The sequence below is a fragment of the Streptomyces sp. NPDC050564 genome, from assembly GCF_044457265.1.
In the GTDB taxonomy this organism is placed as follows: Bacteria; Actinomycetota; Actinomycetes; order Streptomycetales; family Streptomycetaceae; genus Streptomyces.
On sequence record NZ_JBITGS010000052.1, the window covers coordinates 1 to 53,465 of the forward strand.

The 53,465-nt window shown below is 69.9% G+C and carries 47 protein-coding genes and 3 pseudogenes; 23 read left to right on the forward strand and 27 right to left on the reverse strand.

Features of this window, described 5'->3' with window-relative positions:
- Positions 1-388, forward strand: a 388-nt coding sequence (locus ACIBK0_RS45675) for a flavin reductase family protein (RefSeq protein WP_399094431.1), incomplete at its 5' end; no start/stop codon positions are given.
- A 23-nt stretch (positions 389-411) separates the two neighbouring features.
- Positions 412-1,242, forward strand: a complete 831-nt coding sequence (locus ACIBK0_RS45680) for a hypothetical protein (protein WP_399094434.1) — start codon at positions 412-414, stop codon at positions 1,240-1,242.
- Positions 1,243-1,270: 28 nt separating this feature from the next.
- Here the strand turns inward: ACIBK0_RS45680 and ACIBK0_RS45685 are convergent, their stop codons facing one another.
- Positions 1,271-2,335, reverse strand: a complete 1,065-nt coding sequence (locus tag ACIBK0_RS45685) for a fatty acid desaturase family protein (RefSeq protein WP_399094437.1) — start codon at positions 2,333-2,335, stop codon at positions 1,271-1,273.
- An 824-nt stretch (positions 2,336-3,159) separates the two neighbouring features.
- On the opposite strand from ACIBK0_RS45685, the gene ACIBK0_RS45690 reads away from it, so the two are divergent.
- A complete protein-coding gene (locus ACIBK0_RS45690) occupies positions 3,160-3,453 on the forward strand; it encodes a hypothetical protein (protein WP_399094440.1) in 294 nt (97 codons plus the stop codon).
- Between the two features lie 437 nt (positions 3,454-3,890).
- Here the strand turns inward: ACIBK0_RS45690 and ACIBK0_RS45695 are convergent, their stop codons facing one another.
- Complete coding sequence (locus ACIBK0_RS45695; RefSeq protein WP_399094443.1) at positions 3,891-4,760, reverse strand: UbiA family prenyltransferase; 870 nt, start codon at positions 4,758-4,760, stop codon at positions 3,891-3,893.
- 151 nt (positions 4,761-4,911) lie between these two features.
- On the opposite strand from ACIBK0_RS45695, the gene ACIBK0_RS45700 reads away from it, so the two are divergent.
- The 3 genes from ACIBK0_RS45700 to ACIBK0_RS45710 are packed head-to-tail and all read left to right on the forward strand — an operon-like array spanning position 4,912 to position 7,556.
- A complete protein-coding gene (locus ACIBK0_RS45700) occupies positions 4,912-5,979 on the forward strand; it encodes a type III polyketide synthase (RefSeq protein WP_399094446.1) in 1,068 nt (355 codons plus the stop codon).
- Between the two features lie 27 nt (positions 5,980-6,006).
- On the forward strand, positions 6,007-6,546 hold the full coding sequence (locus ACIBK0_RS45705) for an isoprenylcysteine carboxyl methyltransferase family protein (RefSeq protein WP_399094449.1): 540 nt from the start codon (positions 6,007-6,009) through the stop codon (positions 6,544-6,546).
- A complete protein-coding gene (locus ACIBK0_RS45710; RefSeq protein ID WP_399094452.1) occupies positions 6,543-7,556 on the forward strand; it encodes an NAD(P)/FAD-dependent oxidoreductase in 1,014 nt (337 codons plus the stop codon). Before ACIBK0_RS45705 ends, ACIBK0_RS45710 begins: the two co-directional genes overlap by 4 nt.
- Before the next feature lie 232 nt (positions 7,557-7,788).
- Here the strand turns inward: ACIBK0_RS45710 and ACIBK0_RS45715 are convergent, their stop codons facing one another.
- Both ACIBK0_RS45715 and ACIBK0_RS45720 read right to left on the reverse strand, forming a co-directional pair.
- Positions 7,789-9,597 (reverse strand): fatty acyl-AMP ligase, encoded by a 1,809-nt coding sequence (locus tag ACIBK0_RS45715; RefSeq protein ID WP_399094455.1) that lies wholly within the window; start codon positions 9,595-9,597, stop codon positions 7,789-7,791.
- Positions 9,598-9,668: 71 nt separating this feature from the next.
- On the reverse strand, positions 9,669-11,552 hold the full coding sequence (locus ACIBK0_RS45720) for a fatty acyl-AMP ligase (protein ID WP_399094458.1): 1,884 nt from the start codon (positions 11,550-11,552) through the stop codon (positions 9,669-9,671).
- A gap of 286 nt (positions 11,553-11,838) precedes the next feature.
- Between ACIBK0_RS45720 and ACIBK0_RS45725 the strand changes: the two genes are divergently transcribed.
- Entirely contained in the window at positions 11,839-13,146 is a 1,308-nt protein-coding gene (locus ACIBK0_RS45725) for a beta-ketoacyl-[acyl-carrier-protein] synthase family protein (RefSeq protein WP_399094461.1), read from the forward strand.
- On the opposite strand, the gene ACIBK0_RS45730 is transcribed toward ACIBK0_RS45725, so the two are convergent.
- Positions 13,110-13,883: a LuxR C-terminal-related transcriptional regulator gene (locus tag ACIBK0_RS45730; protein ID WP_399094464.1), complete on the reverse strand. Its 774-nt coding sequence runs from the start codon at positions 13,881-13,883 to the stop codon at positions 13,110-13,112. The genes ACIBK0_RS45725 and ACIBK0_RS45730 overlap by 37 nt on opposite strands.
- A 385-nt stretch (positions 13,884-14,268) precedes the next feature.
- Between ACIBK0_RS45730 and ACIBK0_RS45735 the strand changes: the two genes are divergently transcribed.
- Entirely contained in the window at positions 14,269-15,258 is a 990-nt protein-coding gene (locus ACIBK0_RS45735; RefSeq protein WP_399094561.1) for an AraC family transcriptional regulator, read from the forward strand.
- On the opposite strand, the gene ACIBK0_RS45740 is transcribed toward ACIBK0_RS45735, so the two are convergent.
- Positions 15,170-15,727 carry a hypothetical protein gene (locus ACIBK0_RS45740; protein WP_399094467.1) on the reverse strand — a complete coding sequence of 186 codons (558 nt, stop codon included), beginning with the start codon at positions 15,725-15,727 and terminating at the stop codon, positions 15,170-15,172. The two genes, ACIBK0_RS45735 and ACIBK0_RS45740, sit on opposite strands and share 89 nt — an antisense overlap.
- A 17-nt stretch (positions 15,728-15,744) precedes the next feature.
- On the opposite strand from ACIBK0_RS45740, the pseudogene ACIBK0_RS45745 reads away from it, so the two are divergent.
- From ACIBK0_RS45745 to ACIBK0_RS45760, 4 genes and pseudogenes are all read left to right on the forward strand, one after another.
- Positions 15,745-15,903 (forward strand): annotated as a pseudogene (locus ACIBK0_RS45745) (hypothetical protein); the annotation flags it as partial.
- 1,421 nt (positions 15,904-17,324) lie between these two features.
- The gene (locus ACIBK0_RS45750) at positions 17,325-18,389 is read left to right on the forward strand and encodes a Rieske 2Fe-2S domain-containing protein (protein WP_399094470.1); all 1,065 of its coding nucleotides are present in this window, start codon (positions 17,325-17,327) and stop codon (positions 18,387-18,389) included.
- Positions 18,386-18,571 (forward strand): hypothetical protein, encoded by a 186-nt coding sequence (locus tag ACIBK0_RS45755; RefSeq protein ID WP_399094473.1) that lies wholly within the window; start codon positions 18,386-18,388, stop codon positions 18,569-18,571. Before ACIBK0_RS45750 ends, ACIBK0_RS45755 begins: the two co-directional genes overlap by 4 nt.
- Positions 18,568-19,503, forward strand: coding sequence for a PDR/VanB family oxidoreductase (locus ACIBK0_RS45760; RefSeq protein ID WP_399094476.1), 936 nt, complete (start codon positions 18,568-18,570; stop codon positions 19,501-19,503). The genes ACIBK0_RS45755 and ACIBK0_RS45760 overlap by 4 nt, the downstream gene beginning before the upstream one ends.
- Here ACIBK0_RS45760 and ACIBK0_RS45765 read toward each other — a convergent pair.
- On the reverse strand, positions 19,454-20,278 hold the full coding sequence (locus tag ACIBK0_RS45765; RefSeq protein ID WP_399094479.1) for an IclR family transcriptional regulator C-terminal domain-containing protein: 825 nt from the start codon (positions 20,276-20,278) through the stop codon (positions 19,454-19,456). The genes ACIBK0_RS45760 and ACIBK0_RS45765 overlap by 50 nt on opposite strands.
- 63 nt (positions 20,279-20,341) lie before the next feature.
- Between ACIBK0_RS45765 and ACIBK0_RS45770 the strand changes: the two are divergent.
- Positions 20,342-20,533 (forward strand): annotated as a pseudogene (locus ACIBK0_RS45770) (ABC transporter ATP-binding protein); the annotation flags it as partial.
- On the opposite strand, the gene ACIBK0_RS45775 reads toward ACIBK0_RS45770, so the two are convergent.
- The 12 genes from ACIBK0_RS45775 to ACIBK0_RS45830 form a co-directional block, all read right to left on the reverse strand.
- Positions 20,505-22,652, reverse strand: coding sequence for a discoidin domain-containing protein (locus tag ACIBK0_RS45775; RefSeq protein ID WP_399094482.1), 2,148 nt, complete (start codon positions 22,650-22,652; stop codon positions 20,505-20,507). The pseudogene ACIBK0_RS45770 and the gene ACIBK0_RS45775 sit on opposite strands and share 29 nt — an antisense overlap.
- 84 nt (positions 22,653-22,736) lie before the next feature.
- Positions 22,737-24,338, reverse strand: a complete 1,602-nt coding sequence (locus ACIBK0_RS45780; RefSeq protein ID WP_399094485.1) for a glycoside hydrolase family 13 protein — start codon at positions 24,336-24,338, stop codon at positions 22,737-22,739.
- Between the two features lie 63 nt (positions 24,339-24,401).
- On the reverse strand, positions 24,402-25,277 hold the full coding sequence (locus ACIBK0_RS45785) for a carbohydrate ABC transporter permease (protein WP_399094488.1): 876 nt from the start codon (positions 25,275-25,277) through the stop codon (positions 24,402-24,404).
- On the reverse strand, positions 25,274-26,242 hold the full coding sequence (locus tag ACIBK0_RS45790; RefSeq protein ID WP_399094491.1) for a carbohydrate ABC transporter permease: 969 nt from the start codon (positions 26,240-26,242) through the stop codon (positions 25,274-25,276). The genes ACIBK0_RS45785 and ACIBK0_RS45790 overlap by 4 nt, the downstream gene beginning before the upstream one ends.
- Before the next feature lie 8 nt (positions 26,243-26,250).
- Positions 26,251-27,603, reverse strand: coding sequence for an ABC transporter substrate-binding protein (locus ACIBK0_RS45795; protein WP_399094494.1), 1,353 nt, complete (start codon positions 27,601-27,603; stop codon positions 26,251-26,253).
- 162 nt (positions 27,604-27,765) lie between these two features.
- Entirely contained in the window at positions 27,766-28,764 is a 999-nt protein-coding gene (locus ACIBK0_RS45800; RefSeq protein ID WP_399094497.1) for a LacI family DNA-binding transcriptional regulator, read from the reverse strand.
- Positions 28,765-28,816: 52 nt separating this feature from the next.
- A complete protein-coding gene (locus ACIBK0_RS45805; RefSeq protein ID WP_399094500.1) occupies positions 28,817-29,506 on the reverse strand; it encodes a GntR family transcriptional regulator in 690 nt (229 codons plus the stop codon).
- Between the two features lie 106 nt (positions 29,507-29,612).
- Positions 29,613-30,614, reverse strand: a complete 1,002-nt coding sequence (locus ACIBK0_RS45810) for a proline racemase family protein (protein WP_399094503.1) — start codon at positions 30,612-30,614, stop codon at positions 29,613-29,615.
- A gap of 35 nt (positions 30,615-30,649) precedes the next feature.
- On the reverse strand, positions 30,650-31,549 hold the full coding sequence (locus tag ACIBK0_RS45815) for a dihydrodipicolinate synthase family protein (RefSeq protein ID WP_399094506.1): 900 nt from the start codon (positions 31,547-31,549) through the stop codon (positions 30,650-30,652).
- 75 nt (positions 31,550-31,624) lie between these two features.
- Positions 31,625-33,112 (reverse strand): FAD-dependent oxidoreductase, encoded by a 1,488-nt coding sequence (locus ACIBK0_RS45820; RefSeq protein WP_399094509.1) that lies wholly within the window; start codon positions 33,110-33,112, stop codon positions 31,625-31,627.
- Positions 33,105-33,404 carry a (2Fe-2S)-binding protein gene (locus ACIBK0_RS45825; RefSeq protein WP_399094512.1) on the reverse strand — a complete coding sequence of 100 codons (300 nt, stop codon included), beginning with the start codon at positions 33,402-33,404 and terminating at the stop codon, positions 33,105-33,107. The genes ACIBK0_RS45820 and ACIBK0_RS45825 overlap by 8 nt, the downstream gene beginning before the upstream one ends.
- Positions 33,401-34,558: an NAD(P)/FAD-dependent oxidoreductase gene (locus ACIBK0_RS45830; protein WP_399094515.1), complete on the reverse strand. Its 1,158-nt coding sequence runs from the start codon at positions 34,556-34,558 to the stop codon at positions 33,401-33,403. Before ACIBK0_RS45830 ends, ACIBK0_RS45825 begins: the two co-directional genes overlap by 4 nt.
- A 102-nt stretch (positions 34,559-34,660) precedes the next feature.
- Between ACIBK0_RS45830 and ACIBK0_RS45835 the strand changes: the two genes are divergently transcribed.
- The gene (locus tag ACIBK0_RS45835; protein WP_399094518.1) at positions 34,661-36,070 is read left to right on the forward strand and encodes an aminopeptidase P family protein; all 1,410 of its coding nucleotides are present in this window, start codon (positions 34,661-34,663) and stop codon (positions 36,068-36,070) included.
- 134 nt (positions 36,071-36,204) lie between these two features.
- Here ACIBK0_RS45835 and ACIBK0_RS45840 read toward each other — a convergent pair whose 3' ends face one another.
- The 4 genes and pseudogenes from ACIBK0_RS45840 to ACIBK0_RS45855 all read right to left on the reverse strand — a co-directional run bounded on the left by ACIBK0_RS45840 (position 36,205) and on the right by ACIBK0_RS45855 (position 40,202).
- Positions 36,205-37,020, reverse strand: a complete 816-nt coding sequence (locus tag ACIBK0_RS45840) for an ABC transporter permease (RefSeq protein WP_399094521.1) — start codon at positions 37,018-37,020, stop codon at positions 36,205-36,207.
- Positions 37,021-37,030: 10 nt separating this feature from the next.
- Positions 37,031-37,921 carry an ABC transporter permease gene (locus ACIBK0_RS45845; RefSeq protein WP_399094524.1) on the reverse strand — a complete coding sequence of 297 codons (891 nt, stop codon included), beginning with the start codon at positions 37,919-37,921 and terminating at the stop codon, positions 37,031-37,033.
- A gap of 7 nt (positions 37,922-37,928) precedes the next feature.
- A pseudogene (locus tag ACIBK0_RS45850) lies at positions 37,929-39,139 on the reverse strand (ABC transporter substrate-binding protein).
- A 25-nt stretch (positions 39,140-39,164) separates the two neighbouring features.
- Positions 39,165-40,202, reverse strand: a complete 1,038-nt coding sequence (locus tag ACIBK0_RS45855) for an ABC transporter ATP-binding protein (RefSeq protein ID WP_399094527.1) — start codon at positions 40,200-40,202, stop codon at positions 39,165-39,167.
- A 125-nt stretch (positions 40,203-40,327) separates the two neighbouring features.
- Here ACIBK0_RS45855 and ACIBK0_RS45860 point away from each other — a divergent pair, with 125 nt between their 5' ends.
- Together ACIBK0_RS45860 and ACIBK0_RS45865 are read left to right on the forward strand one after the other, a co-directional pair.
- A complete protein-coding gene (locus tag ACIBK0_RS45860) occupies positions 40,328-41,134 on the forward strand; it encodes a FadR/GntR family transcriptional regulator (protein WP_399094564.1) in 807 nt (268 codons plus the stop codon).
- A complete protein-coding gene (locus ACIBK0_RS45865; protein WP_399094530.1) occupies positions 41,091-41,870 on the forward strand; it encodes a hypothetical protein in 780 nt (259 codons plus the stop codon). Before ACIBK0_RS45860 ends, ACIBK0_RS45865 begins: the two co-directional genes overlap by 44 nt.
- Before the next feature lie 53 nt (positions 41,871-41,923).
- On the opposite strand, the gene ACIBK0_RS45870 is transcribed toward ACIBK0_RS45865, so the two are convergent.
- Positions 41,924-42,580: a hypothetical protein gene (locus tag ACIBK0_RS45870; RefSeq protein WP_399094533.1), complete on the reverse strand. Its 657-nt coding sequence runs from the start codon at positions 42,578-42,580 to the stop codon at positions 41,924-41,926.
- Positions 42,581-42,825: 245 nt separating this feature from the next.
- Here ACIBK0_RS45870 and ACIBK0_RS45875 point away from each other — a divergent pair, with 245 nt between their 5' ends.
- Genes ACIBK0_RS45875 through ACIBK0_RS45890 form a run of 4 tightly spaced genes read left to right on the forward strand, consistent with a single transcriptional unit; the run spans position 42,826 to position 46,756 of the window.
- Positions 42,826-43,482 (forward strand): helix-turn-helix domain-containing protein, encoded by a 657-nt coding sequence (locus ACIBK0_RS45875; protein ID WP_399094536.1) that lies wholly within the window; start codon positions 42,826-42,828, stop codon positions 43,480-43,482.
- A gap of 32 nt (positions 43,483-43,514) precedes the next feature.
- Positions 43,515-44,045, forward strand: coding sequence for a toxin-antitoxin system, toxin component (locus ACIBK0_RS45880; protein WP_399094567.1), 531 nt, complete (start codon positions 43,515-43,517; stop codon positions 44,043-44,045).
- 13 nt (positions 44,046-44,058) lie between these two features.
- Positions 44,059-45,294, forward strand: coding sequence for an MAB_1171c family putative transporter (locus tag ACIBK0_RS45885; protein WP_399094539.1), 1,236 nt, complete (start codon positions 44,059-44,061; stop codon positions 45,292-45,294).
- Positions 45,278-46,756 (forward strand): FAD-dependent oxidoreductase, encoded by a 1,479-nt coding sequence (locus ACIBK0_RS45890; RefSeq protein WP_399094542.1) that lies wholly within the window; start codon positions 45,278-45,280, stop codon positions 46,754-46,756. The genes ACIBK0_RS45885 and ACIBK0_RS45890 overlap by 17 nt, the downstream gene beginning before the upstream one ends.
- A gap of 75 nt (positions 46,757-46,831) precedes the next feature.
- Here ACIBK0_RS45890 and ACIBK0_RS45895 read toward each other — a convergent pair whose 3' ends face one another.
- The gene (locus tag ACIBK0_RS45895; RefSeq protein WP_399094545.1) at positions 46,832-47,875 is read right to left on the reverse strand and encodes an alpha/beta fold hydrolase; all 1,044 of its coding nucleotides are present in this window, start codon (positions 47,873-47,875) and stop codon (positions 46,832-46,834) included.
- Positions 47,876-48,114: 239 nt separating this feature from the next.
- On the opposite strand from ACIBK0_RS45895, the gene ACIBK0_RS45900 reads away from it, so the two are divergent.
- Entirely contained in the window at positions 48,115-48,351 is a 237-nt protein-coding gene (locus ACIBK0_RS45900; protein WP_189190971.1) for a hypothetical protein, read from the forward strand.
- Positions 48,352-48,467: 116 nt separating this feature from the next.
- Here ACIBK0_RS45900 and ACIBK0_RS45905 read toward each other — a convergent pair whose 3' ends face one another.
- Both ACIBK0_RS45905 and ACIBK0_RS45910 read right to left on the reverse strand, forming a co-directional pair.
- Positions 48,468-49,157 carry a 4'-phosphopantetheinyl transferase gene (locus ACIBK0_RS45905; protein WP_399094549.1) on the reverse strand — a complete coding sequence of 230 codons (690 nt, stop codon included), beginning with the start codon at positions 49,155-49,157 and terminating at the stop codon, positions 48,468-48,470.
- Positions 49,105-50,013 carry a metallophosphoesterase family protein gene (locus tag ACIBK0_RS45910; RefSeq protein ID WP_399094552.1) on the reverse strand — a complete coding sequence of 303 codons (909 nt, stop codon included), beginning with the start codon at positions 50,011-50,013 and terminating at the stop codon, positions 49,105-49,107. Before ACIBK0_RS45910 ends, ACIBK0_RS45905 begins: the two co-directional genes overlap by 53 nt.
- 298 nt (positions 50,014-50,311) lie before the next feature.
- On the opposite strand from ACIBK0_RS45910, the gene ACIBK0_RS45915 reads away from it, so the two are divergent.
- Together ACIBK0_RS45915 and ACIBK0_RS45920 are read left to right on the forward strand one after the other, a co-directional pair.
- Complete coding sequence (locus tag ACIBK0_RS45915; protein WP_399094555.1) at positions 50,312-51,517, forward strand: ATP-grasp domain-containing protein; 1,206 nt, start codon at positions 50,312-50,314, stop codon at positions 51,515-51,517.
- A 112-nt stretch (positions 51,518-51,629) separates the two neighbouring features.
- Positions 51,630-53,327, forward strand: coding sequence for a carbohydrate binding domain-containing protein (locus tag ACIBK0_RS45920; protein ID WP_399094558.1), 1,698 nt, complete (start codon positions 51,630-51,632; stop codon positions 53,325-53,327).
- Positions 53,328-53,465: the final 138 nt, after the last annotated feature.

The following is a 53,465-nucleotide window of genomic DNA, read 5'->3' on the forward strand; positions in this document are numbered from 1 at the left end:
GACCTGGGCCTGCGGTCCGAACGGACTGCTCGACGCACTGGAGCGGCACTGGGCGGCAGCCGGCGCCGGTGAGCGGCTGCGCGTGGAGCGTTTCCAGCTGACGCCCGTGCTGCCGCAGGACTCCGACGCGTCGGGCGGCCGGGTCCGGTTCGAGCACAGCGGCGTCGAGGCCGACGCGTCCGCGTCCGTGCCGCTGCTGGAGACCGGGGAGGCGGCCGGTGTGGCGATGCCGCACGGCTGCCGCCGGGGGATCTGCTTCGGCTGCCTCGTCCCGCTGGTCCACGGCCGCGTCCGCGATCTACGGACCGGCGAACTGCACGGCGAACCAGGCGAGTTGATCCAGACCTGCGTCAACGGTGCGGCAGGTCCGCTCACCCTCGCCCTCTAGGAACTGTCAAGGGATATTGACTGATGCAAAATCGCAGAGCCGAAGAGGAACGAGCGCCCAAGCGCAAGGTCCTCGACCTGACTCTCGTGCAGGTAGTGGCGAGCGCACTCGCGACGGTGGTCGGCGCGGTGCTGGCGTCCCTGCTGGGGGTGACCGGGACGATCATCGGCGCCGCCGTGATCAGTACCAGCGCGACCACCGGCGCAGCGGTCTTCTCGCATGCTTTCCGGCGGACGGGCGAGGGGATCCGCAGCCGGGTGCCGCCCGTAGGCGTGCCGAGGACGCCGGGCGAGGAGCGGGCGGAACACCGCGCGGACGCCCGGGCGGCGTTCGGTTCACCGGCGGACGCTACGGCTGTCGCCGCGAGGCCGCCGCCCTTCGGACCCGGTGGCCCGGGCGGTGAGCACGGAAAGACGACGGGGGCCTCCGCGTCCTCCGGAGGTGAGTCGGTCACCACCTATCGGGGTGGCTCCCTCTGGAGGACCATCGGCTGGAAGAAGTACGCCCTGGCGACGGGCCTGGTGTTCGCCCTGGCGATGCTCACGGTGACCGCGGTGGAGCTGATCGCGGGCAAGCCGGTGGCGGCCGTGGTCAAGAACGAGCCGGGCAGGGGAACCTCGGCTCGGTGGGCGGTGGCACGGCCGGTACCCCCGCTCCCGCAGATAGCCGCACGCCCACCCCGGGTGCGTCCAGTGACACGGCGCCGCAGACGGACAGCCCTGCCGCGCCGGACGCGAGCGCGGCGCCGGACACCAGTTCTGGCCCCGGCGTCAGCTCCGGTCCCAGTGCCAGTCCCAGTCCCAGCGATCCGGCGCCGTCCGCGTCGTCCGCGCGGGCCGACGACGGTGCCGTGAACAGTTCCGACGCCACCCCTCGTTAAGCTCAGCCGGTCGGTACGGCGAAGCGCAGGATGCGGCGCCAGGTGGAGGCGTACTGCCGCCACAACGGGCCGGTGACGTACGGGATGCCGTACTTCTCGCAGAGTTCGCGCACCTGCGGGGCGATCTCCGCATAGCGGTTGCTGGGCAGATCGGGGAAGGCATGGTGCTCGATCTGGTGGCCGAGGTTTCCGCTGAGGATGTGGAAGAGCGGGCCGCCCTCGATGTTGGCGGAGCCCTGGATCTGTCGCAGATACCACTCGCCGCGGGTCTCGCCCTCGATGCGCTCCTCGGAGAAGGTCTGGACGGCCCCGGGGAAATGGCCGCAGAAGATGATGGTGTGGGTCCACAAGTTGCGCACCGTGTTGGCGGTGAGGTTCCCGAGCAGGCAGGGCAGCGCGGACGGGCCCGCGAGCAACGGGAAGATCACATAGTCCTTGGCGAGCTGGCGGGTGGCCTTGGCAAGAAACCCGCTCACGTCGTCCAAGAAGGAACGCCACGACTTGCGGCCGGCGGCGACGACATCGGGTTCCAGGTCGTACAGCGCGATGCCCCATTCGAAGAGGGGCGCGAGCAGGAAGTTGTAGAACGGCTGGGCGAGATGGCGCGGACGCCAGGCCTGGTCGGCGCTCATCCGGAAGACGACGTACCCGAGGTCGCGGTCGAGGTCCACGACGTTGGTGTACGCGTGGTGCAGGTGGTTGTGAGTGTGCTTCCACGCCTCGGCGGGTGTGAGGAAATCCCACTCCCAGGTCGTGGAGTGGATGGCCGGGTCGCCCATCCAGTCCCACTGGCCGTGCAGGATGTTGTGGCCCAGCTCCATGTTCTCCAGAACCTTGGCGAGGGAGAGCATCGCGGTGCCCGCCGCCCAGGCGGGCGGGAACAGCGAGACGGCGAGCGCGAGCCGGCCTCCCGCTTCCAGGCCGCGCTGGGCGGCGATCACGGTACGGATGTAGCGCGCGTCGTCGGCGCCGCGCGCGGCGATGATCTCGGAGCGGATCCGGTCGAGTTCCTTGCCGAACTCCTCGCCGAAGGCGGCTTCGGCGGGCGCGAGAGCGGTAGCAGTCACAGGGGACTCCTTGCGTGGCTGGGCGTGAAGTTCGCCGGTACGCAGGCCGCGTACGCGGTCTCCAGGGGGAGCCGGTCCGAAAGGCGGGCCAGGGATGCAGTCGGCAACCTCGGGGTGGCGCTCACCACGGTCGGCTACCGGCCGACGGAAGAATCACGTCACGGTGCGCTCGATGCTCTGCCGCCGAACTGGGGCGTGGCACATCCCTGCTGGCGAGACCTGCGTGCACCACGCGCCTCCTTGGAACGGAGCGATTGAGCTGCTGCCGGGGGCTCGGGCCTCACCAGGCAGCCTAGTGCCACCCCCTGCTCTGCGGAACGTGCCCCTGCGAACAGCCCCGGAGGGAGAGGGTTTGACCGGGCGGTCGTGCCGCTTGGCCGGCAGATGTCGAGTGCTGCACGGCAGAACGGCATCGGAGTCGCCCGATCATCGCCGTGTAAACATCTTGGTACCCCTCTCCCACGCCGACCGCGGGACCGGCCTCACGACTATGCTGGCTACGGACGTCCTAGACCCTGGCGGGCCATCGCTGCTTGGCGCACGTGTCTGCGGAGAGCGGATCGTTCGTCCGGTCGCCCAGCGCATCCCCGAGGGAACAGGCTGGGTCCTACGCCCCGGAACACCGGCTGCTGGATCGGTCATTCACCTGCCTGCACGACCATACCGGGAACCCGGCACGTTCTCGTGAACCGAGGCACCCTGCCCATGGGTATCCCACCCATCCTGAACGTCTACCGGCACGACACCGACAACCGGGCGCTGGTCACCCTGACCGGTGAGATCGACCTGAATTCGGCGCCTCTGGTGCACGCATCACTGGAGCGGTGCCTGCACGATGGCATCCGCGCCATCGACGTCGATGTCACCGCCGTGACCTTTGCGACAGCAGCGGCCTCAACGCCTTCCTCTACGACCTGTTGCACACCGCCGCGGCCGGAGGATCCCTGCAGCCGCACCACCCCAGCCCGGCGCTGGAACAACTCGTCGCCCTCACCGGCTCCGGCTCCCTCTTCCTCACCCTCCCGGATGCCCTCGCCGGGAGCCGACCGCCCCCGCAGCCCTCTCCCACGCACCGGCTCCCTCCGGCCATGCCCGCTCTCCCGGGCGGCGTGCTGTGACGGCCTCGCCCGGGCCGAGCCGACCGCGGAAACGCGCAGACCACCGGCCGCCCGCCCCGCGCAGGACGCCCCTGAGTGTTCTCTACACTGCGCGTCTACGCCCGCGCCCACAACCGCCGCCTGTCCGACCTCGCCGGCACCTTCATCGACGGCACCGAACCCCTCAACGGCCTGATGGTCTGAGCACCCGCGACCGAACTCCGACGCCTCCCAGTCCTCCATCACCAGCAGGTTGTGGGGCGGGCGGCCGGTGGCGCCGTCGCTCGGTCATCACTGGCGCGTGGACCGGCAAGCGGTAAACGGCAGCCTTATCGGCCGCGCCGAGGTCACGACTGGGACAGCACTCGCGAACTGACGGCAACCGCAGCGGGACCGGGGAACTCCCGCTTCCGCTCGCGACTTTCGCACGGTGTGAGCCGGCCCGCGAGGCCGAACGGTCAGGCGATCCCGGTGCCGCGCAGCAGCAGCAACGCCACGTCCACCACCGCTACGGCGACCGCTGCCGCGAACGCCAACCGCTCCCAGCGGCGTCCCAGCACCGTCCCCGTCACCGCGACCGGGACGGCCACCGCGAGCGCCGCCACTCCCCACCTGCCGGGTAGTCCGGCGGGCCCCAGCACAAGAATCGCGGACGCGGCCACCAGCGGCACCGGCAGCAGCAGCCGCGCGGCGTCCGGGCCCAGCCGGTGCGGCCATCCCCGTACGCCCGTCGCCAGGTCCCCGCGGATGTCCGGCAGCGCATCGCCCAGATGGGCTCCGACCCCCAGTAACGCCCCGGCGGCGACAACCCACCAGGCCGGCCATGGCTGCCCCGGCAGGCCCAGCGCGACGAACGCCGGGAGGCTGGCGAAACCCACCGCGTAAGGCGCCCAGGACCACGCTGTCGCCTTGAGCCGCAGGTCGTACGCCCACGCGGCCGCCACCCCGGCCAGGTGAACGGCGCCCGCCCACAGCCCACAGGCGAACGACAGCGGCACGCACAGCGCCAGCGCGGCATACGCGGCCACCCACACCTCCGTCACTCCGACCGTGCCGTCCACGACGGGTTTGCCATGGCGGCCCGCGGCGATGTCCCGGCGCGCGTCGAACGCGTCGTTGCACCAGCCGACGGACAACTGCCCGGTCAGCACGGCGGCGGCGGTCAGGACACAACGCGCGGCGCCCTGGCCGGCGGTCACTGCCAGCGCGGCCATCAAGACGGTGACCGCCACGACAGGCCCGGGGTGACACGCCCCGGCCAGGCCACCCACCCGGCTGGCCCAACTCGCCTCGGGGCCGCATGTCGTCTCCTGCTCGGGAGTGCCCACCCGGCCGATCGTAGGCGCCCCGGCCCGACCCGGCTGGAACACCGCACCCCCGGGACGAACGGCCGGACGGGCGATCCAGGGTGTCGAAGCCCCCGACCGGGGAACACGTGCAAAGCAGGTCAGCCCAGTGCAGGAACCAGACGGGAACCGTATGACCCGGATCGCAGCTGTTCACGGTGCCCTCGCACCGTACCGTCGCACCCAGCACGAGATCACGGACATGGTGGCCCGCACCTGCCTGCCCGAGGACACCGACCGCCGGGTCCTGGACCGGCTGCACCGCAGCGCGAAGGTCAGCTCGCGCCACATGACGCTGCCTCTCGAACGGTACGAGGAACTGGACGGATTCGGCGCCTCCAACGACGTCTTCATCGCCGCCGCCACAGACCTGGGCGCCAAGGCCGTCCGGGGCGCTCTACACACGGCCCGTCTGTCTGCAGCCGACGTAGACCTGCTGATCTTCACCACCGTCACCGGCATCGCCACCCCCTCGATCGACGCACGGCTGGTCGGCCGCCTCGGACTGCGGCCGGACGTCAAACGGCTGCCCCTGTTCGGCCTGGGCTGTGCCGGCGGTGCCACCGGTCTGGCCCGTATGCACGACTACCTGCTGGGCCGGCCCGACCATGTGGCGGTGTTGCTGTCGGTCGAACTGTGCTCGCTCACCTTCCAGCGCAACGACGCCTCCATGGCCAACCTGGTCGCCACCGGACTGTTCGGCGACGGCGCCGCCGCGGTCGTCGCGTGCGGCGCGACCCGCCCAGACCGCCCGGACGAGAGCGCCGGCCCGACGATCGTGGACTCCCGAAGCCACCTGTATCCGGACACCGGGCGCGTCATGGGCTGGGACATCAAGAACACCGGCTTCCAGGTCGTCCTCGACCCGAAGGTCCCCGATGTGGTGCGCCGTTATCTCGCCGATGACGTCGAGGGGTTCCTCGGCGACCACGGGATCAAGCCGAAGGACGTAACCGCCTGGGTGTGCCACCCCGGCGGCCCCAAGGTCCTGGAGGCCGTCACCGAGGCCCTCGACCTGCCCGACGACGCACTCGATGTGACCTGGCGTCATCTGGCCGACGTGGGCAACCTGTCCTCGTCATCGGTGCTCCATGTGCTGCGCGACACCCTGGCCGAACGCCGCCCGCCGCCGGGCACGCCGGGTCTGCTGCTGGCGATGGGGCCCGGCTTCGCTTGCGAACTCGTCCTGCTGCGCTGGTAGTTCGGACCGTCGAAGGACAGTGGACACATGATCTGGTACGGATTGCTGGTGGCCGCCGTCGCCGGCGAGCGCGTCGCCGAACTCGTCGTCGCCCGCCGTAACGAGCGGTGGAGCACCGCCCACGGCGCGACCGAGACCGGGCAGGGCCACTACCCGGTGATGGTCGCCCTCCACACCGGCCTGCTGGTCGCCTGCCCGGCCGAGGTGTGGCTGGCCGACCGACCCTTCGTACCCGCCTTGGCCTGGCCGATGCTCACCGTGCTGGCGGCCGCTCAGGCACTGCGGTGGTGGTGCATCCACACCCTGGGACCCCGTTGGAACACCCGGGTGATCGTCGTACCCGGCCTGCCACTGGTGACGGGCGGCCCCTACCAATGGCGGTGGCTGCGGCATCCAAACTATGTGGCCGTCGTCGCCGAGGGCGTGGCCCTGCCACTGGTGCACACCGCCTGGATCACCGCGGCCGTGTTCACGGTACTCAACGCCGCCCTGCTCACCGTGCGCATCCGCTGCGAGAACCAGGCACTGGCCGCCGCGACCACCCCAACCGCGGCCGCGCAAGCGTGATCGACGTACTGGTGGCCGGCGGCGGGCCGGCCGGTCTGGCCGCCGCCATCCACGCCGCGCTCGCCGGCCTGGAGACCGTCGTCGTCGAACCCCGGACCGGGCCTGTGGACAAGGCCTGCGGAGAAGGCGTCATGCCCGGCGGTGTCACCGCGCTGCGAGCACTGGGCGTCGAGGTCACCGGCCGCGAACTGCGCGGCATCCGTTACGTGGACGGCGCCGCCCGCGCCGAAGCGTCTTTCCGCGGCCGTAGCGGGCTGGGAATCCGCCGTACAACGCTGCACTCCGCACTGCACCAGCGCGCTCTCGACCTAGGCGTGCGGATGCTGCCGGGAAAGGTCGGCGAGGTACACCAGAGCGCGGACACGGTCACCGCCGCGGGCACCACAGCTCGTTGGCTGGTCGCCGCCGACGGCCTGCACTCCCCAGTGCGCCGCGGCCTGGGGCTGGAGTTGCCGGGCATCGCCCACGGCCGCTACGGACTGCGCCGGCACTTCCGTATCGAGCCGTGGACGGACTTCGTGGAGGTCCACTGGTCCCGGCACGGCGAGGCCTACGTGACACCGGTCAGCGACGACCTGGTGGGCGTCGCGGTCCTCAGTCGCAGCCGCCGCGGGTACGACGAGCACCTGGCCGGCTTCCCAGCCCTCACAGCGTCGCTGCGCGGCCCGGCCGCAACGGAGGTACGCGGCGCCGGACCACTGCGACAGCGTGTGAAGCGCAGAGCGGCCGGCCGTGTCCTGCTCGTCGGCGACGCCGCGGGCTACCTGGATGCCCTCACCGGCGAGGGCATCGCCCTCGCGCTGGCAACGGCCGGGGCCGCCATCCGCTGCCTGGCCGCCGGGCGACCGGCCGAATACGAGCGCGCCTGGGCCCGGCTGACCCGGCGCCACCGGCTGCTGACCGGGGCCCTGCTGGCCGCGAGCCGCCGTCCTGGCCCCGCCCGCCTCATCGTGCCCGCAGCGTCCCGGATGCCCCCGGTATTCTCGGCCGCGGTCCGCGCACTGCAGTAGTGGCCTGGCTCTTTGTCATGCCGAAAGTGAACAGGGCCGCCGCGAGCACCGCGAGCAGCAGCGTGGTGATGTTCGCCCAGGCCCTCGCCAATGTCGCCACCGGCTCGCGCTGCTGCCTTTCGACCACGACCGGCAGCTGGGCTCCGCGCCCGGGATCCGGCGTCGGCGAACCTGCGCGGTGCCTTGGCCGGCAAGGCCCCGCCAGGGCACCGGATGCGCAGAGGGCGCACCGTCATTCGATGAGGGCTGCCTCGAAGGAACCCCCGAGGTATCGGTCCCGGCTGTCGCGCCGTTGCAGCTTGCCGGTCGTCGTGAGCGGCAGCGTCCCCGGCTTGAGGAGGACGACATCGTGTACCTGGATGCGGTGTCCCGCATGGACCGCGCGCCTGATCTCCTGCTTGATCTCCTGGGCGGTCACTTGATCACCGGTCTCGTCTCCGGCTGCCGTCGTCGTCTCGGCGAGCACGATGAGCCGTTCGTGTACGCCGTCGTCGACCGACACCGCGCAAGTACCGAACTCGCGGACTGCCGGGTGGCTGGCCTCAACGGTGGCCTCGATGTCCTGCGGGTAGTGGTTGGCGCCGGCGATGATGATGACATCCTTTGCCCGGCCGGTGATGAACAGCTCCCCGTTCTGCACAAAACCGAGGTCACCAGTACGGAGAAACCGCTCCCCCGGTTGGTCGGGAATGGACCCCATGAAGGTCTCGGCAGTCTCCTTGGGAGCGTTCAGATACCCCGTTGCGACGCTCGGGCCGGATACGAAGATCTCACCCACCTCGTCCTCCCCACAGGGCTTGCCTGTCTCCAGGTCTACGGTTATGGCCGTGCTCAACGGATGGATCGGGCCGCAGCCGACCAACTCCCGGCTTTCCTGTGCCGACGCGGCTGGGCGCACCTTTCCGGCGGCGAGCGACTCGGAGTCCAGCCGCAGGACTTCCGGGGCCTGGCCGACCGGCACGGCCGTGACCATCACTGTCGCCTCGGCGAGGCCGTATGCGGGGGAGAGCGCCTCGCGCCGGAAGCCGGCCTCCGCGAATGCCGCGCTGAAGCGGTCGAGCGTATCGGAGCGGACGGGTTCACCTCCGACCAGCGCCATCTCCCAGCGGCTGAGGTCGAGTTCCCGGCGCTGAGCGTCCGGCACCCGGCGGACGCACAGGTCGTAGGCGAAGTTCGGTGCGCAGCTGTCCGCGCGTCCGAGCCGGGAGATGGCCCGCAGCCACGTGAGCGGACGCTGCACGAAGGTCATCGTCGGCAGCAGGGTGGCATCCCGGCCGGAGAAGAGGGGGTCGAGGACATTGCAGATGAGGCCCATGTTGTGGTGCGGCGGCAGCCACGACACCGACGAGGGTCGGGGCAGCCCGGCGTCGTCGGCAGACCGACGCGCGTTGTCGTATATCAACGACAGATTGTGCAGCACATTGCCGTGAGTGATCGCGACGCCTTTCGGCACACCGGTCGATCCCGAGGAGTACTGCAGATAGGCGACCATCTCGGCGGCGGCCACCGGTGGGGTCCACTCCTGGGCCAGGTCCAGGCGTACCTCGTCGGTCGCCACCCGGTTGAGTTGGGCGAGCCCGTCGGTGTCGGTGAGGACGTGCTCCGCGGCGGCAAGCACGGGGCCGGTCGACAGGAACAGCGAGGGCTCGGAACTCGCGGCAATCGACTCCACCCGAGTCCATTTGGCATTGCTCCGCGTCCCGTCGAGCGGAGCCACCGGCACCGGGATCAGACCGGCATAGATGCAGCCCAGGAAGGCGACGTGGAAGTCCAGTCCCGGCGGGTAACTCAACAGCGCGCGTGCGCGCGCGTCAGGAACCTGCTGCCGCAGCGTCACGGCGACCGCCCGCGCCCGGCGGTCGAGTTCGGCCAGGGTCAGTGATTCTGATTCCTCGACACCGTCGCCCAGGAACACAAAGTTCTTCCGGTCGGGCTCGGCTGCCGCACGAGTGCGGCACAGGTCGATCAGCGTCGGCAGTGCGCCGTGCTCGCCGGCCACCGCCTCGGGCAGTCGGACACCGTGCTCGGGATTGGTTCGCATATGACCACTCCAAACGGAGGAAGAGGAAGAAGGCGGCGGACAGTTCGCGCGCCCCCTGCATGGAGCGAGGTTCAGACTGTTGCGAATGCCCGCGCCCGGTACCTGGACCGGCACTGTGCGCGCTGCAACTTGCCGCTGGTGGTGAACGGCAGCGCACCGGCCTTGACCAGGAGGACGTCGTCGGCCCGGAGGCCGTGCCCGGCGAAGACGGCCTCCCGGACGGCTTCTTCGACCTCATCCGCCGCGTGGGTCGCGCGGGCACCTGGCGGAGTGTCCGGGACGGGGCCGGCCATGACGCGGTACCGGCTGTTGATCTCAGCCAGGACGACGAGGCGTGTGCGTCCGCCGTCTTCGGCGGTGAAGGCGCAGCAGCAGCCCTCCCGTATGGCGGGATGGCTTGCTGCCGCGGTCGCCTCGATGTCGTACGGATAGTGCTGCATGCCCTCCACGACGATGAGGTCGTCCACACGGCAGGTGACGAAGAGCTGACCGCCGTCCAGGAAGCCCAGGCTGCCGGTGCGCAGGAACCGGCGGCCCTCGTGGCCGCGCACGGTGGCGTTGAACGTACGCGCTGTCTCCTTCGGGGCGTTCCAGTACGCGGCACCGATACTCGGTCCGGACGCCAGGATCTCCCCTGTCTCGTCCGGGGCGCACGGATCGCCGGTGGCCGGATCCACCACCGCGATGGTCATGGACGGGTGCACCTGGCCCAGGCCGACCAGTCGGCGCACCTCATCCTCGCGACCGGCTCGCTGCACCTTGCCTTTCGCCAGCGCCACCGCGTCAAACCGGCGGATCACCGGTTCGGGCTCCACCGGCCCGCCGCTGAGCATGACAGTGGACTCGGCGATGCCGTAACTCGGGAAGAACGCCTCGCGGCGGAAGCCGAACGGGGCGAGCATGGCACTGAACTGGTCAATCATCTCTGCACGCACCGGCTCGTCGCCGACCACCGCGATCCGCCAGGCGCTGAGATCGAGGGAACGCAACTGCTCCTCGGAGACGCGCCGCAGGCACAACTCGTACCCGAAACCGGGTGCTGAACTGATGCCCGCCCCGCGGTCCGATATCGCGCGGAGCCAGTTGACCGGATGCTGGGTGAACGCCGAGGGCGGCATCAGTACGGCGTCGTACCCGACGTAGATCGGCTGCAGGACCCCGGTGATCAGTCCCATGTCGTGGAACACGGGCAGCCAGGACACAACAGGCGGCAGCCGGTCGAAGTCGTCCGTGGCCCGGGTACCGTTGGCCAAGATCAACGAGAGGTTGTGCAGAACGTTGCCATGGGTGAGCTCCACACCCCGGGGCGGACCGGTCGTGCCGGAGGTGTACTGCAGGTACGCGATCGTGTCCGGGCCGATGCCGGGGGCATTCCAGCCGTACGCGTCCGTCTCACTGATCTCGTCGGTCGCCACAGAGGTCGGCCGGCGTGGTGTGGAGATGTCTTTCAGCAACGCGTCGACACGGTTCAGCCTTGACCCGTTCGACAGCAGCACATCCGGTTGGCAGCTGTTGACGATTGCTCGGAAGCGCGTATACCGGTCGTCGACGCCGACGCGCAGCACCGGAGGAGCCGGCACCGCGATCAGGCCGGCATACAGGCAGCCGAAGAAGGCGGACACGAAGTCCAGGCCGGGCGGGTAACTCAGCACGGCGCGGGCGCCCTGCGGGGCTTGCCTGCTCAGACGCGCCGCGATTGCCCTTGCTCGGGCGTCCAGTTGGGCGAGGGTGAGCGAGTCGGACTCTTCAAGGCCGTTCTCCAGAAAGGCGAACATCCGTCGATCCGGCTCCCTGGACGCGCGATACCTGCAGAGCTCGACCAAGGTCGTCGGCTCCGGTCGGGATTCTGTGACGGCATCCTCTGACATCGTGGTCCTCCTGTTCGACTCGGCCATTGGCATTGCCCCTGCCATTTGCCCACTTACCCGCCGGGACTTGTCTACGTATCCAGCCATTGCTGTACGTGTACGTCTTGGTGGTTTCACTCGAAGAGATGCTAAGTCGGCAGAGAATTATCGGGCATCCGCCGCGGGATGGGTCCATCCCCCCTACCGGAGGCGAGCTTCGAGTAGGCCGGAAGACGGATGAAAGCCATCCTCCGGTCGCCGTCACGGTTCGGTCCGTCGGCCGTTACGGAAAGTGCCTCGTACTGGATACCGTCATGACGACGGCCAGTGGACGACGAATGGCCCGTATCCAAGGGAGAACATTTCCCCAGAAGGCTTCAGAAAGGGAACCTCGATGTCCTACGACGCATCTGACGACTACTTCTTGGGTTATCCGAAGCTCCCCGAACTCCCCGATCTCCCCGGTCGCCCGGACGGGGGGGTCCTGGGTACGACCGGCGTTGTCGTCACCGGTTTGGGAATGACCACGCCACTGGGCGGCAACGTCCACTCCACCTGGAAGGCGCTGCTCGCCGGCGAATCCCCGATCACCGTGCTCGACGAACCGTGGTCTCGCGATCTGCCCGTACGACTGGCAGGCCGGCTGAGCCAGGAACCGACCGAGGTACTGGACCGGGTCGAGGCCCGACGGATGGACCGCTGCCAGCAGATCGCGATGGTGGCCGCCCGGCAGGCATGGGCCGACGCCGGCGCGCCCGAGGTGGCGCCGGAGCGGCTGGCCGTGGTGATCGGCACCGGTCTCGGCGGCGGAGGGACGCTGGTCGACCAGCACGACCTGTCGTTGGCCAAGGGGCCGGGCCGCGTGTCGCCGTTCGCGGTGACGATGCTGATGCCCAACGGTTCGGCCGCCGCCGTCAGTCTGGCTCTCGGCGCCCGGGCCGGCGCCCACGCGCCGACCAGCGCCTGCGCCTCCGGAGCGGAGGCAATAGCCATGGGGCTCGCCTTACTGCGTGACGGGCGGGCCGATGTCGTTGTCGCCGGCGGCACCGAGGCATGCATCGGCCGGCTGTCCATGGCGGCTTTCGCCCGCATGGGAGCCCTGTCCGGCCGTCATGAGGACCCTCAGAACGCATCGCGGCCGTTCGACAGCGCCCGTGACGGCTTCGTCATGTCCGAGGGCGGCGGTGCCGTCGTGCTGGAGCGAACCCAGTTCGCGAAAGCTCGTGGCGCGCGGATGTATGCCACGCTCGCCGGTACAGGGATGAGCTCCGACGCGCACACCATGACATCTCCGTCAGCGGACGGTCAGATCAGTGCGATCCGCGAGGCCTTGCGCTCCGGCGGCCTCGGCCCGCAGGACATCGTTCACGTCAACGCCCACGCTCCCGGTACGCCCGTCGGTGACCGTATCGAGGCGGCGGCATTGCTGGAATCGCTCGGTCCGCATGCTCTTGTGACGGCGACCAAGTCGATCACCGGCCATCTCATAGGCGGGGCCGGCGCGATCGAGGCCATCTTCACGGTCCTGAGTGTCTTCAACGACGTGATTCCCGCGACCAGGAACCTCGACGACAAGGATCCCGAGGTGAAGGTGGAAATCGTCACGGGAACCCAGCGGCGCATCAGGGTCACCGCGGCCATCTCGAACTCCTTCGGTTTCGGCGGTCACAACGTGGTCCTCGCATTCACAAAGCCCGCCTGACCACGGGCTCGGGACGGGCGGCCGGAGGACAGGGGGCCTGCCGCGGCCTGTTTGGCCCGCGGTGGCTGAGGCAGGTGCACGAGACCGCTCCGCTGGGCCAGCAGCGCCGCGTGCATCCGGTTCGGCAACTCGAGCTTGGCGAGGATGCGCGAGACGTGGGACTTCACGGTGGCGAGCGTGACATGCAGCTCGTGGGCGATCTCCTGGTTCGACCTGCCCATGGCTATACCGCGGAGAACTTGGGTCTCGCGGCCGCTCAGGCTTGCCAGGGCGACCGCGTGAGACCGCTCATGTGGCGGCGGCAGGATCTCGAACCGATCGATCAGCCGTCGGGTCATCGTGGGGCACAAGAAGGCCGCGCCGTCAGCAACCGCACGGACGGCTGAGATCAGCTCGTCCTGGCTGGCACTCTTGAGCAGAAAACCACGTGCGCCCGCCTTCAGCGACCCGAGCAGATGGCTGTCAAGAGCGTTGCTGGTCAGGACAATTATCCCCGGCGCGACTCCGGGTACTGCCGTCTCCAAAGACTGTGCGAGTTTCCGGATGAATTCGCATTCGGCATCCACGAGGACGACCTGCGGTCGCCGCAGCTCGGCCACGCGTAATGCTTCCTCGCCGACTCTCGTATCGGCGACCACCGTGATATCCGGCGCCTCCCCGAGGGCCTGCCGGAATCCGCGGCGCACGAGATCCTCATTGTCGACCAGCATTACTTCCAACGTGCTGAAGTCGTCCATCATTCGCTCCGCCCATGCGATTCGGAAGTGCCCCCATTGCCTTCGGCAACCAGCAACCGGCACTGTGTGTTTCACTGGCTGTGCTCGAGAATCTTTTCCGGTGCAGCGGTTGCGCACGTGATGACCGTGGGGCGCGCCGAGCGCTGCAGACAGCGGTGGCTGATAACGCGTACGCCCCCTGGCCCGCACGCACATCCCGACTAGGCTGAATGGCAGCCTACGGTGGGATACGCCGCATCGATCCCATCCGATGTTAGGGGGATTGGCAGTGCTGGTTCCAGGCAATGGCGGCCATGCTGTTGGCCGTTCCGGACACAGGGCGGCGGCCGACGAAGTCTCCGCAGCTCCGCGGCTGTTCAACCGAGGCATCGCAGGCGTGCGCGCGATGGTGGACGTGGGCGTCGAGCGTGGAGTGCCCGTACCGGCATGCCTCGACGGCAGTGGTGTGGACGAGAACGCTCTTGCCGACGATGCCGCACATGTCCGGGCCTGGCAGGAGCTCACTGTGGCGCAGAACCTGGTCCGCGCCACGGGCGACGCACCCGGCCTGGGGCTCGAGGTCGGCAGCCGGATTCCGCTGCGTACGTACAGCGTGTTGGGCTTCGCACTCCTCGCCAGCCCGACGCTGCGCGAGGCCGCGGCTGTGGGACTGCGCTACCTGGAACTCACCTTCGCCATGGTCGGGATCCACCTTCAGGAGGACGGAAACGAGGTCCGTCTCGTCCTGGACGACGGGCTGGTGCCCCCGCCCGTCCGGCACTTCTTCATCGAGCGGGAAATAGCCAATATCCGGGCCCTCCTTGACACCATTGTGGGCCGGCCCTTCACCCCCCTCCGGCTGGATCTGCGCTTCCCCCGGCCTGAAAAGTCCGCGCCGTACGAGGCGTTTGACGACGTGCCCATCGCCTTCGGGGCGCCGCGCAACGCGATCGTCACCCTCGCGGCGGAACTGGAGCAGTCGCTGCCGCAGGCGGACCAGCACACCATGCAGGTGTGCGAACGCGAGTGCAGGCTCCTGCTGGCCCGGCGCACCGACACCGGATTCGCTGCGCGGGTACGGGAACTGCTCATGCAGTGGCCGGACGGCATACCCGACATGAGCGTTGCCGCAGCCGCGCTGCACGTCTCCACTCGCACTCTGCACCGGCGTCTGGCGGTGGAGGGCACGTCCTACCGGCGTCTGGTCGACGCAGCGCGGCACGCTCGTGCTGTCGAGATGCTGTCCACCCTCGGACTCGGCGTCGACCAGATCGCCGTACGTCTCGGGTACGCCGACGCGGCGGCATTCATCCGCGCGTTCCGCCGGTGGACCGGTGCGACCCCCGGTGCCTACCGAACGCGATCAGTACGCAACGTGTCGAGGGCCCACGCCTGAGGCGGCACGTCCGCCCACCTCGGTCCGAGAGACGAAACCCCGTCGCCCGTGGTTGACCGCATGAAGGGGCACACAGTCCGACACCGCTCGGGGAGTTCGAGTCATGGCGACTGCGGTACTTGCGGAACATCCAGGGCCGAGGGGCCAATACCCACAGCAGGGCGGGGCCGGTCAGTGGTGTCGTGGCGATCAAGGTCAGGTAGACCTCGACGAGCGATCCGTCACCCGTGAGGACGTCGAGGTCGCCGGACAAGCGGCCCAGCAGGTAGATGACGGCGTCGACGATCAGCCACGAGGCCAGGTTGGCTCCGATCCACCAGGCCCAGCGCCTGGTGACCTTGCGGAGCACCAGCGACGGCGACAGGCCGAGCAGCGGGCCGAGAGCCAGACTCTGGCCGGCGGCCAGCAGATAGACCCTCGACACGTCCTGGTCGGAGTCCTGGGCGCTGATCACCGCAGGCGTGATCACGAGCCGCCAGGCCAGCAGTGCCGGGCCGAACCAACCGCCAGGCCATCACCGCCGCCGCCAGCGGCTGCGCGGCCGCCCTGGCCACCGAGCGGTACCTCGCCGCCCTAGCCGACAGCGAGAACACCGCCGAGCCCAAGGTCGCACCCGAGCGCGATCTCGAGACCGTCATCGGCTGATCACCAACTGGCCCCAGCCGGGGCGAGTTGCGCCTGGATCAGTCGAACAGCAGGTGGCTGTCCGGGTACCGCCGTTTTCTCTTGGGCCGTTTCCCTGCCCTCCGGCCACCGCCAGGACGCCCTCTCAGCGGTCACCTGCTACCACTCAACTCAAGGTCCGCTATCGACGCACATGCCGTCAAACCCCGGGCCGGCATCAAGGATCGAGCGGCGCGAAGGCGACAGTCCCTCCACAGCACAGGCAGCAGCCGACGTCGTCATACCCGTGCCTACGCGCCAGACGTACCGGCATCTGCGCCCCTCCACTGCCGGCCCGGTACTCGACTGGCCGCGCTGTGGACGGCAGCCCCATGCCCACACAACAAGCAAATGAGACAACGAACCTGCCCGGGGACACCGTCGGTGCGGCCACGTCGACGTCGTCCCGGCCCCTGTCCGGCCCCTGGATCTTGGTATCGAGCTTCACGGCAGCCATCCCGGAGGCCAGCAACACCTTTGGCCACCTACTCCGCCGCAGCTCAGAGAGGTCGGAGCTCCCCCGAGCGGCTCGTGTGACCCCGGACTCCAAAGACGTGAGCAGCGGATTCAGTCCGCTGAGCGAAAGTTGACGCTCCAACACCTCGCGAGGAACATTTCCGCAGGTCAGGGCACTACTAAGGTGGGGCAGGTGGGACTCGAACCCACGGCCGACGGATTATGAGCCCGCCGTTCTCCTCTACACCGAAACGCGTTCCCTCAAAGCATGCCTTCGCCGCACGCACCGAGCCTTACCAAGCGGCGGGGCGTGCCGCAAATGGCGCAGATCCGGGCCATTTCCGGACCGAGTCGACATCGGCCCCCGACCGCGGTCCCGTTTCCGCAAGTCAGAGCACGCTCCTCGTGTGTACCACCAGCCGACGAAGAATCTGCTGGTGATTTCCTCCCCCTGGTCGCCTGCGGCAGCCCCAGCGCGCCTTCAGTGGCTGATCGGACCTCGTACTGCCCTGAGAAGCGAGAGCAAACTGAACGGCACCCAGGGGTGCGGATTCGACCCGGATTCACCCCGGGGCTCTCCCCGCCGAAACGAACAGCACTTGACCTGCTGTGATACCGATTCTTGCCGCTGCACCGTGCACGCATCGGCGAAAAGATGCCAACATCAGCTACAAAATGGAAACTTACGGGCAATTGTGACTGCACTGCGAGTGGAAGCGTTCCTCGTAGTCGTCCACGGCCTCCCCAGGTGGGAACCGAACTGCAGCGCCACCCCGTCGTCTGCGCCGGTGACCATAGGCAGACAGACCAATGCTCTGACCAGCCCTTTTACGGAAGTTCTTCCGCCTGGCAGAAGCCGCCTTGTCGAACTCCCGCAACCATCACGACCCTGATTCCAACCACGGCACGCGGGGCGACGACGCCCCGCCGACAGGGACGGGATCGCCATGCCTCACATCACCGCCTTCGCCAGGAACCAGTGGTACGTCGCCGCCTACTCGCACGAGGTGGGGCGAGAGCTGCTCGGCCGCACGATCCTCGGTGAGCCGCTCGTCTTCTACCGCACCGAGGACGACGGGGCGGCCGTCGCCCTGTCCGACCGTTGCGTGCACCGCCGCTTCCCGCTCTCGGAGAGCCGGCTCGACGGCGACAGGATCGTGTGCGGGTACCACGGGTTCACGTACGACACGACGGGCGCCTGCGTGTACGTGCCCGGCCAGAAACGGATACCGCGCACGGCGCGTGTCGCCTCGTACCCGGTCGTCGAGCAGGACTCGTTCGTCTGGGTCTGGGTCGGCGACCCGGCCCTCGCCGACCCGGGGACCATCCCGCGGGCCCGGCACATGGACTCGCCGGACTGGACCACGGTCTCCGGCATGGAGCCCATCGACGCGGACTACGGCCTCCTCGTCGACAACCTCCTGGACCTCTCCCACGAGACCTATCTGCACGGCGGCTACATCGGCACGCCCGAGGTCGCCGAGACGCCGATCACGACCGAGGTCGACGAGGGCGCGGGCATCGTGCGGGTCAGCCGCCACATGGACGACGCCGAGTGTCCGCCGTTCTACGCACGCTCGACGGGCATCGAGGGCCGCATCACGCGCTGGCAGGACATCGAGTACTTCGCCCCGTGCCTGTATCTGCTGCACAGCCGCATCGCACCGGTCGGTGTGCTGCCCGAGGCGGACGGCAGCGACCCGAACGCCTTCCACACCGAGATCACGTACGCGATCACGCCGTCCGGCGACGGCGAGGTGTACGACTTCTGGGCGGTGTCCCGGGACTTCGCCCGCGACGACGAGGAAGTCACCACGTTCCTGCGGGACTTCAACCACACCGTCGTTATGCAGGACGTCGACGCGCTCAACCTGCTGCAGAAGACGCTGGGCACCGAGCGCAACGGGTACCAGGAGCTGAGCATCAACATCGACACCGGCGGTCTCGCCGCCCGTCGCATCCTCGCGCGTCTGGTCGAGGAGGGCGACAAGCCGATGGAGAAGGTCCAGTGACGAGCCCGACCGGCGAGATCTACCGCGTCGACTGGCTCCCGGGCACCGACATCCTGCTCGGCACCTGCCACTGCGGTGCCGAGCACACCGCCCAGGACCCGATCGAGATGTGGGAGTGGATGCTCGCCCATCCCGAAGGCCACACGCCCGAAGGCCACACACCGCAAGGACACGGTTCATGACCTCGTATGAAGCCGAACTCGTCGTCGGGCTGCGGGAGTCCGCGGCCGATGGCGTGCTCGCCCTGACCCTGCGCCACCCTCTCGGCGAGGAACTCCCCTCCTGGGAGCCGGGCGCCCACATCGACGTCGTGCTCGGGCCGGGCCTGGAGCGGCAGTACTCGCTGTGCGGTGATCCGTCGGACCGTCGTGCGTGGCGGATCGCGGTGCTGCGGGAGCCGGACGGGCGCGGCGGATCCTCTTATGTGCACGAGCAGTTGGGTCAGGGCGACATGGTTCGGGTACGCGGTCCGCGCAACCACTTCGGCCTCCGGCCCGCGCCCCGCTACCGCTTCATCGCGGGCGGCATCGGTATCACGCCGATCCTGCCGATGCTGGCCGCGGCGGAGGCGACGGGCGCGGAGTGGACGCTGCTCTACGGCGGTCGATCGCGCCGATCCATGGCATTCGCCGAGGAGTTGAGCCGCTACGGGGACCGGGTGCGGATCGCCCCCCAGGACGAGACCGGGCTGCTGGACCTGGCGTCCGTGCTGGCGGACATCCCCGAGGACACGCTCGTCTACTGCTGCGGTCCCGGCCCCCTGCTGGACGCGGTGGAGGAGGCATGCCCGAGCGGGCTGCTGCATGTCGAGCGCTTCCAGCCGAAGGTCCAGGAGAGCGGCCCGGACGGCGAGTTCGAGGTCGTGCTGGAGCGTGCCGGCCGCACGCTGACCGTCCCCGCCGGTGTCTCCGTCCTCGACACCGTGCGGGCCGCCGGTGTCGAGGTGCTCTACTCCTGTACCGAGGGCACCTGCGGGACCTGCGAGACGGACGTCCTCGAAGGCACCCCGGACCACCGGGACTCGGTGCTCACGGACGAGGAGCGTGAGGCGGGCGAGACGATGCTCATCTGTGTGTCCCGCTGTCTCGGGAAGCGGCTCGTGCTGGACCTGTGAGCCGGAGGTCCCGGAGGTCCGCCTCGATACGGGCCACCGTCGCCAGCAGGTGGGGCAGCAGGTCTCGGCGTACGGACGCCACGGAGTTGCGGCTCGCGTGCACCGGGATGTTCACCGCCGCCACCACCTCGCCGTCCCGGTCCCGCACCGGGGCGGCGACCGAGCGCAGCCCCTCCTCCAGCTCCTGATCGACGATGGCGTACCCCTGACGTCGTACGCGGCCCAGTTCCGCTGTGAGCAGCTCGACCGAGACGATGGTGCGCGCCGTGAGGGGCCGCAGTTCGGCGCGGGCGAGCCGGGCGTCCACCTCCTCGTCCGGCAGATGGGCGAGGATCACCCGGCCCACGGAGGTGACATGGGCCGGGAAGCGGGTGCCGACGGTGATGCTCGCGGTCATGATGCGGCGGGTGGGCACACGTGCCACGTACACGATGTCGTCGCCGTCGAGGACGCAGAGCGAGGACGACTCCCCCACTCGGACGGCGAGTTGCTCCAGATGCGGTTGGGCGAGCTCCGGCAGTGTGCTGCCGGAGAGGTAGGCGTAGCCGAGCTCCAGCACGCGCGGGGTGAGCCGGAACACCCGGCCGTCCGTGTGGACGTAACCGAGGTCGACGAGCGTCAGCAGGAAGCGACGGGTCGCCGCGCGTGTGAGGTCGCAGGCGCGTGCCACCTCACTGAGTGTCAGTTCCGGGTGGTCGGCGCCGAAGACGCGAATGACGGCGAGACCGCGTTCGAAGGACCGGACGAAGTGGGGGGCGCGGGCTGCCGCAGGCATCGTCGCCTCCAGATGGACGCATGGACACTCGAAGCGCGCTCTCCGCACTGGCCGGGAGTACGGCTGATCCTCTCCGCCTCCCCCACCGTCGTACAGGAACAGTTGAAGGTCGATCTGCCCGACGAGCGGGACCAGTTGCACACCCGGGTCACCCCGCGCTTCGCCGAGCTGCGCACCCATGTGTACGAGCAGATCCAGACGGCGCAGCGCGGGACGACCACGGACATCAGGACAGATACGCCTCCACCTCACTGAACTGGGCCGCCGGCCAGCCGGTGTTGGCGGTGACATTGAGCCGCAGGTAGCGCAGGTCGGTGCCGCCGGGCAGGGTCACGGTGGCGGTGTTCCCGGTCGCCGGGTCGAAGCGGTAGTCCTTGGAGGCCACGACCGTCGAGTACGCCGAGCCGTCCGTGCTGCCCAGGACCGACAGGGTCTGCGTGCGCGCCCCCCAGGCTGAAGCGGGCGGCAGCTTCAGCACGAGGCGGCGGGCGGCCAGGGTCGAGCCCAGATCGACCGTCCAGGCCTGCGGGAAGGCGTTGTTGGTGGACTCCCAGTAGGTGTTCGCGTCGCCGTCGACCGCCTTGCCCGGCGTGTAGACGTCCTGCGAGCCGGTGGCGGTGGCCGGGCGGCCCTTGGCGAGGTTGCGGGTCGGATCGGGGTCGGGGTTCCCGGAGCCGGGCTGCGGCCAGGTGGAGCAGTCGGCCCAGGTCGTGTCCCAGCCGGAGTTGCCGCCGGCGTTCGTCAGCGTGAAGGTGCCGGAGCCGGTCGGATACGGGCAGTTGTAGACGCCCGCCGCGCCCACGCCGGCCGCCTGGACGTTGCTGAACTTGGCCGCGCCCTGCGACTCGGCCTGGACGACGACCGTGCCGACCTTGTTGACCGTGGCGCGATCGACGGTGACGTTCTTCGTCGCGTAGCCGCGACCGCCGCCCGACACGAACTCGAAGGCGCTGTACGGGCTGTCGCTGATCGTCGTACCCGTGATGTCGACGGTCGCCTCGATGGCGCTGTCGTACGAGTCGACGCGCAGCGCGCCCATGGGGTGGTTCCAGTTGGGGTTCATCGCGCCCGTACGAACGAGGGTGTTTCCGGAGACGGTGATGGTTCCGGCGAGCAGGGAGAAGGGGTCGAGGAACTTCTGGTTGGAGATCGCGATGCCGCTGCCGAGGGCGTTGGTGTCGGAGACCAGGTTGTTGTTCACGGCGATGTCGGTGCCGCCGTAGATCGCGATGCCGTTGGCGAGGTTCGGCTGGGTGATGGTGTTGTTCTCGAAGCTGCTGTTGGTGTCCGGCGCGTAGAGCGACCACATGGCGAGTGCGTCGTCGCCGTTGTTGCGCAGGAAGTTGTTCCGGACGCGGACACCGCGCGCGTTGCCGTTGAGGTTGAGGCCGTCGGCGGTGGTGTCGAGGATGCGGTTGTTCTCGACTACGAGGTTGTCGTTGTTGCCGGTCAGCCAGAGGCCGACCTTGAGGTGCTGGAGCCACATTCCGGAGACTGAACTCCCAGGACCCAGGGACCCGTTGACGAAGTTGTCCGGGTTGGAGTCGACCCGCTCGATGACCTCACCGATCACCGCGAAGTCCTTGAGGTGCACCCCGCCCGACGAGCTGGTCTGGTCGATGAAGCGCGAGGTGTGCACCACGGAGTACCAGCTGCCGGCACCCTGCAGCGTGACGTTCTGAACGCCGCTGAGCGAGGACGTCACCTTGTAGTCGCCCGGCGGGATCCACACGACTCCCCCTTGCGCGGCGGAGATCGCATCCCGGAAGGCCTGCGTCGAGTCGCCCTGGCCGCTGGGATCGGCACCCTTGTCGGTGACGGAGACCGATCCCCCGGGCCGGGCCGCGGCGGCGGCCACCTGCTCGAAGTCGGCGACGTCGACGGTGACTTGGACGTTCGCCGCCTGCAAGGCGATCTTGTCGCCGGCCTGCACGTTCTGGCCGAGCAGCAGCCGGGCGTTGTCGAAGAAGTGGTGGGTCCTGGCGCCGGCGATCCAGGAGGTGTCCACGTAGGAGTACTTGGAGGTGACGGTGAGCGTCTTGGCGAGCTTGACGCCGTTGACGTAGACGTCCAGCGTGCCCGACTGGCCGTCGGGGACGCTGTAGGAGACGTTCACCGCGTTGGAGGCGCGCGGCACGGTGAACTCGACGCGCCGGCCCGCGCTCAGCCGCACGGCCTGTCGTCCTGAGGCCTCCGAGGCGAGGGTGCCCTGGGTGTAGTCGGGGCCGATCTTCGTGCCCGTGGAGGTGGCGGACTCGGCCTCCACGGAAGTGAAGGGCAGGTCGGCGCCGGCAGCCGTCATCGCGGCGTGGGCGGTGGTGGCGCTGAGCATGCCGGCGGCGAGGGAGACGGCCACCGCGGCCGCTGCTGGCATGGGCCTGACAGATCTGGACATGTGCTGATCCCTTTCGTGTGGGGGGCCGGGATAGCGGGTCGGTGCGGCGGCCGGGCCGCGGCGTCAGGCACGCAGCCAGGCCGCCGTGTCCTGGGGTAGCCGCCCCTCGGCGTCCAAGGGGCCGCTGGCGAGCAGGAGTCGGGAGTGCTCGGGAAGTTCGGCCGCGGTGTCGGAGAGGTTGATCGCGCAGCGCAGCCCGTCCGTGCGGGCGAGGACGAGGACGCCGTCGGGGGCGGGCAGCCAGCTGAGCGGACCGTCGCCGAAGCCCGGCTCGGTGCGGCGGATGCGGAGCGCCTCACGGTAGAGCCTGAGCATCGAGTCGGGGTCGCCCGCCTGGCGGTCGGCGGCGTACGCGGGCCACTCGGCGGGCTGGGGAAGCCAGGGCTCGCCCCCGAATCCGGCATGGGGCGCCTCGGCCGCCCAGGGCAGCGGAACCCGGCAGCCGTCGCGGCCCGGGTCCGTGCCACCGGAACGGAAGTGCATCGGGTCCTGGATGCTCCCGGGCGGCAACTCGACCTCGGGCAGGCCGAGTTCCTCGCCCTGATAGACATAGACGGAACCGGGCAGCGCGAGCGACAGCAGAGCGGCGGCCCGCGCCCGACGGGTACCGAGAGCGAGGTCGGTCGGTGTGCCGAAGGCCTTCGTGGTGAAGTCGAAGCCGGTGTCCGTCCGGCCGTAGCGGGTGACCGTGCGGGTCACGTCGTGGTTGCACAGCACCCAGGTGGCGGGCGCGCCCACCGGTGCGTGCTCGGCCAGGGTCTCGTCGATCGACGTACGCAGCCGCCCGGCGTCCCAAGGGCAGGACAGAAAGGAGAAGTTGAAGGCGGTGTGCAGTTCGTCGGGGCGCAGATAGCGGGCGAAGCGCTCGGTGTCGGGGAGCCAGACCTCACCGACGAAGATGCCGTCGTAGGCGTCGGCGACCGCACGCCAGGAGCGGTAGATGTCGTGGAGCTCGACGCGGTCCACGTACGGGTGCGGATCGCGGCCCTCGACGAAGTCAGGCAGGTCGGGGTCCTTGGCGAGCAGCGCGGCCGAGTCGATACGGACGCCTGCGACACCCCGCTCGAACCAGAAGCGCAGAACGTCCTCGTGCTCCTGACGGACGGCCGGATGAGCCCAGTTGAGGTCGGGCTGCTCGGGTGTGAACAGGTGGAGGTACCAGTCGCCGTCGGGCAGCCGGGTCCAGACGGGTTCGGCGGAGCCCGCGAACTGGGACGGCCAGTCGTTGGGCGGGAGTTCACCGTGCGCGCCGCGCCCGGGACGGAAGTGGAAGAGCTCGCGCTCGGGACCTCCGGCCAAGGCCGCCCGGAACCATGGGTGTTGGTCGGAGAGGTGGTTCGGCACGATGTCGACGAGGGTGCGGATGCCCAGCTCCCGCGCCTCGGCGATGAGTTTCTCCGCCTCGGCGAGCGTCCCGAAGGCCGGGTCGATCGCGCGGTAGTCGGCGACGTCGTAGCCGCCGTCGGCCATGGGTGAGAGGTACCAGGGGTTGAACCACAGGGCGTCCACGCCCAGTTCGGCGAGGTACGGGAGTTTGGCGCGGACGCCCGCGAGGTCACCGGTGCCGTCTCCGTCGCCGTCCGCGAAGCTGCGGACGTACACCTGGTAGATGACGGCGGAGCGCCACCATTCGCCCTGAGTGCGGGCAGAGGAAGGCTGTCCCACGGTGTCTGCCTTTCACATAGAGGGAGTGCCGTCGGCCAAGGACCTGCCGTCGGCCCTTCGCGGTCAGCCCTTGGTGCTGCCCGCGCTGATCCCGGCGATGATGTGCCGCTGGAACACCAGGAACATCACGACCATGGGGATGCTCGCGATCACCATCGCGGCGATGAGCACGGTCAGCTGGATGTTCTGGGACAGCTGGACGAGTGCCACGCTGATGGGCTGCTTGTCGGTGTCGGAGAAGACCATCAACGGCCAGAGGAAGTCCTGCCAGACGGCGACGAGGGCGAAGATCGACACGACGCCGAGCACGGGCCGGGACATGGGCAGCACGATCGACCAGAGCGTGCGCAGTCGTCCGGCGCCGTCGATCTCGGCGGCCTCCAGGACGTCGCGCGGGATCTGGTCGAAGAAGCGCTTGAGGAGATAGAGGTTGAAGGCGTTGGCCACGGCGGGCAGCCAGATGCCGAGCGGGTCGTTGAGCAGACTGGTGTGGATCAGCGGAAGATCGGCGACGGTCAGGTACTTCGGGACGACCAAGGCCTGCGCGGGGACCATCAGCGTGGCGAGGATGCCGCCGAGGATCAGCTTGCCGAAGGCCGGCTTCAGCTTGGAGAGGGCGTACGCGGCGGCCGTGGAGAGGACGACCTGGAGGATCCAGGCGCCGGTGGCCTGCACCACCGTGTTCCACAGATGGATGGGCAGGTCCATCAGGTCCCAGGCGTCGGTGTAGCCGCCGAGGCTCCAGCGCTGGGGCACCAGGGTCGGGGGTGTGCGGGTGACCTCGTCCGGCGACTTCATGGCGCCGGTCACCATCCAGTAGACGGGGAAGAGGAAGGCGAGCGCGAAGAGCAGGACGACGCCCGTGAAGACGGTCCAGTAGACGGCCTTGCCGCGGGGGCGGGCGAGCGCGAGCGGTGAAACCAGTGTGCGCGTACTCACGAGTCCTCTCCTTGGGATCGGGTCAGCCGCAGATAGAGCGCGGAGAAGGCGCTGAGCAGGACGAGCAGCATCACGCTGAGGGCGCAGGCGCCGCCGAAGTCGTTGTAGAGGAAGGCGTACTTGTAGATCAGGTACAGGACCGTCACGGTCGCGTTCTCGGGGCCGCCGCCGGTGATCACGAACGGTTCGGTGAAGACCTGCATGGTGGCGATGATCTGCAGCAGCATCAGCATGAGGATGATGAAGCGGGTCTGCGGAATCGTCACATGGCGGATGCGCTGCCAGAGGCTCGCGCCGTCCAGCTCGGCCGCCTCGTAGAGCTCTCCGGGGATGCTCTGCAGCGCGGCGAGGTAGATGAGGACGGTGCCGCCGAGGTTGGCCCAGGTGGCGACGATCACCAGGGAGACGAGGGCGGTGTCGGCACCGTTGGACCAGTTCGAGGTGGGCAGGTGCAGGAAGCGCAGCGTCTCGTTGGCGAGGCCCGCTCCGGGATCGTAGAACCACTTCCACAGCAGGGCGCTGACCACCGGAGGGATCATCACCGGCAGATAGACCACGACTCTGAAGAAGGCCTTCGCGTGCCTGAGTTCATTGAGCACCAGCGCCGTCACGAAGGGGACGGCGAAGCCGATCAGCAGGGCGAGGAGCGTGAACGTGAACGTGTTGCGCCAGGCGGCGATGAACTCGGGGTCGTGGAATACACGGGTGAAGTTGGCGGTGCCGACCCACTCGCCGCCCGAGCCCGGCGTGTACTTCTGGAAGGCGATCACGACCGCGCGGATCGCCGGGTACCAGGAGAACAGCGCGAAGCAGAGCAGGCCGCCGATGAGAAAGGCGTACGCGCGGGACTGGTCGGCCAGGCGCCGGCGCCACGGGCCCCCGGTCCGGCGCCCGGCCGACCGCGGCACCTCCGGCGCGCCGAGGGCGGCCGGAGGGAGTGCTGCGGGCTCCGATGCGGTCTTCATCAGCGGTGTCAGCCTCGGGCCAGGATGGAGTCGATCTTCCCGGACGCGTCCTTCAGGAGCTGGTCGATGTCGGCGTCCTTCTTGGTGAGCACCGCGGAGACGGCGCCGTCGAGGACCGAGTAGATCTGCTGGGCCTGCGGCGGCTCGATCTTCATCTGCAGGCTGTGGTTGCCGTCCAGGAAGGCCTGGTAGTTCTCCACGGGGACGTTGGCGTTGGCCTTCTTGACCTCCTGGTCCTTCGCGTCGGCGGCGCCAGTGAACAGCCGTGGCTCGGGCAGGCCCACGGGCGCGTCGTTCTGCTTGGCGCGGGCGTAGTCGCCGAGGAAGCCGTCGCCGGGCGTCAGGAACATGCTGTCGAGCCACTTGAGGCCGGCCCTGATCTGCTCCGGGCTGTCCTTCTTGTTGAACATGTAGCCGTCGCCGCCGATGAGCGTGCCCTTGCCGCCGGGCATGGGCGCGAGCGCGAGGTCCTTGTAGTTGCCGCCCTTCTCCTTCACCAGGATCGGGATGTTGTCCGGCGCGGAGAGGTACATGCCGAGCTTGCCCGAGCCCATCATCTGCTGGACGTCGTTGATGACCAGGAGCTGCTTGCTGCCCATGGAGTTGTCGGTCCAGCGCATGTCCTTGAGGTTCTGCAAGACCGCCTTGCCCTCGGGGGAGTCGACGCTGGCCTTCTTGCCGTCGGCGCTGACCACGTCGCCGCCCTGTGAGTACATCTCCGCGGTGAAGTGCCAGCCGCCCTGGTTCTGCGCGCTGTAGTCGGCGTAGCCGACGGTGCCGCCGCCGAGCGCGGCGATCTTCTTGGCGTCCGCGCGCAGCTCCTCCCAGGTCGCCGGGGGCTTGTTCGGGTCGAGGCCGGCCTTCTCGAAGAGCTTCTTGTTGTAGATCAGGCCCATCGAGTAGCCGGTGCGCGGGATTCCGTAGATCTTGCCGTCGACGGTGTAGATGTCGCGCAGTTGCTGCTGGATGGTGCTGTAGCTCTTGAGGTCCTTGACGTAACCGGTGATGTCGGCGGCCTGGTTGATGTCGACGACGTGCTTGGCGTCGGTGAAGTACGTGTAGAAGACGTCTTCCATCTGACCGCCGGCGAGCTTGGCGTCGAACGTCTTGGGGTCCTGACACGGGAAGGCGTCGTGCGCGACGACGTCGATGTCCGGGCTGGTCTTCTCGAACGCCTTGATGTCGGCCTCGAAGAACGAACGGTCGACCTTGGCGCTCTTCGGCGGCATGCAGTTGACCGTGATGCGGGTCTTGCCGCCCGCGGAGCCGTCGTCGCTCGAACCGCAGGCCGTGATCGCGGTCAGCGCGAGGGCGGAGGCCATGAGCGTGGTGCTGGTACGGCGGAACCCGGGACTTCTCATCGGTGGACCCCTCTTGGCAGGCGCAGGGAAGGCCCACGGCGGCGCACCGGGCGGTGCGGCGTCCGTGTCTGGCGCCGCACACTCAAGCACCGGCGACAGTGGTCCGCAATATGTCACGCAGAATCTGTAATTATTTGACAGCCGTGTGGATCTGGCGTGGCTCTAGTGGCGGGGCGCTTGCGCGGTCGACCCACGGACCACCAACTCCGGCTCGAACAGCAGCTCCTCGGCGGTGACGCTGCTCCCGCCGATCTGAGCGTTCAGCAACTCGACGGCCGCCCGCCCCATCGCCTCGATGGGCTGGCGGACCGTGGTCAGCGGGGGTTCGGTGCAGTTCATGAACGCCGAGTCGTCGTAGCCGACGACGGAGATCTCGCCCGGGACGGCAAGTCCCTTGCGGCGGGCGGCTCGTACGGCACCGAGCGCGAGCGGGTCACTGGCGCAGATGATGCCGGTGACACCCCGGTCGAGCAGCCGGGTCGCGGCGGCCTGGCCGCCCTCCAACGAGAACATCGCCCGTGCGACGTGCTCGTCGGGCAGGTCGGGGGCGAGCGCGCGCGCCGCGGAGAGCTTGCGCTGCGAGGGCATGTGGTCGGCGGGCCCGAGGACGAGTCCGATGCGCTCGTGGCCGAGGGAGGCCAGATGGCGCCAGGCCTGTTCGACCGCCACGGCGTCGTCGCAGGAGACGCCCGGGAAGCCGAGGTGCTCGATGGCCGCGTTGACCAGCACCACCGGGATGTTGCGGTCCGCGAGCTGCCGGTAGTGGTCGTGCGGAGCGTCGGCCTGCGCGTAGAGACCGCCCGCGAACACCACGCCGGAGACCTGCTGCTGGAGCAGCAGCTCCACATAGTCCGCCTCGGAGACGCCGCCCTTGGTCTGCGTGCACAGCACCGGAGTGAGACCCAGCTGCGCGAGCGCCCCGCCGATCACTTCGGCGAACGCAGGGAAGATCGGGTTCTGCAGCTCGGGCAGTACGAGGCCCACCAGCCGCGCGCGTTCACCGCGCAGCTGCGTGGGCCGCTCGTAGCCGAGGACGTCGAGGGCGGAGAGCACAGCCTGCCGGGTGGAGTCGGAGACTCCGGGCTTGCCGTTGAGCACCCGGCTGACCGTGGCCTCGCTGACCCCGACCTTCTTGGCCACCTGAGCAAGTCGTCGCGTCATGCACGCAAGAATAGCGCAAGAAATGAAAGCTGCTTGCGTAATGCGGAGCGGATTACCGGGCCGCCCACAGACCGCGGACATGACCCAGGTGGCGGGTCATCACGTCCCTGACGGCCGCCTCGTCGCGGGCCGTCAGCGCGTCGAGGAGTTCCAGGTGCTCTTCCGCGGAGGCCTCCAGGCGGCCCGCCTCGACGAGGGCGTGGAGACCGTAGAGGCGCGAGCGCTTCCGCAGGTCCCCGACGACCTCGACCAGATGGGCGTTGCCCGCGAGGGCGAGCAGGCCGAGGTGGAAGCGGATGTCCGCCTCGACGTAGGCGATGAGGTCACCGGCCGCCGCCGCGGTCACGATCTCCCGGGCGGCCGGGCGCAGCGCCTCCAGCGAGACCAGGTCCGCGGTGGTGGCCAGCCCCACCACGGTGGGGATCTCGATGAGCGAACGGATGTGGGTGTATTCGTCGAGCTGCTTCTCGGAGACCGCGGTGACCCGGAACCCCTTGTTGGGCACCGTGTCGACCAGGCCCTCCTTGGCGAGGTCGAGCATGGCCTCACGCACCGGCGTCGCGGAGACGCCGAAGCGGGCCGCGAGGGTCGGCGCGGAGTAGACCTCGCCGGCACGCAGTTCGCCGGCGATCAGCGCGGCCCGCAGCGCGTCCGCGACGCGCTCGCGGTAGCTGCTCTTCTTCCCGCCCAGCGTGGGCAGGGCGGGAGCGGCGGAGGGTGCGCTGCTGCGCTGGGCGGCCATGGGATGTCTCCTCGTACGGGCATGTGCAATGTCACGCGCTACCAGTATCTCAAGGCGCTGAGTGGCCTCGGTGGCGTGGGGGCGTGCCTCACTTCCCCGAGGTCGCTCAGAGGACGAATCCGGCCGGGAAGGGGTCGGAGGGGTCCAGCAGGTACTGGGCGGTGCCCGTGACCCAGGCGCGACCGGTGAAACTGGGCAGCACGGCCGGGATTCCGGCAACCTCGGTGGCGCCGAGCAGCCGCCCCGTGAACCGCGTCCCGATGAAGGACTCGTTCACGAACTCGGTGTGCAGCGGGAGTTCGCCGCGGGCGTGCAGCTGGGCCATGCGCGCGCTGGTGCCCGTACCGCAGGGTGAGCGGTCGAACCAGCCGGGGTGGATCGCCATCGCGTGCCGGGAGTGGCGGGCGGTGGCGCCGGGCGCGTACAGGTGGACGTGGTGGCAGCCGCGGATCGACGGGTCCTCGGGGTGGACGGGCTCGTCCTCGGCGTTGATGGCCTCCATGAGCGACAGACCGGCCTTGAGGATGTCGTCCTTGCGGGCACGGTCGAAGGGCAGCCCGAACTGTTCCAGCGGCAGGATCGCGTAGAAGTTGCCGCCGTACGCGAGGTCGTAGGTCACCGTCCGCCCGTCGGCGAGCGTGATCTTGCGGTCGAGGCCGACGGTGAAGGAGGGCACGTTCTTCAGGGTCACCGCTTTGGCCGCGCCGTCCTCGACCGCGACCTCGGCGACGACGAGGCCCGCGGGGGTGTCGAGCCGGATGGTGGTGACCGGCTCGACGACCTCGACCATGCCGGTCTCCACGAGCACGGTCGCGACACCGATGGTGCCGTGGCCGCACATCGGGAGATAGCCCGAGACCTCGATGTAGACGACGCCGTAGTCGCAGTCCGGACGGGTGGGCGGCTGCAGGATGGCGCCGCTCATGGCCGAGTGGCCGCGCGGCTCGTTCATCAGGAGCTGCTTGATGTCGTCACGGTGCTCACGGAAGTACAGGCGCCGCTCGTTCATGGTCGCGCCCGGGATCGTGCCGATGCCTCCGGTGATCACCCGGGTGGGCATGCCCTCGGTGTGCGAGTCGACGGCGTGCAGGACGAGTTTGCTGCGCATGACGCTCCTGACTGATCGGGAAAGGGGAGAAGACCTCAGGCGAGACCGGCGTCGATGGCCCGCTCCGTGGCCTCGCGAACGGCCGCCTCCTGCTCGGGCAGCAGCGGAACGCGCGGCGGCCGGACCGGACCGCCGTGCCGGCCGACGATGTCCATGGACAGCTTGATGGCCTGCACGAACTCGACCTTCGAGTCCCAGCGCAGCAGCGGGTGCAACTGACGGTAGAGCTTGCCCGCCGTGTCGAGGTCGCCGTCGACGGCGGCGCGGTACAGCTCGACGCTCGCGCCGGGCAGCGCGTTCGGGTAGCCGGCCACCCAGCCCTTGGCGCCCGCGACGGCGAGCTCCAGCAACACGTCGTCCGCCCCGATCAACAGGTCGAGCGTCGGGGCGAGTTCGGCGAGCCGGTAGGCGCGGCGCACATCGCCGGAGAACTCCTTGACCGCATGGACGAACCCCTCGCCGTGCAGCTTCGCGAGCAGCTCCGGAACCAGGTCGACTTTGGTGTCGATCGGGTTGTTGTACGTCACGATCGGGACGCCCGCCTCGGCGACCTCCTCGTAGTGGGCGAGGACGGAACGCTCGTCGGCGCGGTAGGCGTTCGGCGGCAGGAGCATCACGGACGCGCAGCCCGCGTCGCGCGCCTGCTCGGCCCAGCGGCGGGCCTCGGCGGAACCGTAGGCGGCGACGCCGGGCATCACGCGCGCCCCGCCGATGGCGGCGACGGCCGTCTCGACGACCTTCGCGCGCTCCTCGGGGGTGAGCACCTGGTACTCACCGAGGGAGCCGTTCGGTACGACGCCGTCGCAGCCGTTCTCGACCAGCCAGGCGCAGTGTGCGGCGAACCGGTCGTAGTCGACGGAGAGATCGTCGTTCAGCGGAAGCGCGGTGGCGACGAGGACGCCGCGCCACGGGCGGTGGTCGGGGGTGGTGGCCATGAGGGATCCCTCTCAATGGGGTGTGACATGTTACTGATGGGCAATGAGGATCGGCGAGAGTCCGTACCCCGTGGTTCAGTCGTCTTCCGGAGCTTCGGGACCCGCGGGCTCGCCGGGGTCCTGGCCGGCTGCGGCGAGGACCCCGAGCGGGACCGGCCGGGCGAGCAGCCGCCGCGCCGATGTCTGCGGGCACCCGGCGAGCCCCGCGACCGCGGGCTCGCACATACGGCCCTGGCACCAGCCCATGCCGGCGCGGGTGAGGAGCTTCACGGTCCGTACGTCACCCGCGCCGAGTTCGCCGACGGCCCGGCGGATCTCACCTCCGGTCACCTCCTCGCACCGGCACACGACGGTGTCGTCGGTGACCTGCTCGGTCCAGTGCGCGGGAGGCGCGTAGACGGTGTCGAGCGCGGCGAAGAACTCCCGCATCCTCGTACGGGACTTGGCGGCCGCGGCCCACTCGCGCGGGTCGGGATCCGCGCCGGTGAGCCGGGCGGCGGCGGAGCGGCCCGCGATGTGTCCCTCGGCGAGGGACAGCGCGGAGCCGCCGATACCGGTGGTCTCGCCCGCGGCCCAGACGCCGGGCACGTCGGTCCGCTGCTCCGCGTCGACGTGCACGTCGAGCCCGTCGAGGCGGCAGCCGAGCGACTCGGCGAGGTCGGTGTGCGGCAGCATGCCGTGCCCGACGGCGAGCGTGTCGCAGGGGATGCGCCGCTCGGTGCCGGGCCTGACCCGCCCGTCGTTGTCGAGTGCGGCGACGGTCACGGCGTCGAGCCGCTCGTCGCCGTGCGCCTCGATGACGGTGTGACGTCCCATCACCTTGACGCGGTGACGGACGAGTTGAGCCGCGTACTGGGCGCCCTCGGCGACCTTGCCGGGCTGAGCGGCCAACGCCCGCGCCCGCCCCAGGAACGCCTTCGCATCGTCGGTCCTTCGCGAGAACGCCTTGGCATCGCCGGCCCTTCGCAGGAACGCCTTCGGATCTGCGGACTCGACGAGCGCGGCGACGTCGACCCCGGCCGCGGCGAGTCCGGTCGCCACGGGGAGCAGCAACGGCCCGGTGCCGGCGACCACGGCGGTCCGCCCCGGCACGACGAGGCTCCCCTTGAGCATGGCCTGGGCTCCGCCCGCGGTCACGACACCGGGGAGGGTCCAGCCGGGGAACGGCAAGACCTTCTCGTACCCACCGGTGGCGAGGAGCACGCCGTCGGCGCGGACGGTGGCGGGGCTCTCCTGCTCCGGACCGAGCAGGGCGTGTACCGCGAACCCGTCGGGCTGCGGTTCCACGCACCACACATGGTGGTCCGTCAGGTGCTCGATCGTGCCCGCTTTCACCTGCCCGGCCAGTCCCCGAGCCAGCCGGTCCCACGTGCTCCACTGGTGGTGGAGCGCCTGCGGCCGGCGCGCGCCGAGCGCGGGCGCGGGCCCGCGGTAGAACTGCCCGCCCGCCGTCACGCCGGAGTCGATCAGTGTGATGCGGATACCCCGTGCGGCAGCCGCCAGGGACGCGGCGAGTCCCGCCGGGCCCGCGCCGATCACCGCGAGGTGCGCTCGGTCAGTCATCGTGGCCCGTGCCTTCCTGCGTCCGGATCCTGTCGCCGGGCCGCACCGGCACCAGGCAAGCCCGTTGGTTGGGACGGTCGTTGACGGTCACGAGGCAGTCGAAGCAGACGCCGATGCCGCAGAAGACGCCGCGCGGACGGCCCGCGCCGCGGGTGCTGCGCCAGGAGGCGACGCCCGCGGTCCACAGCGCGGCGGCGACGGTCTGGCAGGGCAGCGCCTCGACCTCGCGGCCATCGAGGGTGACGGTGAAGGCGGGTCCCGGCTGCGCCCGGACCAGTTCCAGGGGATTCACGCAGCCTCCTGCGGGAAGCGGTCGGGCCGGAACGGCGCGAGATCGAGGTCGGGTGTCTTGTCGGTCAGGATCTGCGCGAGCAGATGCCCGGTACCGGTGGCGAGCCCGATGCCCGCGCCCTCGTGCCCGCAGGCGTGGAAGAGGCCGGGCACCCGGGGGTCGGGGCCGATGGCGGGCAGGTGGTCGGGCATGTACGGCCGGAAGCCCAGGTACGTACGCAGGACACGCACCCCCGACAGGAACGGGAAGAGTCGCGTCGCGCCCGCGGCCAGCGCCCGCAGGACCGGCAGAGAGAAGGACCGGTCGAAGCCGACCCGCTCCCGGCTCGCGCCGATCAGGATCGGCCCCGCGGCCGTTCCCTCGACGACGGGCGACGTCTGGAGCGCCGCCGAGTCACTGGCCACGTCGGCGACATAGTCCGCCGCGTACACCTTGTGGCGCACCAGCCGCGGCAGCGGCTCGGTGACGAGGACGAATCCGCGGCGGGGCAGGACGGGGAGAAAGACACCAGCCAGCGCGGCCACCGCCGAGCCCCACGTACCTGCCGCGTTCACCACGGCCGGGGCATGGATGTCGCCCCGGCCGGTCCGTACACCCCGGACCGACCCGTCCGCCGTGCGCAGCACCTCGGTCACGGTCCACCCGGTCAGCAGTCGTGCACCCGAGGCCCGCACCAGATGCGCGGCGGCCAGGGCGGGCATCACCTGGGTGTCCTGCGGGTAGTGCACGGCGCCCGCGAGCCCGGGCGCCAACTGCGGTTCCAGGTCCCGGAGTCGGTCGGCAGCGACCGGCATGGCCGAGACCCCGGCCGCCCGCTGCCCCGCCGCGAAGGTCTCCAGCGCGGTCAGCCCCTCGGGCGTGGCGGCCACGACGACACCGCCCTTGGCCTCGTACTCGATGGCCGGTGCGAGCCCCGTCTCCCCCGCGAGGTCGGCCCACAGGCGCCCCGACAGCAGGGCGAGGTCGAGCTCGGGCCCGGGCTCCTTGTCCGAGACGAGCAGGTTCCCCTCGCCCGCACCGGTCGTCCCGCCGGCCACCGGGCCGCGGTCCACCAGGGCGACGTCAAGGCCCGCCCGAGCCGCGTACAGGGCGCAGGCCGCGCCCACCATTCCGGCCCCGACGACCACGACATCGCAGGTAAATGGCTTGCTCACATCAGTACTATGTCACATGCTTCTCTTGCGGGGAACAGTCGAAGACGCACACCGACGACGTATTCAGACGACGCACACAGACGCATACAAGGGGTGCCTGACGTGGCCAAGGGACGAAAGAACGGGCTGTACCGAGGAATCTCCGACGAGCTGTCCGCCCTGATGCGCACGGGCTGGGCCGACACCGAGCAGCGCGATCTGCAACCGACCGAGCAGGCGCCCCACACGGCCCGCCGCCGCGCCGCGCTCTCCGCCCTCTTCCCGGGCGAGCGGCTCGTCATCCCCTCCGGCAGCCTCAAGACCCGCTCGAACGACACGCACTACCCGTTCCGCCCGTACTCCGGCTACGTTCATTTGACGGGAGATCAAACCCGGGACGGTGCCCTGGTGTTGGAGCCCCGCGCGGACGGCGGGCACGAGGCGCACTGCTATCAGCTCCCCCGCGACAGCCGGGACAGCGACGAGTTCTGGACGGGCATGACGGCCGAGCTGTGGATGGGCCGCCGCCGCTCCCTGGCCGAGTCGGAGCGAGTGCTGGGACTGCCCTGCCGTGACATCCGTACGATCGCCGAGGACCTGAAGGACACCGGCGTAGCGACCCGGGTCGTGCGCGGCCACGACCCCCTCATCGAAGCGGCGCTCAGCACGGACGAGGAGCGGGACGCCGAGTTCGAGGAGGCGGTGTCCGGGCTGCGGCTGGTGAAGGACGCGTGGGAGATCGGCGAGATGCGCCGGGCGGTGGACGCCACGGTCCGCGGATTCACCGATGTCGTACGGGAGTTGTCGCAGGCGGTCGCCACCTCGGAGCGCTGGATCGAGGGCACCTTCTTCCGCCGCGCCCGCGTCGAGGGCAATGACGTCGGCTACGGTTCCATCTGCGCGGCGGGCGAGCACGCCACGATCATGCACTGGATGCAGAACGACGGCCCGGTTCGCCCGGGCGAACTGCTCCTGCTGGATGCGGGCGTCGAAACCCGTACCCTCTACACTGCCGACGTCACCCGCACGCTTCCGGTCAACGGCACCTTCACACCGCTCCAGCGCGAGATCTACGACGCCGTGTACGAGGCCCAGGAAGCCGGCATGGCCACGGTGCGGCCGGGCGCCCGCTACCGCGACTTCCACGAGGCCGCCCAGCGGTCGATGACCGAACAACTGGTGGAATGGGGCTTCATCGAGGGCCCGGCCGAGCGGGCGTACGAGCTGGGCCTGCAGCGCCGCTTCACCATGGCGGGCACCGGGCACATGCTCGGGCTCGACGTCCACGACTGCGCCAGGGCCCGCAACGAGGAGTACGTCGACGGGGTGCTGGAGCCGGGCATGGTGCTCACCGTCGAGCCGGGCCTCTACTTCCAGGCGGACGATCTGACGGTGCCCGAGGAATGGCGCGGCATCGGCGTCCGGATCGAGGACGACCTCCTCGTCACGGCGGACGGCCATGAGAACCTGTCGGCCGGTCTGCCCCGCTCGTCCGACGAAGTCGAGGCCTGGATGCGGGAGTTCGCCGGGTAGCGGGGCCCGGCGGGTATGGGGGTTCCCAGTTGGCGCAGCCCGGCAGGTACGGCAGATCCCGGTGGGCGGGGCGCGGCAGGTGCGGGAGAACCCGGTTGGCGCGGCCCGGTGCCGAGCGGCCTCCCCGAGGCCGCTCAGATCCTGCTCTCGGCCGCCGTGTCGGCGGACAGCCGCTGCGCCAGGTAGATCGGAATCACCGAGAGCAGGACGAGCACCGCCGCCACGACGTTCACGACCGGTGCCTGCTGGGGCCGTGTCATGTTGTTGAAGATCCAGATCGGCAGGGTCTCGATACCGGGCCCGGCCGTGAACGTCGTCACCACGATCTCGTCGAAGGAGAGCGCGAAGGCGAGCAGTCCGCCGGCCAGCAGCGCCGAGCGCACCAGCGGGAAGGTGATGTCGACGAAGGCCCGGAAAGTGTCGGCGCCCAGGTCCATCGCCGCTTCCTCGTACGAGCCGGACGTACGGCGCAGCCGCGCGACGACGTTGTTGAAGACGACCACGATGCAGAAGGTGGCGTGGCCGACGATCACGGTGAACATACCGAGGCCGACGCCGAGCGGCTCGAGCACCGTGCTGAATGCCGAGTTGAGCGCGATGCCCGTGACGATGCCGGGCAGCGCGATCGGCAGGACGACCACGAAGGAGATGGCGTCGCGGCCGAAGAAGCTGTGCCGGGCGACCGCGAAGGCGATCAGCGTGCCGAGCACCAGGGCGATGGCGGTGGCGCCGAGCCCCGCCTTGACCGAGACCCACAGGGCCGCGCGGGCGCCCTCGTTCTCCCAGGCGACCGACCACCAGTGGAAGGTGAGCCCCGGCGGCGGCCAGCTCGCGCTGCGGTCCGGGTTGAAGGAGTTGACCAGGACGAGCGCGAGCGGGACGTAGATGATCGCGAAGCCGAGCCCGGCGGCGACGCGCAGCGCGATGCGCGCGGAACGGGAGAGTTGCACAGCGGGCTCCTCAGAGGCTGCTCAGGGCGCCCGTGCGGCGCATCGCGAGCAGGTACAGCACGATGACGACGACGGGGACCGTGCCGAGCGCGGCGGCCATGGGCAGGTTCAGTTCGATGTTGGAGTAGACGACGTTGCCGATGAGCTGGGTCTTGCCGCCGACGATCTGCACGGTGATGTAGTCGCCGAGGCTGAGCGAGAAGGTGAAGACCGAGCCGGCGGCCACGGACGGCAGGACCATCGGCAGCACCACGGAGCGGAAGGTGCGTCCGGGGCGCCCGCCCAGGTCCGCCGACGCGTCGAGCAGGTTGGCGGGCAACTGCTCCAGTGCCGTGTGGATCGGCAGGATCATGTACGGCAGCCAGAGGTACGTCAGCGCGATGACCGCCGCGAACAGTCCGAAGCCGGGTCCACTCATCCCGAAGGGCTTCAGTATCCAGTCGGCCAGGCCTCCCTGAGAGAGGATCAGCCGCCAGGCGTACACCTTGACGAGGTAACTCGCCCACAGCGGCGTGAGGATGGCGACCACGAGCAGCGGGCGCCACTTGGGCTTGGCGATCCGGGCGGTGTAGAAGGCGACCGGGAAGGCTATCACCGCGCACAGTACGGTCACCGCGAGCGCGACGCCGATGCTGCGCAGGATCACCTGGCGGAAGACGGGCGTGGTGAACAGCGCGCGGAAGTTGTCGGTCGACCAGACCTTCACGACCTCGGAGGTGAAGGAGTCGGTCGTCCAGAACGCCGAGACGAAGAGCACGGCCAGCGAGCCGAGGTAGAGCACGGCCAGCCAGAGCAGCGGCGCGGTGAGCAGGAGGGACAGCCGCAGCCGGGAGTGTCGGTGCAGGGTCCCGGCGAGCCGCCGGACGGGAGACCGTCCGGCGGCCTGCGCGGTGGTGGTCATCGGTCGCTCAGCCCTTGATCTCGGTCCAGGCCTGGACCCACTTGGCGTACGGCACGCACTTGACGTCGGTGCGGCCGTCGAGGCACTGCTCGATGGGCGTGTTCCAGAAGGCGATGTTCTTCCAGTAGGCCTCGTCGGTGGCGTGGAAGGTGTCGCAGAAGGACTTGTCGCTGGTCTGGTCGCACGCCTTGGCGTTCGCCGGGGCCTCACCGAAGTACTCGGCGACCTGGGCGTTCACCTTCGGCGAGATGATCCAGTCCATCCACTTGTAGGCGCAGTTGGGGTGCTTGGCCTTGGCGGAGATCATCCAGGTGTCCGACCAGCCCGTGGAGCCCTCCTTGGGCACGAAGGCCTTCACCTTGGCGCCCTCGTCCTGCGCGAGGTTGGCGATGACCTGCCACGTGGTGCCGACCACGGAGTCACCGCTCTTGAAGGCGGAGATCTCCTTGAGGTAGTCGCTCCAGTACTCCCCCACGTCCGTGCTCTGCTTCTTCAGCAGTGCGACGGCCGCGTCGAACTGCTTCTGGTCCAGCGCGTAGGGGTCCTTGATCTTCAACTCCGGCTTGGTCGCCTTGAGATACAGCGCCGCGTCGGCGATGTAGATCGGCGAGTCGTACGCGGTCACGTGACCCTTGTACTTGGAGGCGTCGTCGAAGACGGCGGACCAGGAGGTGGGTGCGGGCGTGACCTTCTGCGTGTTGTACATCAGCAGGTTGGCGCCGCGGCCGTGCGGGATGCCGTACATCTGGCCGTCGACGGAGTTCCAGGCCCCGCCCTGAGGCCGCTGAAGACATCCTTGTAGTTGGGTACGAGACCGGTGTTGACCGGGGCCGCGTCGCCGGAGGCGATGAGGCGCAGGGAGGCGTCGCCGGACGCGGAGACGGCGTCGTACTGACCGGTCTTCATCAGCTTGACCATCTCGTCGGAGCTGGCCGCGACCTTGGAGTTGACCTGACAGCCGGTCTGTTTCTCGAAGTCGCTGACCCAGTCGACCTTGGGGTCGTTGGAACCGTCCTCGACATAGCCGGCCCAGGCGATGAGGTTGACCTGGCCCTCGGTCTTGCCGAGCTTGGACTGCGCCTTCAGGTCGGGCGGGTTGAGCCCGGTCGACGAGGAGGAGCCGCCCGAGTCGGACGATCCACAGGCGGTGGCCGCGAGGAGCACCGCGACTGCGGCGGCGGCCTGAAGGGTTCGGGTGAGGCGCACGACGTACTCCATACGTGATGGGGACTGAGCGTGGGGGTCAGCGGGGGTCGGGGACCTTGAAGGTGTGGCGGCGGTGCCACTGGAGCCGGACCCGGGCGCCGCGGTAGGCGGCGACGTCCTCGGAGGAGGTCTCCAGGTTCTGCTGGAGCGCGGTGAGGCGCCCTCCCGCGTCGAGGTCCACGAGGAAGCGGGTGGCATCCCCGAGATAGACGACCTCGGCGACGGTGCCGGTGGCGGTGGAGTGCTCCGGCTCGTCGGCCTCGGCGGACTCCTTGAGGACCCGGATCTTCTCGGGCCTGATGCTGTACGTGCCCGGGGCGCCGACGACCTGCCGCGCGGACTGACCTTCGAGCAGGTTGGACGTGCCGACGAAGCCCGCGACGAAGGGGGTGGCGGGCCGCTCATAGATCTCCGCCGGGGTACCGACCTGTTCGATGCGGCCCTGGTTGAAGACGGCGATGCGGTCGCTCATCGTCAGGGCCTCCTCCTGGTCATGGGTGACGAAGACGAAGGTGATGCCGACCTCGCGCTGGATCGCCTTGAGTTCGACCTGCATCTGCTCGCGCAGCTTGAGGTCGAGAGCGCCGAGCGGTTCGTCCAGGAGCAGCACGCGGGGCCGCCCGACGAGGGCGCGGGCGAGAGCGACGCGCTGGCGCTGGCCTCCGGAGAGCTGGCCGGGGCGCCGCTTGCCGAAGCCCTCGAGGCGAACGTCGGCGAGCGCCTTGCGGGCCCGCACCAGCCGCTCGGGCTTGGGCACTTTGCGGACCTTGAGTCCGTAGGCGACGTTCTGCTCCACGGTCATGTGCGGGAAGAGCGCGTAGTCCTGGAAGACGGTGTGCACGTCCCTCTCGAAGGGGGCGAGCCCGGTGACCTCCTGTCCGGCCAGCTCGATCCGGCCGGAGGTGGGGCCCTCGAAGCCCGCGATCATGCGCAGGACTGTCGTCTTTCCGGATCCGGACGGGCCGAGCATCGAGAAGAACTCGCCGTCGGATATATCCAGGTCGATCCCTGCCACCGCGGTCGTCTCGCCGAATGACTTCCGCAGATCCCGCAGCCGGATCGCGCTTCCCTCCATGGACGGGAACCTTTCTGGTGCACTCTTACGTTGATCGGAAAGATATGAAGTCATAGTTCAAAGCTCAAGACCCCCTTAAGGTAAAGGTTGAGTCATCGCACAAGGTGGTAGCCGTGAAGCAACAGATGGACGGTGGTACCCGGAGGGCCGTCTTCACTCCGGTTGACAATCGGGCGCGAGTGGAGACGGTCGTCCGCAGGCTCGGCGATGCCATCGAGCTCGGACTGCTCGCGGACGGGGAGCAGCTGCCCGGCGAGATGGAGCTGGCCGGACAGCTCGGAGTGTCCACGGTGACCCTGCGCGAGGCGCTGATGGCCCTGCGGCAGCAGGGTCTGGTCACCACCCGCAGGGGGCGCGGCGGCGGCAGTTTCGTATCGCTCCCCGAGGTCCCCGGCGAGGAGCGGCTGAAGGCCCGGCTGGCCGGCTGGAGCACCGAGGAGCTGCGCGATCTGGGCGACCACTGGGCCGCGGTGTCCGGCGCGGCGGCCCGGCTGGCCGCGCAGCGCACGGAACCGACCGATCTTCAGCAGCTGCGACGCACCCTCGAGGAGCTGGCGTCCGCCGAGGACGGGGCGGCGCGCAGCCGGGTCTACGGCCGCTTTCATGTCGAGCTCGCCGCCGCGGCCCAGTCCGCCCGGCTGACCCGTGAACAGGTCGCGCTCCAGACCGAGCTGGGGGCGCTGCTGTGTCTCGTGCTCGGGGACGACGAATATCGTGAAGAAGTCGCCGACCGTCACCGCTCCGTAATCTCGGCCGTGCAAGATGGGGCCCACGATTCGGCCAGAGCGCTGGCCGAGCGGTGCGTCCAGGATTCGACGGCGCGGCTCATCGCCCTCCGCCTCGCCATGCCGCGCACCGTGTCCGGTCCCCGTCCGCTGGAGGGCACCCATGAGCAGGAGCCCCGGCCCGGTCGGCGCCACGGCGACGCTTGACGCGACACCGGAGGCGGCCGTCGCCACCCAGGTCCGCTGCACGCTGGAGGCCGTGTTCGACGCGGTCGCCGAGACCCGGGCCGATACGGCGGCCCTGCTCGCCCGGGTCGCCGCGCAGGGCCGTCGACCCGCGACCGTGGATCTGGCCGCACTGCGCCCCGGTCTCCATCTCCGGCTCGCCCGACAGGAGTTGGTGTCGGGCGTCGGGTTCGTCGCGGCGCCGGGGCTGCTCGGTGACGTACCGGCGTGGCTGGAGTGGTGGCAGACGGGCTCCGACGGGGACGTACGGCCGCTGCTGCTCGACCTCGATCCGCGGCACTCCGCGTACTCCGACTACACGCACTGGGACTGGTTCGCCCTGCCCCGCGACACGGGGCAGCGCGCGGTCGCCGGGCCCTATGTCGACTACCTCTGCTCCGACGAGTACAGCCTGACGCTGTCGGCCCCCGTCGAGCTGGAGGGCCGGTTCGTGGGAGTCGCCGCGGCCGACGTGTATCTGCGGCACTTCGAGGCGGCAGTCGTCCCGCTGCTGCAACGGCTGCCGGGAGCCGCCCACTTGGTGAACGCGCGCGGGCGGGTGGCCGCGTCCGCCGACCCGGCCCATCTGGCCGGATCGCTCACCAAGGGCCCGGACTTCGGGGCCGTCCTGGCGGCGGCGCGCAGCGCGCGCTTCGAGGGGATGCGGCTGGTTCCGTGCGAGGGTGTTCCGCTGGTGCTCGTGGTGCCGGCCGACTGAACCTCGTGGGACGGTACGGCCGGGCGCCTCGTCGGACGGTACGGCCGGCGGGCTCAGACCGCCCGCAGCTCCGCCGCGCCATTGCGGGTCTTGCGCGCCTTGCGTGGTCCGGCGGTCGCGTTCCGCGCCCCGCGCAGGACCAGCGTCATCCGCGTATAACCCATGTCCTGAAGGGTCTTGGGGGTGTCGTCGACAATCCGGCAGTGCGTGCTGCCCCAACGCGGGTCGGGATGCACCAACGGGCGTACGGCGCCGTCGTGCTCGACGCCGCCCGGGCCGACCGCGCGGATCCAGTGCGGCAGTCCGTGCCGGTAGGCCGCCTCCATGATGGGGTCCTGGGCGATGTCCCGGCGGATCGACTGGAGTCCACGGTCCTGGCCGTGCCGCTCCACGGCGGCCGCGAAGTGGGCCAGCATCGGAAGGCACCAGCTCGACTCGTGTTCACCGAGAACGGTGCTCGCATCGGGATGGAACAGAACGAACCGGAGGAAGTTGTCGCCGGGCATGGCCGTGGGGTGGGGGCCGACGCCGTCGAAAAGTGTCTCGAACGCGGCGTTGGACAGAACGACGTCCCAGCGGTGGTCGAAGACGACGGAGGGGAACGGCACGGCCTCCAGGAGGGCGGCGTAGTCCTGGAGATACGCCTGCGCTTCGAGACTCTCGGGGACAGGTCGCGGCTGGGACCGCTGCCTTCCTGCCTGGTACGCCATCGGGAGGTCACCCCTCTTGCCTCTGCGGCCTTCACGCGGCGCCCCGATCCTGCTGCCCAGGCAGTAGTCGTGTCAACTATCGTGGCATTTGGCGCCCGTTGACGGCCGAATCTCGCCACAGTTGTGGCGAGACCTGGATGTGAGTTCGAGCGAGGGGCTAGTCTCCGGGTGGTTCCTGACCTTCGTGTCCGGATGGTTCCTGACCTTCGTGAGAGAGACCTGAGAGAGACGTAGGAGATCTGTCGGTGACGGATGGCTTCGAAGTTCCGGGCGCCACGGCGACGGTTCTGCTGCAGGCCGTCGGGGCCCGGGTCACCGCACTCGCCGACCGGCTCGGTGTGGAACATGCCGAAGTCTTCGACGTCAAGCGCCTGTCGGCCGAGTCCGGCGTCCCCGAACCCGTGGTGAAGGCTCTGCTCACTGGCCACCCCGCCGGGGAGCCCGATCTGCAGGCCCGTTTCCTGCAACGCCTGGACCTGCTGCGCCGCACCCGGCTCAAGCCCAACGGACGCCGGTACACCCAGCAGGAGATCGCCGACGGCGCCGGGATGTCGCGGCAGCAGGCAGGGGCGCTCATCAATGGCGACCGGCGGCCCACCATGGAGCACTGCGACGCCATCCAGCGCTTCTTCCGGGTGCATGCCGGGTTCCTCACGGCCGAGGACTCCGAAGCGCTCGTGGGTGCCCTGCAGCGCTCGGAGCAGGAGCTCCTGCAGCGACTCGCCGACCGCGAGCGCGCCGCGGCCACGGTCGCGGACGACCCGCTGGAGCGGCTGCTCCTGGACCACGGCGTCCGCGGAATCGCCTGGCGGGCCGCGCAGTTGCCCACCGACCAGCACCGGGACAAGGTCGCCGAGTGGCTGGACATGCTCCTGGAGAGCGTCAAGCGGCCCGAGTCGTGAGCCGGGGGAGAACTGTGGGCATCGGAAGGGACATGCGCCGCCTGTGCGGCGAGTTGGTCGCGGAGCTCTCGCTCCCGGCGCCGGCGGAACCCGCCGACCTCTACGCGGCGCTGTGCGACGCGATGAGCAGACGCCGTGGCCGTCCCGTCCAGTTCCGTACGGCCGCGTTCCCGCCGGGCACCGCCAGCGGGCTGTGGCTCGACATGGCCGAGCAGGACCTCGTCGTCATCGAGGAACGCACCGCGCCCGACCACCAGTTGGTGATTCTCGGCCACGAGCTGTGGCACATGAAGGCCGGGCACTGCAGTCACCACGTCGAGGGCGCGGCCGTCGCGGCCCGCTTATTGAGCGACAGCGCGGATCTGCAGGCGACCGTACTGAAGGTGGCCGCGCGCACCCGTTTCGACCTCGCCGACGAGAAGGAGGCCGAGAGCTTCGGTCTGCTGCTCGCCAGCAAGTGCCGTACCTGGCTCGCCGGTTCGTCGCTGCGCGGGCCGGTGCAGCGGGAGGGTCTGGCCGGCCGTATCGAGGCGTCCCTGGGCTACCGCGGCCCGCAGGGCTGAAGGTCTCGAGGACATGGACGGATCGAGCTACTACTTCCCTGCCGTCGCCATGGGCGCCGCCATCGCCTTCAAGGGGCCCGCCCTGATCCGCGGCTGGCGCGACCCGCTGATGCGTTCCGTGGGCGTGCTCCTGGCGCTCGCAGGCCTGGTGTTCCTCTTCGCGGCCCCGCCGACCATCGCCGAGGTCAATGAACTCACCGGGGTCCCCAACATCTCGGCGCCACTGGTCTATTGCCTGCTCAGCGCCTTCAGTGCGTCCTGTCTTGTGCTGATCATCAACTGGCGTGGCGGGCCGCCCGAGGTGACCCGCCGGCTCTCGCGCCGCTGGATCGCCGGGTACAGCGTGGTGGGCGTGGCGCTGATCGTGTTCTTCGCCCTGGGAGACGCCCCCGAGGAACGTCTGCGGGACCTCGACACCTACTACGCCAACACCCCCTTCATCCGCGAGATGATCGTGCTCTATCTCGTGTCGCTCACCGTCGCGGGCGTCGCGATGAACGTCATGTGCTGGCGCTGGGCGGTCCAGGTGCACGGCTGGCTGCGGGCCGGCCTGCTGATCATCGCGTTCGGCTCGCTGTGCAACATCCCTTACGCGGCGGCCAAGTTCACCGCCGTGGTGGCCCGCTGGAACGGCGGGAACCTGGACGGCCTGAGCACCAATGTGGCGCCCGTGCTGGCCTCCGTCGGGGCACAGATCACCGCGGTCGGCTTCTGTGTCCCGCTGGCCTGCCAGCGCCTCGGGGACAGCTGGAACACCTGGTCGACGTACCGCAGGCTCGGGCCGCTGTGGCGCGAGCTGAAGACGGTCTCCACGCACCAGGACCGGGCGGTGCGGATCTCCTGGTGGTCCCCCGCCGAACTCCAGGTCACCCAGCGGGAGTCCGACATCCACGACGGCATGCTCAGCCTGTACCCCTACTTCGACTCCGGGGTGCGCACCCACGCCTATGACGCGGCCGTGGCGGCCGGTTCCCCGCCCGCCCAGGCGCAGGCCGAGGCGGACGCGGCGATGGTGACGGCGGCGGTGCGGGCCAGGGCCGCCGATCCCGAAGGCAGGGTCATCAGCTCGGCGGAGGCAGCCACCGCCGCGCCGGCGGCGGATGGATCCGCCGCCGCGTACGCGTACACCGATGGCCCGCGCGACCTCGTGCGGATGTCCATCGCGCTGCGTCAGTCACCCGTCGTCGCGGCTGCCCGAGGGCAGGCCCCGACCAGGTCAGAGAGCGACTTCCATGAACGAACCAGCTAGCGCCTCCCGGGACTCGGCTTCACCGGACAGATCCGCCGACGCCGCACACCATCCATCGCCGGGCGGGGCCGCCCGGCAGGCCGTCGTCGTCGGCGGTGGGCTGGCCGGTCTGCTGGCCGCGGCCGCCCTGCACGAGTACGCCGACGTCACCGTCGTTGAGCGCGACGCGCTGCCCGAAGGGCCCGAGCCGCGCAAGGGCCTCCCCCAGGCCCGCCACGCCCACCTGCTGTGGTCCGGCGGCGTCCGCGCGATGGAGGACCTGCTGCCCGGGGTCACCGAGGCCTGGCTCGCCGCGGGCGCCCGGCGCATCCCGCTGCCGACCGGCCTCGTCTCCCTGTCGGCGCAGGGCTGGCTTCGGCGCTTTCCCGAGATGCAGTTCATGATCGCCTGCAGCCGGGATCTGCTCGACTCCGTCCTGCGCGCGCAGCTCGCCAAGAAGGAGCGCGTCACCGTTCTGCAGCGCACCGAGCTCCTCGGCCTGGAGGGCGGAGCCTCCCGGGTGACGGGCGTACGGGTGCGGACGCACGAGGGCGAGGAGCTCGTCCTGGACGCCGATCTGGTGGTGGACGCCTCGGGGCGCGGCTCACGGGCGAGCACCTGGCTCGACGCGCTGGGCGTGCCCGCGGCGCCGATGGACGAGGTGGACTCCGGCCTCGCGTACGCCAGCCGGATCTTTCGCGCGCCCGCGGGCACCGAGGACTTCCCCGTGGTCAACGTGCAGCCCGACGCGGCGCAGCCGGTGCCGGGCCAGTCCGCGACGATCGTGCCCATCGAGGGCGGCCGCTGGCTGGTGACGCTCTCCGGCACGCGCGATGGTCAACCGACCGATTCCGCCGAGGAGTTCAAGACGTTCGCGCGCGGCGTCAGACATCCGGTCGTGGGTGAGCTGATCGCGCCCGCGGAGCCGCTGACGGACGTCGTGCTCAGCCGCAGCACGGTCAACCGGCGGCGCTTCTTCGAGAAGGTGAAGGACTGGCCGGAGGGGTTCGTCGCACTCGGCGATGCCGTCGCCACGTACAACCCGGTCTACGGGCACGGCATGTCGGTGGCCGCGCAGGGCGCCGTGGCGCTGCGCGGGCTCGTGGCGGAGCACGGGCTGAGGGCACCGGGCCTGGCGCGGCGGGCGCAGCGTGCGGTGTCCCGGCCGGTTTCCGTGGCGTGGGACCTCGCGACGGGCACGGACATCCGCTACCCGGGAGCGATCGGCAAACAGCCCGGGGGCGCGCAGAATCTGCTCGGCCACTATGTGAACCGGCTCATGCTGACGGCGACCGGACGCCCTCTGGTCACCCAGGCCCTGCTCACCGTGATGACGCTGTCCGGGCCGCTCCCCGCTCTCTTCAAGCCCGAGGTCGCCTTCGCGGTACTCCGCGGTCCACGGCGCCCGCCGCTGGCCGAACCGCCGTTCACGGACGAGGAACGGGCCCTGGTCCGCACCGAGGAGTCACCCGCCAGAGGCTGACACCGCATCGTGGGAGCGAGTGGACCTCAGAGCCGGTGTCACATCCCTGGCCGGGCGGGGATGCGACACCGGCTCTCACGTCGCACTGCGTTTGCTCGCCTCCCGCAGGTCCCGTTCCACCGCGCGGTTCTGGGCGGTGTCCGGTCGGCCGGCCGCGGTGCCGGGGCGGCCGGCACGCAGCAGCTCCCGCCAGTGCTCGCGGCTCCAGTCGGCGGGGTGGGTGGTACCGGTGAACTCCTCCACCAGGGCCAGGAAGCGGGCCGGGTCGCTGTGGAAGGGGAAGTGGCCGGCGCCCTCGAAGATCTCCAGGCGGCTGCCCGGCATCGCCTGGTGGGCCCGATAGGCGTGGCGCACCGGCACCACGCTGTCCCGGTCGCCCCAGAGCAGCATCGTGGGCATGCCCTCCGTCAGATAGCAGCGGTCGAGCATGGTGACCGCCTGGCCGCGCCAGTCGACCACGGCGCGCAGGGTGCGGATGAAGGCGCTGCGGGACGTCGCGTCGGGCAGCGCGTCGACGAGGGTCAGCAACTCCGGTGCGTCCTGGCCGAGATCGGTGTCTAGAAGTCTCATCAGGCAGGCGAACAGCCCCACTTGGAAGCGCATTCCGGGCAGCCGCAGCATGGACAGCATGAGGTGCGCGCCGGGCAGCGAGACGGCCCGCAGTACGGGGTTGACCTCGCCCCCGACACCGCCCGCGCTGACCAGGATGAGCCGCTCGGTGCGCTCGGGGAACTGGTAGGCGAACTGCATGGCGACTCCACCGCCGAGCGAGTGCCCGACCAGGGTGGCGGACTCGATGTCGAGCGTGGCCAGCAGATCGCGTACCCCGTTGGCGTACGCGGCCACCGAGTAGTCGGCCCGCGGTTTGTCGGAGGCCCCGTGGCCGAGGAGGTCGGGCGCGATCACCGTGTGGGTGCGGGCGAGATCGGGGATCAGCTCCGCCCAGGTCGCCGAGGAGTCGCCGATGCCGTGGATCAGGACGAGCGCCGGGCCCTCGCCCGCCATCCGGTAGGCGCGCCAGTAGCCGTGCACGACGCGGTGGTGCAGGCGCAGTTCCCCGTCGCCCACCGAGCGCAGCCGAAGAGTGCGCCGCGGACGCCGAGGCGGTACGTCGACCACGGGCCCACCTCCCGTTCACCGGCCGCCGTGAAGGCGGACCCCAGCTTCTCCTTCCAGCCTAGGGCCACGGTCCCACAAGGGATTTCCGTGAGGTTTCGCCTCCGCTAAGCGGGCGAACCGGCGGACACCGAAACGGGATTGTCAGTGGCAGACGGCAAGCTGGAGTCACGTACCGCCATGCACCACTCCTTGTACCGCCATGTACCGCTTCGACAAGCCGACCCGGGGAGAGCCGTCCGATGCCGACCGCCGTACTGACCGACCACGAACGCGCCGCCGTGCAGGCCTACCTCCGTCTCCTGCAGACCGTACGAGCCGCCTTCGACAGCCCGCCGGACGGGCGCCGACCACCCATGGTGCCGCCCGCCGCGCTCGCCGAGGCGGAGCGCGCACTGGCGGCGGCCGGGCTCGCGGGCAACGAGGAGGCGTTCTTCCGCCTGCTGCACACCTGGTGCCCGGAACCGACTCAGGCGTGAGACACGACGATCAGGACCGGACTCCGGCGTGCAGCACGACAATCACGACCGGACTCCGGCATCCGGCACAGCGCCACCGCCGGACTCCGGCGTGCGGCACGGCGCCCAGGGCGTACTCAGGCGTGAGGCACCGTGACCACCGTCGCGACCAACCCTCGCTGGACGGTCCAGCGGCCGTCGAAGGCTTCGACGCGCTCGCCGTCCACCAGCGGTCCCGGCACCAGGAGTCGGGCGTGGAAGCGCCCTGACCGGACGGGGCCGCCGGACGTGGGCCCCTGGACGATGTCGATGTCCGCCTCGGAGAAGTCCAGCCACTTCTTGGTCAGCGGGAACCACGCCTTGTACACCGACTCCTTGGCGCTGAACAGCAGCCGGTCCCAGTGGATGTCGGGGATCTCGGCGCCGAGCCGGTCGAGTCGGCCCACCTCGGTGGGCAGGGCGACGGCGTCGATGACCCCCGCCGGGAGCGCCAGGTGGGGTTCGGCGTCGATGCCGAGGGAGGCCAGATCAGTGGCTCGGGCGAGCGCGGCGGCGCTGTAGCCGTCGCAGTGCGTCATGCTGCCGATCAGGCCCGACGGCCACTGCGGCGCTCCGCGTTCGCCCGGCAGCACGGGCCCCGGGGGCACCCCGAGCTTCTCCATGGCCCGCCGGGCGCAGGTACGCACGGCGGTGAACTCGCGGCGCCGCTTCTGCACGGCGCGCGTCAGGAGCGCCTGCTCCTCGGGGTACAGGGTCGCGCCGTCGGCCCCGTCGTCACCGTAGCTCTCCACGGCCACGACCGACTCCGGGAGCAGCTCCTCCATCACCGGCTCCGACCTCCATCGGCAGAATGCGGCGCAGCGTGCCCGGCGTTCCCGGTCGTCTGCGCCATTCGCGGGGGTAACCCACCGAGACCTCTTCGAAGCGGACGCCCTCGTGCCAGGTGGTCCGCGGGATGTGGAGATGACCGTAGACCATGGCCTCGACACGGAACCTGTGGTGCCAGTCGGCGGTCAGCGTGGTGCCACACCACATCGCGAACTCGGGGTAGCGCAGGATGTCCGTCGGGTGACGGTCCAGCGGGTAGTGATTGACCGGGATCGTGGGCAGATCGTCCGGCAGTTCGGCGAGCCTGCGCTCGGTCTCGGCGACCCGGGCCCGGCACCAGGCCTCGCGGCTCGGGTAGGGGTCGGGGTGCAGCAAGTGCTCGTCGGTGCAGATCACCCCGGTTCCGTGGGCATAGGTCAGCCCCTGGTCCTTGGTCACGCAGCCCTGCGGCAGGAACGAGTAGTCGTAGAGGAGGAAGAGCGGCGCGACGACCGCCGCGCCGCCTGGTCCGTCCCAGACCGGATAGGGATCCTCGGGCGTCGTGACGCCCAACTCCCGGCACAGAGCCACCAAGTGCTCGTAGCGGGCGACCCCACGCAGCTCCACCGGGTCCTTCGGGTGTGTCCACAGCTCGTGGTTTCCGGGCACCCAGATCACCTTGCGGAAGCGGCCGCTGAGCGTCTCCAGGGCCCATCGGATGTCGGCGACGACCTCCCCGACGTCTCCGGCGACCAGGAGCCAGTCGTCATCCGTCTCGGGGCGCATCTTCTCGACGATGGCGCGGTTCTCGGCGTATCCGATGTGCAGATCGCTGATGGCCAGCAGATTCCCGTGACCGCTGCCTGTCGACCGCACCCGTGACACCCCCGAAGAAGACGAATGGAAACACAAGAACACATCCGCCCCCCACGGGACAAGAACGGCCCGCCGCCGACCCGGCCCGCTTCGGTTCCCGGCGTCCATGACCTCTTGTCGAGCACTTCCGAAATCCGTAACACGCCCGTAGCAGCGCACGGGCCCCACGCCCCCTATGATCGCCCCAACACGGCCGCCAGGAACCTCCTTTGGCATACGGCGGCTTGGTGTTCCTCCCACTCCCCTGGCCGGGCACGGCCCGCTCCGCCGTGCCCGCGAACCGTGAAAGGTGGCCTGCATGGGCTCTCGCGTACGCGTCTGGCTCAACCGCACGTACGCGGAGAACGTGTTCTTCATGGATCAGCTGCGAAGTAATCCGCAGCATCGCGCGGTCGAGATCCATGCCACCCACGGCGACCCCGACTCTCCCGTGCTGGCCGCCGCCGACGTGGCCTCCATGGAGCCCGAGGGGCTGTCGCCCCGCGCGTATGTCGAGTACGCCCTCGACCACTGCGCTCGCCACTGCATCGACGTGTTCGTGCCGGTGCTGCACCAGGCCGCCGTCGTGGCGCAGCGCGCCGAGTTCGCCGCGGTCGGCACGGCACTGCTCGCTCCGCCCACCGAGGCCGTGGCCGTCTTCCAGGACAAGGTCACCGCCTACGAGGCGGTCCGGGAGGTGGGCGTGCCGGTGCCGCCGTGGTGGCGGGTGCGCTCCGCGGAGGAGCTGGTCGCGGCGGTCGAGGCGCTGGAATCCGCGGGCCACAAGGCGTGCTTCAAGCCGGCGGCGGGGGCGGGCGGGGTGGGCTTCCGCGTGATCACGCGCGCCCCCTTCTCGCTCATGCACCTCAACGGATTTCCCAGCCCGTACGTGCCGCTGGATCTGGTCGTGGACGCGCTGCGCGACGCCGACCACCCCGTCGACTGGCTGGTGATGCCGCGCCTGGAGCAGCCGGAGGTGTCCGTCGACTGCCTCACCGGGCCCGACGGGCGGGTCCGCATGGCGGTGGGCCGCACCAAGAACGGGCGCCGCCGCGGGTTCACCCTCCACCCCTCGTGGATCGAGCCCGCGCGGCTGCTCGCGGAGGCCTTCGGACTGCACTATCTGACGAACATCCAGTTCCGCATGTATGGCGACGAACCGGTCCTCATGGACGTCAACACCCGTCCGGCGGGCGGACTGCACCAGCTCGCGCAGTGCGGCGTCAACGCCCCTTGGGCCGCAGTGCAGTTGGCACTCGGCGAGGAGACGGGCGAGGTGGTTCCGCCGTTCCTCGGGCAGGACTACACCGTCGTCTCGGGCCCCCGTCCGGTACGCGCGGTGTCGCTGCCGCGGCAGCGGACCGACACACCCGCGGCCCCGCTGCCCGACACGTCCGCGGCCTCGCTGCCCGACACGTCCGTGGCGACACTGCCCGCCGTGCCCGCGTCGGCCACGGAACCCGCACCTTCTCCCGCCACGGAAACCGCACCCGCCACCGCCACCGCGGCCATCGCACCGGCCTGACCGCCCCCCTCACCTACCGGTCTGGACCAATTCCCGCTCAGCGTCTTGACAGCGAGATTGGTCCATACCAACTTGGTTGCGCACCTCTCAGCACTCCCGAACACCCCCATTTATGCAGGGAGATCGCGTGCGCATCACACACCTCAGACGTTCCAGACATCGCTTCTTCGCTCTGCTCGGCACCGCCGCCCTGGCCCTGGCCGGGGCGGTCGCCCTGCCCGGTACGGCCCAGGCGGCCAACATCCTGACCAACCCCGGCTTCGAGTCGGGCAGCCTCTCCCCCTGGACCTGCACCGGGAACCTGGGCTCGGTCGTCTCCAGCCCCGTCCACGGCGGCTCCAAGGCCCTTGCGGGTGCGGCCAGTTCGAGCGACAACGCCCAGTGCAGTCAGACCGTCTCGGTCCAGCCGAACACGACGTACAGCCTCTCCGGCTGGGTGCGCGGCAGCTACGTGTACCTGGGCGTGGACGGCGGTGCCTCGACCTGGACGACGTCCCCTTCGGCCTACAGCCAGCTGACCGTCTCCTTCACGACCGGTGCCTCGCAGACCAGCGCCAAGATCTATGTCCACGGCTGGTACGCGCAGGGCACCTACTACGCCGACGACATCAGCCTGGACGGGCCGGGCGGCGGCGGCTCCGACACCCAGGCGCCGACGGCTCCGACGAACCTGACCTCCACCGGCAAGACCTCTTCCAGCGTGTCGCTGTCGTGGGGCGCGTCGAGCGACAACGTCGGCGTGAGTGCGTACGACATCTACAGCGGCTCGAACCAGGTGCTCAGCGTGTCGGGCACCAGCGCCACGGTCAGCGGGCTGTCGCCGAGCACCGCCTACACGTTCACCGTCAAGGCGCGGGACGCGGCCGGGAACACCTCGGCGGCCTCCAACTCCGTGAGCGTCACGACGAACGCGGGCGGTGGCGGCACCGGCTTCAAGCAGGCGGCTCCCTACCTCTACCTCGGCTGGGGCGATCCGCCGAGCGCGACCTCGGTGATGAGCTCGACCGGGATCAAGTGGTACACGATGGCGTTCATGCTCGACTCGGGCGGCTGCAACCCCGCCTGGGACGGCAGCAGGCCGCTGACCGGCGGCAACGACCAGACCGTCATCAACCAGATCCGTTCCGCGGGCGGTGACATCGTCCCGTCGTTCGGCGGCTGGCAGGGCAGCAAGCTCGGCGCCAACTGCTCGTCGGCGAGCGCTCTCGCCGGTGCGCTGCAGAAGGTGATCGACGCCTACAGCCTCAAGGCGATCGACATGGACATCGAGAACACGGACGAGTTCGAGAACGAGGCCGTCCAGGCGAAGATCCTGACCGCGCTGAAGACCGTCAAGGCCAACAACCCCGGCCTCAAGACGATCGTCACCTTCGGCACCTCGACGACCGGCCCGACCTACTACGGAAACCGGCTCATCGAGCAGGCGCAGTCGCTGAACGCGGGCATCGACGTCTTCACGATCATGCCGTTCGACTTCGGCGGCGGCTCCGACATGTACGGCAACACCGTCAACGCCACCGAAGGTCTCAAGACCAAGCTGAAGTCGACCTTCGGGTGGGACGACGCGACGGCCTACTCCCACATCGGCATCTCCGGCATGAACGGTCTGTCCGACCAGCAGGAGAACACCACCCCGGCGATCTGGACCCAGATCAGGGACTGGGCGAACTCCCACCACATCGCCAGGCTCGCCTACTGGGCGGTCAACCGCGACCGGCCCTGCCCCGGCGGCGGCGTGGTGAGCAACTGCTCCGGTATCAGCCAGAGCAACTGGCAGTTCACCTCCATCACGGCCGGCTTCACGGGCTGAGGTACGGCTGACGGCACGACCATGCGGTGGGGGGGGCGGGGCGCGCCCCCGCGCCCCCCCCCCCCCCCCGCCAACCCCCGGTCCCCGGCGGGGCTACTAAAGAGGTGAGGACGACGCCGTCCGAGGGGAGCACCCCGC

What these genes read in the sequence shown, in the direction of transcription:
- ACIBK0_RS45680 (WP_399094434.1), top strand. Translation starts at nt 412, where the DNA reads ATGCAAAATCGCAGAGCCGAAGAGGAACGAGCGCCCAAGCGCAAGGTC.
- ACIBK0_RS45700 (WP_399094446.1), top strand. Translation starts at nt 4,912, where the DNA reads ATGACCCGGATCGCAGCTGTTCACGGTGCCCTCGCACCGTACCGTCGC.
- ACIBK0_RS45705 (WP_399094449.1), top strand. Translation starts at nt 6,007, where the DNA reads ATGATCTGGTACGGATTGCTGGTGGCCGCCGTCGCCGGCGAGCGCGTC.
- ACIBK0_RS45715 (WP_399094455.1), bottom strand. Translation starts at nt 9,597, where the DNA reads ATGCGAACCAATCCCGAGCACGGTGTCCGACTGCCCGAGGCGGTGGCC.
- ACIBK0_RS45720 (WP_399094458.1), bottom strand. Translation starts at nt 11,552, where the DNA reads ATGGCTGGATACGTAGACAAGTCCCGGCGGGTAAGTGGGCAAATGGCA.
- ACIBK0_RS45725 (WP_399094461.1), top strand. Translation starts at nt 11,839, where the DNA reads ATGTCCTACGACGCATCTGACGACTACTTCTTGGGTTATCCGAAGCTC.
- ACIBK0_RS45730 (WP_399094464.1), bottom strand. Translation starts at nt 13,883, where the DNA reads ATGGACGACTTCAGCACGTTGGAAGTAATGCTGGTCGACAATGAGGAT.
- ACIBK0_RS45735 (WP_399094561.1), top strand. Translation starts at nt 14,269, where the DNA reads ATGGTGGACGTGGGCGTCGAGCGTGGAGTGCCCGTACCGGCATGCCTC.
- ACIBK0_RS45750 (WP_399094470.1), top strand. Translation starts at nt 17,325, where the DNA reads ATGCCTCACATCACCGCCTTCGCCAGGAACCAGTGGTACGTCGCCGCC.
- ACIBK0_RS45760 (WP_399094476.1), top strand. Translation starts at nt 18,568, where the DNA reads ATGACCTCGTATGAAGCCGAACTCGTCGTCGGGCTGCGGGAGTCCGCG.
- ACIBK0_RS45765 (WP_399094479.1), bottom strand. Translation starts at nt 20,278, where the DNA reads ATGCCTGCGGCAGCCCGCGCCCCCCACTTCGTCCGGTCCTTCGAACGC.
- ACIBK0_RS45775 (WP_399094482.1), bottom strand. Translation starts at nt 22,652, where the DNA reads ATGCCAGCAGCGGCCGCGGTGGCCGTCTCCCTCGCCGCCGGCATGCTC.
- ACIBK0_RS45790 (WP_399094491.1), bottom strand. Translation starts at nt 26,242, where the DNA reads ATGAAGACCGCATCGGAGCCCGCAGCACTCCCTCCGGCCGCCCTCGGC.
- ACIBK0_RS45795 (WP_399094494.1), bottom strand. Translation starts at nt 27,603, where the DNA reads ATGAGAAGTCCCGGGTTCCGCCGTACCAGCACCACGCTCATGGCCTCC.
- ACIBK0_RS45800 (WP_399094497.1), bottom strand. Translation starts at nt 28,764, where the DNA reads ATGACGCGACGACTTGCTCAGGTGGCCAAGAAGGTCGGGGTCAGCGAG.
- ACIBK0_RS45805 (WP_399094500.1), bottom strand. Translation starts at nt 29,506, where the DNA reads ATGGCCGCCCAGCGCAGCAGCGCACCCTCCGCCGCTCCCGCCCTGCCC.
- ACIBK0_RS45810 (WP_399094503.1), bottom strand. Translation starts at nt 30,614, where the DNA reads ATGCGCAGCAAACTCGTCCTGCACGCCGTCGACTCGCACACCGAGGGC.
- ACIBK0_RS45815 (WP_399094506.1), bottom strand. Translation starts at nt 31,549, where the DNA reads ATGGCCACCACCCCCGACCACCGCCCGTGGCGCGGCGTCCTCGTCGCC.
- ACIBK0_RS45820 (WP_399094509.1), bottom strand. Translation starts at nt 33,112, where the DNA reads ATGACTGACCGAGCGCACCTCGCGGTGATCGGCGCGGGCCCGGCGGGA.
- ACIBK0_RS45845 (WP_399094524.1), bottom strand. Translation starts at nt 37,921, where the DNA reads ATGACCACCACCGCGCAGGCCGCCGGACGGTCTCCCGTCCGGCGGCTC.
- ACIBK0_RS45855 (WP_399094527.1), bottom strand. Translation starts at nt 40,202, where the DNA reads ATGGAGGGAAGCGCGATCCGGCTGCGGGATCTGCGGAAGTCATTCGGC.
- ACIBK0_RS45860 (WP_399094564.1), top strand. Translation starts at nt 40,328, where the DNA reads ATGGACGGTGGTACCCGGAGGGCCGTCTTCACTCCGGTTGACAATCGG.
- ACIBK0_RS45865 (WP_399094530.1), top strand. Translation starts at nt 41,091, where the DNA reads ATGAGCAGGAGCCCCGGCCCGGTCGGCGCCACGGCGACGCTTGACGCG.
- ACIBK0_RS45870 (WP_399094533.1), bottom strand. Translation starts at nt 42,580, where the DNA reads ATGGCGTACCAGGCAGGAAGGCAGCGGTCCCAGCCGCGACCTGTCCCC.
- ACIBK0_RS45880 (WP_399094567.1), top strand. Translation starts at nt 43,515, where the DNA reads ATGCGCCGCCTGTGCGGCGAGTTGGTCGCGGAGCTCTCGCTCCCGGCG.
- ACIBK0_RS45885 (WP_399094539.1), top strand. Translation starts at nt 44,059, where the DNA reads ATGGACGGATCGAGCTACTACTTCCCTGCCGTCGCCATGGGCGCCGCC.
- ACIBK0_RS45890 (WP_399094542.1), top strand. Translation starts at nt 45,278, where the DNA reads ATGAACGAACCAGCTAGCGCCTCCCGGGACTCGGCTTCACCGGACAGA.
- ACIBK0_RS45900 (WP_189190971.1), top strand. Translation starts at nt 48,115, where the DNA reads ATGCCGACCGCCGTACTGACCGACCACGAACGCGCCGCCGTGCAGGCC.
- ACIBK0_RS45915 (WP_399094555.1), top strand. Translation starts at nt 50,312, where the DNA reads ATGGGCTCTCGCGTACGCGTCTGGCTCAACCGCACGTACGCGGAGAAC.
- ACIBK0_RS45920 (WP_399094558.1), top strand. Translation starts at nt 51,630, where the DNA reads ATGCAGGGAGATCGCGTGCGCATCACACACCTCAGACGTTCCAGACAT.